Origin of the sequence: Actinocatenispora rupis (genome assembly GCF_016861975.1) — a bacterium.
GTDB classification, from domain to species: Bacteria; Actinomycetota; Actinomycetes; order Mycobacteriales; family Micromonosporaceae; genus Actinocatenispora; species Actinocatenispora rupis.
The window spans coordinates 57672-115342 of sequence record NZ_BOMB01000026.1; the positions used below are offsets into that span (position 1 = coordinate 57672).

Genomic DNA, 57671 nt, shown 5'->3' on the forward strand with positions numbered 1-57671 from the left:
GAGGACAAGCGCGCCCTGGTACGCCAGGCGAAGGAGCTGCTGTCCCGGATGGGGCTGTCCGGCGAGCGGGTGCTCGACTCGTACCAGCACGAGCTGTCCGGCGGGATGCGGCAGCGCGTCGGCATCATGCTCGCCCTGGTACTCAACGCGCACGTGCTCGTCCTCGACGAGCCGACGACCGCGCTGGACATGATCTCGCAGGCGAACATCCTGTCCATCATCAAGGATGTACACGCCGAGCACGGGCTGACCACGCTCGTCGTCACGCACGACATCGGCGTCGTCGCCGAGGTCGCCGACCGCGTCGCCGTCATGTACGGCGGGCGGTTGGTGGAACAGGGCCCCACGGTCGACGTGCTGCGCGCGCCGAGCCACCCGTACACGCGGGGGCTGATCACCGCGATCCCGCGGCTGACCGGCGACCCGGACGTGGCGCAGCCGCTGCCGGGACGCCCGCCGACGCTGGGCACGATCCCCCGGCAGGGCTGCGTGTTCCGGGAGCGCTGCGCCGTGTACGCGGCGGGTGCGCGCGAGGACTGCGAGACCGTCGACCCGCCCGCGTACGACATCGGCGCCGAGCGGCTCGTGGCATGTCATGTGGTGGAGGAGGAACGGTGAGCGGCGACATCGAGGGCGTCGGGATCGTCAAGACGTACAAGGCGCGCGGTGACGTACTCGCCGGCCAGACCGTGCACGCGCTGCGCGGCGTCGACTTCCGCATCCCGGCCGGCGGCGCCGCGTCGTTCATCGGCGAGTCCGGGTGCGGCAAGACGACACTCGGCCGCATCCTCGCCGGCCTGGAGACGTACGACTCGGGTCGGCTGAGCGTCGACGGCGTGGACCTGTCCGGGCTGCGGCCGAAGAAGCGCGAGCCGTACTTCCGGCGGATCCAGATGATCCACCAGGACCCGTACTCGGCGCTCAACCCGACGCGCACCGTCGACGCGATCCTGACCGACCCGCTCACCCTGCGCGCCAAGCAGACCGGGCGGCCCAAGTCGTGGATCGCCGAACGCCAGCGCGAAGTACTGTCGCTCGTCGGCCTCGAACCCGACTACGTACTCCCGCGCTACCCGCACCAGCTGTCCGGCGGCATGCGGCAGCGCGTCGTCATCGCCCGCGCGCTGACCGTCGACCCGGACGCGCTCGTCGCCGACGAGGCCGTGTCGATGATCGACGTATCGCTCCGGCTCGGCATCCTCAAGCTGCTCCGCGAACTGCGCGAGACCGTCGGCGTGAGCGTCCTGTTCATCACGCACGACGTGGCGACCGCCCGGTACATCGGCGCCGACGGCGAGCTGTACGTCATCTACCGCGGCGAGATCGTCGAGCACGGGCCCACCGAGACCGTCATCGCCGACCCGGTCCACCCGTACACGCAGTGCCTGCTCTCGGCGATCCCCGTACTGCACGGCCTGGAGCGGCCCGGCCCCGACCGGCTCACCCCGACCGAACCGCTCGCGGACAGCCAGTCCGACGACGGGTGCCTGTTCGCGGCGCGCTGCCCGTTCGCCACCGACCGGTGCCGTACCGAGCGGCCGCAACTCGGACACGAGGGTGGTACCGAACAGGAACACTCCTGTTTCCACCCGGCCCGGCGTCACGTCGTCGCGGTCTCGGCGTGACCGCCCACCGACTCCCAGACAACTCCCAGCCGGTCGGCGGGGGACACGGTCGGTCGCTGCCGTATTCTCCCAGCGTGTCCAAGCCTCAGTCGAAGCGCCGCGGTGGCTGGCTGCGCGAGATGGTCATCCTGGTCGTCGTCGCGGTGCTGGTGGCGGTGGTGGTCCGCACCTTCGTGGCGGCGTCGTTCTACATCCCGTCCGGTTCGATGGAGCACACGCTCGACATCAACGACCGGGTCCTGGTGTACAAGCTCGGATACGACTTCCACGCGCCCGAGCGCGGCGACGTCGTCGTGTTCAAGGCGCCCAAGCAGTGGGCGGCCGAAACCGGCGACGGCGGTGACTGGATCAAGCGGGTCATCGCCGTCGGCGGCGACAAGGTCGCCTACGACGACGCCATCGGCCGCATCACCGTCAACGGCAAGGCACTCACCGAGCCGTACATCTACCGCAGCGCCAGCGGGGTGCAGGACCCGCCCAGCGAGGCGCCGTTCCAGGTGACCGTGCCCAAGGGGCGGCTCTGGCTGATGGGCGACCACCGCTCCAACTCCAGCGACTCCCGCGAGCACTACCTGCAGAGCCACAACATCAGCCTGTCCACCGTGCCGGTGTCGTCCGTCGTCGGACGCGCCTTCGCCACGTACTGGCCGCTCGGGCGCATGACCTGGCTGTCCAAGCCCACCACGTACGACAGCATCCCGGACGCGCGCGCCGCCAACTGACGCGCGCTTCCGTTCAGCACGGCGTGTTCAGCTGAGCGTGTCCGTGGTGGTGCTGCGGACGAACGCGACGAAGGCTGCCGGGGACACCACGAGGCCAGGCCCGTCCGGATCCTTCGAGTCGCGTACGGCCCTCGTTGAGTTCCGCGGAGCTCGCGTGCGGTGCGGGTCAGCGATGGTAGGCATCGCGTCGATGGTCGATGTCGAGAACGGTCACGCTACGAGTCTCGTCATCCACCCGGCAGATGATCCGGTAGGTACCACGCCGCGCGCTGAAACGACCCGTCAGTGGCGCCATGAGTCGCTTGCCGACGCGGTAGGGCTCGCTGACCAGAGGGCCCGTGATGAACTTGTACGCCGCGCTGGCCACCGGCTCCGGTAGCCGCTCCGCCAGGGCGCGACGAGCGGTCGGCGAGGTGCGCAGCGTGTACGGCTCGGGCGATGTCACCGCTTCTTCGTCCGGGTCCCAGCGTCACGCTGGCCGCTCACCGGCGCCGGCGGGTCACGTGGGCTGGTGCTTGTCGGCGTACGCGGCGAGCCAGGCGACCTGGTCGGGGTCGAGCGAGGGACGTACCCGGGCGAGGGCGGTGCGGACGTTGGTGGCGGTGACCTCGGTGGCGGTGAGGGACTCGCGCATGGCGGAGAGCGCGGCCTCGCGGACGAGGGCGGCGCAGTCGGCGGACGAGAACCCGTCGAGGTCGTCGGCGAAGGAGGCCAGGTCGACGTCGGCGGCGAGCGGTACGCGACGGGCCGCGGACGTGAGGATCGCCTTGCGTGCGGCGGAATCCGGCGGCGGCACGTAGACGAGGCGTTCGAGCCGGCCGGGGCGCAGCAGCGCGGGGTCGACCAGGTCGGGGCGGTTGGTGGCGCCGACCACGACGACGTTGCGGAGCGACTCGACGCCGTCGAGTTCGGTGAGCAGGGAAGCGACGACCCGGTCGGTGGTACCGCCGTCGGTGGCCTGGCCGCGTACCGGCGCGAGGGCGTCGATCTCGTCGAGGAAGACGAGGCTGGGCGCGGCGTCCCGGGCGCGGCGGAACAGTTCGCGGACGGCGCGCTCGGAGTCGCCGACCCACTTGCTGAGCAGTTCGGCGCCCTTGACGGAGAACACGTTGGCGCGGCCCTCGCCGGCGATCGCCTTGACCAGGAACGTCTTCCCGCATCCGGGCGGCCCGTACAGCAGGACGCCGCGCGGCGGGTCGATGCCGAGCCGGTCGAACGTGTCCGGGTACGTGAGCGGCCACAGCACGCTCTCCGTGAGTACCTGCTTGACGTCGGCCATGTCGCCGACGTCGTCGAGCGAGACCCGGGCGATGTCGACACCCGACTCGGTCATCGTGGTCGGCCGTACGACGTCGAGGGCGGTGGCGAAGTCGGCGGCGGCGATGGCCGGATCGGCGTCGGTGTCGGCGTTGCGGTGCCGGACCGCGGCACGTACGCCGGCCTCCCGGACGAGGGCGAGCAGGTCCGCGGCCACGAACCCGGGAGTACGGTCGACGACGTCGTCGAGCCGCACGTCCTCGGCGAGCCGTACGTCCCGGGTCAGGACGGCGAGCAGCTCGCGACGACCGGCGGCGTCCGGCAACGGTACGGCGATCTCGTGGGCCAGCAGGTCGGGTCCGCGCAGCGCCGGGTCGACGTCCTCCGGGCGGCTGCTGGTGCACACCACGGCGATCCCGGCGTCCAGCGCGGTCCGTACCACCCGGGTGAGCACAGTGGACAGTGGGCCCGGGGATCCCTTGGGCGCCAACGCTTCCACGTCGGACACCAGCAGCACCGCGGGACGCTGCGCGCGGGCCACCGCGTCGGTCAACCGGGCCGCGGCCGGATCGTTCGCCAGCGCGGCGACCTCCGGCGCCCACACCGTGACCACCCGCGCCGACACCTCGTGCGCCACCGCGTGCACCAGCGTCGACTTGCCCGACCCGGCCGGCCCCGTCACCAGTACGCCGAGAGAGGCGTCGGTGCCCAGCCGCGCCAGGATCTCGCCGTGGTGGAAGCCCAGGTCGAGCAGCTCGGTCAGCTCCTGTGCCTGCGCGCGCAGCCCGGCCAGGTCCGCGACACCGACCGCGGTCTCCTCCTCGGCGTCCACCGCCGCCTGGTGTACCGGGGCGGGCGTGGCGCTGGAGTGCGTCGCCGGGCCCCCGTCCCAGCGGACCACGGTGTCCATCGTGACCACCACCGGTACCACCGCGTCGCGGCCGGCGCCCGGGTCGGCCGGCGTCGCGTCGGTGACGGTGAGCAGCAGCGACACCCAGCCCATGCCGAGGCTGTTGGACAGGCTGCGCTTCGTCACCTCCGCCGGCGGCGCGCCACCGGCCGCGACCAGCCGGCCGCGGGTCGCCGTCGGCGGCGCCACGTCCTGCGGCAGCAGCGACACGTTGTCCCCGGCCGTGACGACCTTGCCGAGCAGCGCCAACCGCAACATCTCCGGCGACACGACCGCGACCGTCTGCGCCTCCCCGGCGACCGTCACCGTACGCGCGGCGGTGACCGGGGCGGACGCCACCGACACCTCCGCGCCGTCCCGGATACCGAGGTTGCCGAGCGTCAGATCGTCCGCGTACAGCAGGGCGCGGCTCGCGCCGGCCTCGGCCGCCAGCGCCACCCCGGCCGAGGTACGCCGACCGGTCAACAGCACCGGGGCGCCGGGCCGCAGCCCGAGCGCTTCGAGTACCTCCGGGTGGAGGCGGACGATGCCGCGCCGCCCGTCCAGCGCGGCGGATCGCAGACTCGCGGTCAGCGTCAGGGAACTGCTCACCCGACCGAGCCTATCCGCGCGCCACGCGGGACCGTCCACCGCCGAACGGTCCGGGGAGCGGTGGGCGATTTGCCGGGCGTACCAAGGTCAGGCCGGGGGGAGCGCCCTCGGGTCCGGATCGGCGGGCGGCAACTGCTCCGGCGCCCGGTACGCCTGGGCGATCGTCTGCGCCAGCGGCGCGAGGATCGGCAACTGGAGCCCGCGCTGCCCGTACACGATGCGGGCGATGCACACCGCGAACCACGGGGCCGCCGGGCCGTGCATCATGATCGGGTTGCCCACCTCGTACCGGAGGATGAACAGCCACTGGGACAGGTCGCCGTGGAACTCGACGACGCCCTCGTGCCAGAAGTTCAGCCAGCGGCCGCCGTAGTCGCACATCAGCCGCCGGTCGGTGAGCAGGGTGCGCACGTTCGCGTGGTCCCGCCACTGCGCCGCGGCCTGCGCGTGCGCGCGGTTGCGGGCGTGCGCGTTGGCCGCCGCGTTCACCGCCATGCCGGCCGCCACGAAAGCCGCCGAACCGAGCAGGAACGTGCTGTTCTGCTGGTACGTGACGGACGTGCCGTAGTAGCGCGCGTACCCGAGCACCCCGTCCGTGTACGGCACCTCGTTGGGGTTCAGGCGGACCGGGCCCGGCGGCAGCTCGGGCAGCTCGCCGCCGCGGGCAAGATGCTCGAACAGGTGGCAGGCGCTCGCCCAGCCCTCCCGCAGGGCCTCCTGCAGTCCGTCGTCGTTCCGGCGGGCCACGACCCCTCCTCGGTGTTCAGCGACCGGGCTCGTGCCGGCGCAGTGCGACGCGGGTGGCGACCAGCAGTACGAGCCCCTGCGCCGCGAGGACGCCGGCCGCCCACAGCCAGGCGCCGGAACGATGGTCCCACAGCGCGTCGTGCGGTGCGTCGAGCATGATCGCGCGCAGGTCCACCGTGGCCGCGGCCGCCGCGTACCCCCAGCGGGAGGGGGCGAGCCAGGACGCCTGCTCGATGCCGGTCCGGCCGACCACCGCGAACAGCCCGCCGCACAGCACGAGCTGCGCCATCACCAGGCCGACGAGTACCGGCATGGTCTGCTCGCCGGTCGCCACGTACGCCGAGACGAGCAGGCCCGTCACCGTCGCCACCAGCGCCGTCAGCCAGACCACGGCGATCAGCTCCAGCATCGGCCGGCCCAGCACCAGCGCCTCCGCCGGCCCCGGCCGGCCCAGCAGCCCGAGCAGCACGAACACCGTCGCCTGCACCGCGTTGATCAGGCCGAACACCAGCATCTTCGACCCCAGGTACGCCCCGGGCGACAGCCCGACCGCGCGCTCCCGCCGGTAGATCGCGCGCTCCCGGACCAGCTCCCGGATGCCGCCCGCGAGCCCGAAGAAGATCGCGCCCACGGTCAGCACCACCAGCAGCTGCGCCGCCTCCGCGCTACGGCCGAGCGGACCGTCCGGCTTCGACAGCCCGTCGTTGCCCGGGATCACGTGCAGCAGCAGGGCCAGCCCGAGCGGCAGCCCGAGCAGGAGCGCCGCGTACATCCGGTCGGCGAGGGTCACCGCGAGCATCCGCCGGGTCAGCACGGCGAGCTGCCGCAGCCGCGGCTGCTTCGGCGGTACGGCCGAGGGCCCGGCGGGTGCGGCGGCACCGGCGGGACGGGCCGGCGCGCGGTGCCCGACCCGGGCCCGGTGCCGCGCCGCCCAGGTCGCTGGATCCTCCGCCACCCGCTGGAACACGTCCGCGTACTCGTCGGCCCCGAAGTACGGGAGGAGGTCGGCCGGGGGGCCGAAGAACGTGACGACGCCGCCGCGGCCGAGCACGAGTACGCGGTCGCAGGCGGCCAGGTGCAGCGGGCTGTGCGTGACGACCACGACGGTGCGGCCCTTGTCGGCGAGGCCGCGCAGCGTCGTCATCACGTCCCGGTCCAGCGCCGGGTCCAGGCCCGACGTCGGCTCGTCCAGGAACAGCAGGGACGGCTCGGTCAGCAGCTCCAACGCCACCGACGTGCGCTTGCGCTGCCCGCCGGACAGCGTGTCGATCCGCTGGTCGGCCTGCGCGGTCAGGCCGAGCTGCGCGATCACCTCGTCGATCCGGCGGTCCCGCTCCTCGGCTGTCACGTCGGTCGCGAACCGCAGCCGCGCCGCGTACCGCAGGGCGCGCCGCACGGTGAGCTGCGCGTGCAGGATGTCGTCCTGCGGTACCAGACCGATCCGGTGCCGCAGCTCGTCGTAGTCCGCGTACAGGTCGCGCCCGTCGTACGTGACGGTGCCCTGCTGCGCGGGACGGTAGCCGGTGAGCGCGCCCAGCAGCGTCGACTTCCCGGCACCGCTCGGCCCGACCACCGCGAGCAGACCACACTCCGGTACGTCGAAGGCCACGTCGTCGAGCAGCCGCCGCCCGCCCTTCACCGTGACGGTGAGTCCGTTGGCGGACAACGAAACCCGCCCCGTGTCGACGTACTCGACCAGCCGGCTGCCGTCCACCACCAGCCGGTGCCGCCCGAACGACAGCACGTCGCCGTCGGCCAGCGCGACCGACGACACCCGGCGCCCGTCGACGAAACTGCCGTTCCGGGTACTCAGGTCGACCAGCCGCAACCCCTCCGGCGTACGCAACAGGTGCGCGTGCCGCCGCGACACCTGCAGGTCGTCCAGCACGATGTCGTTGTCCGGGGCGCGGCCGATCCGCAACCGCTCCGCCACCCGGTACGTCGCGGACGGCACCCCCGACCCCACGAACGGCACCGGCACGCTGCCCGGCGTCACCATCGTCTCCAGCTGCGGCGCACCCGCCGGTACCGGACCCGCGGTCGGTGCCGGCGCCGCCGCCGGAGCCGGAAAACCGCCCAGTACGGCCCCGTCCGCGTCCCCGGGTGCCGCCGCCGGCGCTGGTGGTGCCGGTGGCGCGGCGACCGGAGGTGGCGCAGCGGGCGCTGGCGGTGGCTCGGGGGTGACCGCCGGACCCGCCGGGGCCGCGGCGGGTGGAGCTGCCGTTGTCGCCCGGGGTGGGGTGGGCCGGGCTGCCGGCGGAGCGGCGTTCGGCGGCGCCGCTGCCTGCGCTTCCCGGGGCGCCCCGGCCGTCGGTACGGCAGGCGGCAGCTCCGGGAGCGCGACCGCGGTGTCCGGGCGGAGGTCGAGGGCGGGGCCGTCGGCGGCGCCGAGCCGTACGGTGACCGGACCGGTGACGTCCAGCCCCGTCACCCGGCCGTCCAGGTACGTGCCGTTGCGGGTGCCGAGGTCACGCAGCCGCCAGTGCCCCCCGTGGTACGCGATCTCGACGTGCTCGCGGGAGACCCGGGAGTCGGCGACGACGATGCGGCACAGCGGGTCGCGGCCGACCCGCAGCACACCCTCCGCCGGCGCGATCCGGTACTCCCCGGCCGGCGTGCGGACCAGCAGGTCCGGTCCGGCCGGCCCGGTGGGCCTCACTTCTTCGGGCCCGGGAGGCGCTTGGCGCAGCGGGCCGCGAGCTCCGGTGCCTGCGTCTGGTAGTCGGACGCGCTGCCCGCCTCGACCGCGATCTCCAGGACCGCCTGGCCGCGCCGGACGAACACCAGCGCCGTACGCCCGATGCCGTCCTCCTGCCAGATCCCGAACGACTCGTCGCCGATCTTCGCGATGGACAGGTCGTGCCAGGAGTCGCAGGAGTGGGCGACCTTCCTGGCCGCGGCCATGAACGTCTTCGCCTCGCCCGCGTAGAAGCCGGCGACCGCCGAGTCGACGTGCGGGTAGCCCCGGTCGGAGGTGACCATGTTGCCGGTGGTGCCGGAGGAGCCGATCGCCCCACCGTCCACCGAGTCGCAGAGCGACAGATCGGTCAGGCCGCCGTGCAGGGAACTGGTGCCGCCGTCGGAGATGGAGTCCTTGCCGGTGTGGAACACGGCCATCATGTCGGCGTCGGTGAGCAGCGCCCGCCTGAGGTCGGCGATCGGCGGCGGTGTCTGCTTCCGGTCGTACGACGGGCTGGCGGACGTCCCGCTGCCCGTACCCCCGCTGCCGCTGCCGTTGCCGACGATGCCCTTCGCCCAGTTGTTCGCGCCGAGGCAGCACGCGACCAGGCTCAGCGCCAGTACGACGCCGACCCCACCGAGGACGAACGGCCACTTCTTGCGCTTCTTCTTCTGCTGCTCGCCGGAGCCGGGCGGCTCCGACGAGGCGCCGGACGTGGCGAGGAAACCGCCGGCGACCGGCGACAGCTGCGGCCCGCCGGACGACGGCGCGGCCGGCCCACCCATCGGAGTACCGGTGAACGGCGGCACCGGCCCGCGCGCGCCCGGCGGTACCGGCCCGCGCGGCCCCGGCGCCCCCGGGAACGGTCCGCCCGGGAACGGCCCGCCCGGGAACGGCGCACCGGGGAACGGTCCGGCCGGCGGACCGCTCGTCGGCGGTACGGGAGCCGCCGGGCGCGCGCCGCCGACGGTCGTCTCGGGCGGCGCGGTCGACAGCGCGCGTACCCAGTCCGCACCGCTCGCCGGGCGGGCGTCCGGGGTCGCGGCGAGCATCGCGACGATCCCGCGTACTTCCCGGTCCCGGCCCGGTCCGAGCGCCTCGGCGAGCTTGCGCGCCATGCCCTCCGTGTCGCCCGGTACGGGCAGCTCGCCGGTGCAGGCGTAGTAGACCGTGGCACCCAGCGCGTACCGGTCGGTGGCGGGGGTGTACTCGCCGCGCGCCAGCGACTCCGGCGCCATGAACGGCGCGGTACCGAAGATCCGGGAGGTGGCCTCGGTGCTGCGCATCCGGACCAGCCCGAAGTCGACCAGGTAGACCCGGCCGTCCGCGGCGAGCAGCACGTTGGCCGGCTTGATGTCGCGGTGGATGACGGGCGCGCCACCGGTGTCCCGGCCGGTGTGCAGGTAGTCGACCGCCTCGGCGATCGGCAGCAGCGGGCCGAGCACGTCGAGCCCGCGCACCTCACCCGAGGTCAGCGCCTCCTGGAGGCTGCGCCCCTCGATCCACTTCATCACGATGTACAGCCGGCGGCCGGCGCCGGCGTCGGTCTGCCCGGCGGCGTGCGGCGGCGCGCCGACGAACACCTCCCGCACCTTCACCAGCGCCGGGTGCTCGACGTGCGTGGCGAGCGCCGCCTGCAACCGCAGCGCCTCCAGCGAGGCGTCGGTGTCGACGGGACCGTCGAGGTGGATGAGCTTCACCGCGTACGCGAAGGTCTCCTGGCCGTGCCGCTCGACCGCACGCCACACCTCGCCCTCGCCACCGGCGGCGCGGCGCTCCACCATCTCGTACCGGTCGGGGGCGTCGGACGGCCCGACGTACTGGATATCCGGGTCCTGCGGCACCTGCTCACCGTTTCGTCACGTGCGGGCGGGGGGATCAACGGGGAAAGATATCCGACGCGCGCACGTCGGCCGGGGATGCGATGAGCGATTTGTTAGCAGACGTGCGCCGCTCCTGTATGAAGGTACGCGTGGAATTCGGGCTGCTGGGGCCGGTGGAGGCGCGAGCCGGAGGGGCGCGACTGCCCAGCGGCAGCGCACGCGAGCGGTTCGTCCTGGCCACGCTGCTGCTCAACGCGGGCCGGTTGACCCCGGTCGAGTCGCTTCTCACGCCGCTGTGGCCGACGCCGCCGGCGTCCGCGAAGGCGCAGCTGCACAACCTGGTGAGCAGCCTGCGCCGGAGGTTCCGGTCCTACGACGCGGACCTGATCGAGACCCGCCCCACCGGGTACGCGCTGCGGCTCGCCGGGCACGGGCTGGACCTGGCGGAGTTCCGGCAGTTGACGGGGCGGGGGCGGCGGGCGGCGGCCCGCGGTGACCATCCGGCGGCGGCGAGCCTGCTGGACCAGGCGCTCGGGTTGTGGCGCGGCCCGGCGCTGGCCGACGTCGGCGACGACCTGGTCGGTGAGGCGCGCGCGACGCTGCACGCGGAGCGGCTCGCGGCGCTGACCGCCCGGCTCGACGCGGCGCTCGCGCTCGGCGAGCACGACCGGGTACTGCACGAGCTGGAGCCGCTGCTCGCCGAGCACCCGTACGACGAGGAGCTGTACGCGCGCCAGATGCGGGCGTACGCGGCGGCCGGGCGGCGCGCCGACGCGCTGGCGGTCTACCGCCGGGCGTACCGGAGGTTCGTGGACGAGCTGGGCGTGGAGCCCGGGGCGCGGCTGCGCGACATCGAGCGTCAGGTGCTGCTCGGCGCGCCGGAGCCGGCCGCGACCGGGCCGGGCGTGCCGCGGCAGTTGCCGCAGGCGGTGCGGTTGACCGGGCGGCGAGCGCTGCTCGACCGGATCGGCGCCGACCTGCGTGGCGGCACCGGCGCGAGCTGCCCGGTGGTACTCCTGGTCGGGCCCGGCGGCGTCGGCAAGAGCGCGCTGGCGCTCGCCGCCGGGCACCGCGCCGCCGACACGTTCACCGACGGCCAGCTGTACGTGGACCTGCGCGGCAGCCAGCGCAGTCCGCTGGATCCGCACGCCGTGCTGGGCCGGTTCCTGCGGGCCCTCGGCGTACCGGGGGCGGAGGTGCCGGCGGACCCGGAGGAGCGGGCCGCGGCGTACCGGAGCCGGGTGGCCGGGGGCCGCACGCTGGTGGTGCTGGACGACGCGGTCGACGAGCGGCAGGTGCGGCCCCTGCTGCCGGGGGCGGGCGCGGTGCTGGTGACGTCGCGGCGGCCGCTGGGCGGTCTGGTGGGCGCCGCGCGCTACGTGCCGTCCGCGCTGGACGACGACGCTGCGGTCCGGCTGCTCGCCGGGATCGCCGGGGCGGAGCGGGTGGCCGCCGAGCCGTCCGCCGCCGCCGACATCGTCGGGTACTGCGGGGGTCTGCCGCTCGCCGTCTGCGTGGCCGCCGCCCGGCTGGCGATCAGTCCACAGTGGACACTTGCGGACTTCCGTACCCGGTTGGCGACGGAGCGCGGGCGGCTCGACGAGCTGGCCGTCGGCGACCTCGACGTCCGCGCCAGCATCGGCCTGTCGTACGACGGGCTCGCGGCGCCGGCGCGGCTGCTGCTGCGGCGGCTGGGCGCGTTCGGGCTGGCGGAGTGGCCGCAGTGGCTCGCGGTGGCGCTGTCCGGCGGTGCGTCGGCGCCGCTCGACCTGCTGACCGAGGTGCACCTGGTCGAGCCGGTCGGCCGGGACGCGGCCGGCCAGCACCGGTACCGCCTGCACGATCTCGTCGCGGAGTACGCGGCGGAGCGGGCCGCCGACGACGAGCCGCTGTGGACCGACGACACCGTGCCCGACGCGTACGCCGCGGCGTTGAGGGACTGGCTCGGGCTCGCCAGCGTGGCCGACGAGCTGCTGAAACACGGTCGCCGGGCGGCGCACGGGCTGGCCGCGCCGGAGCCGCCCGCGGCCGCCGGCCCGGTCGCCCGGGAACGGCCGAACGAGTGGTTCGACGCCGAGTGGGGCAACCTGGTCGCCGCCGTCGACCACGCGTGCCGGCTGCGCCGCGCCGACCTCGCCGTCCCGCTCGCGCTGCGGCTCGCCGGCTACCTGACTCTCCGGGCGTACGACGTGGAGCGCGAGCGGGTGCTGACCGCCGCGGCCGACTGCGCCCGCGACACCGCCGACGACCGCATGCTGATGCGGGTACTCGCGGCGCTGTTCTCGGCGTCCGCGCAGCTCGGCCGGCACGCCAGCCTGGGGACGATCGTCGCGGAGGAGGTCGACGTGGCGCGCCGGCTCGGCGACCGGCACGCCGAGCTGGACGCGCTGTACCACGCGACGTACGTGGCGAAGGTGACCGGGCGGCTCGCCGAGGCCGCGGCGCGCGCCGACGAGGGGCTGGCACTGTTGCGCGACGGCGACCCGGCCGTCACCCACCTGCTCGACATGTACCAGAACATCCGCGGCGACCTGTACGTGGAGACCGGTGATCCGGCCGCCGGGGTGCCGCTGCTCGCCGAGGTGGTCGAGCGCAAGCGCGCCGAGGGGCGCACCCGGCAGGCGGTGCTCGGGTTGCACAGCTACGGCACCGCGCTGCGCGCCGCGGGCCGGATCGGCGAGGCGGAGCGGGTGCTCACCGAGGCGTGGGACATCTCCCGGGAGATCTCCGACGCCCTCGGCATGGCGTACCTGGGGTTCAGCCTGGGGCTGGTGGACGTGGCGCGGCGGGACTGGGCGGCCGCGCGGGAACGCCTCACCACCAACCTGGCGGACCTGGAGCGGATCGGTCATCCGGCCGGCATCGCCGAGGCCCTGCGCGGGCTGGGTGACGCGGCGCTCGGCGCGGGTGACCCGGCGGGCGCGTTGGCTCCGCTGCGGCGTTCCCTGGAGGTCTGGCGTACGACGGACACGCCGGTCGACGTGGCGCGCACGCTCGCCCGGCTGGACATCGCGGCGACCCGGGTCGGCGACGCGCCGGGCGCCGCCGCGTACCGGGCGGAGTGGCGGGCCGTCCTCGCCGACCTGGGTCTGTCGGAGCGCTGCCTCCTGCTGCCCTACCTGCCGCCCGATCCGACCGGCTGACCTGCCGTTCCGTCGGGCCGCCGCGGCGCCGGACCCGGGCGTGCGCGGCTCTCAGCAAATCCGAGCCCTGCCCCACGTACGGTGGCGGAATGCTGCGTGTGCTGCCCCGCCGACGCCGGGACCAGGTGGTGGCGGCGGTCGTCGTCCTGTTGCTCGCCGCCGGGCTGGGCGTCTGGTTCGCGGTCCGGGCGCCGGCCGGCTACCGGGTCGAGAACCGCGTCATCACGGTACGAACCGGGCCGCACCGGGACCGGCCCGTCCCGCTCGACACCACGCTGTACGTCCCGGACACCACCCCGGCGCCCGCGGTCCTGCTCGCCCACGGCTTCGGCGGTACGAAGGCGAGCGTCGCGTCGGACGCGAAGGACCTCGCCGGCCGCGGGTACGTGGTGCTGACGTGGACGGCGGAGGGGTTCGGGCGGTCGGGTGGGCAGATCCACCTGAACAGTCCGGACTGGGAGGTCACCGACGCGAGCCGGCTGGTCGACTGGCTGGGCCACCGCCCGGAGGTACGCCGGGACGGGGCGGACGATCCGCGGGTCGCCGCCGTCGGCGGGTCGTACGGCGGGGCGCTGGCGTTGCTGCTCGCCGCGCAGGACCGGCGGGTGGACGCGATCGTCCCGCAGATCACCTGGAACGACCTGGGCCGCGCGCTGTTCCCGGAGTCCAGCGGCGCGCCCGCCACCGACGGCGTACTGAAGCGTGCGTGGTTGGGGGCGCTGTTCGCCGACGGCCTCGGCGGCAGCGGTACGGCGGCGCGTGCGGTGCCCGGCTGCGGGCGGTTCGCCGCGGACGTGTGCGCGATGTACCGGCAGGTGGCGGCGAGCGGGCGGGCGACGCCGGCGGCGCTCGCGCTGCTGCGCCGGTCGAGTCCGGCGCCGGTACTGTCCCGGATCCACGCGCCGACGCTGCTGGTGCAGGGCCTCGCGGACACGCTGTTCCCGTTGTCCGAGGCGGACGCGAACGCGCGGGGCATCACGCACGCGCCGGTACAGGTGGCGTGGTTCTCCGGCGGCCACGACGGCGGGACCGGGTCGGCCGCGGACCACGACCGGGTCCGGTTCCTGACCGCGCAGTGGCTCGACCACTACCTGCGGGGCGGTGCGGCGCCCGCCGACGCGTTCACGTACAGCCGGATCATCGGCTACGACCGGTACGACGCGACGGTGCGCACCACCGCGTTCAGCGTCCGCGGCGGGTACCCGGGGCTGACCGCGGCGGGTACGACGGTGCCGCTGTCCGGTCCGCCGCAACGGATCGCGAACCCGCCGGACGGTACGCCGGCCGCGGTGTCCACGCTGCCGGGCGCCGGTTTCGCGGGGGTGTCGCCGGCGACGGAGGTGCCGGGGCAGGCCGCGGGGTTCCAGTCCGGCACGCTGGACCGGCCGGTCGACCTGTCCGGCGCGCCCCGGGTACGGGTCACCGCACCGGTCGGCGCCGTCCTCTTCGCCAAGCTGTACGACGTGGGTCCGGACGGCCGGCAGACGCTCGTCGGTGGTCAGGCCGCGCCGTTCCGGGTCGCGCGGGCCGGGCCGACGACGGTGACGCTGCCCGGCATGGTGTACCGGTTCCAGTCGGGGCACCGGATCCGGCTCGTCGTCGACACCGCCGACCAGGCGTACGCGGGGCCGCGCGAGCCGGCGACGTACACGGTGGCGGTGGTGTCGGGGCTGACGGTGCCGGCCGTCGCGGGCACGCCGCTCACCGACCCCGCCGGCATCTGGTACTGGGTGCTTCTCGTGGCCACCGTCGTCGTCGTACTGGCGGTGGTGGCGGCGCTGCTCACCGCCCGGGTACGCCGGCGCCGGCGGCAGCGCGCCGTGGTGGCCGAGCACGCGGACACGCCGCTGGTCGTGGCGGGCCTGCGCAAGACGTACAAGGACGGGTTCGTGGCGGTGCGCGGCACCGACTTCACCGTCCACAGAGGACAGGTGGTGGGCCTGCTCGGGCCGAACGGCGCGGGCAAGACCACGTCGCTGCGGATGCTGCTCGGGCTGATCCGGCCGACCGCCGGGGAGATCCTCGTGTTCGGGCACCGCGTCACGGCGGGCGCGCCGGTGCTGTCCCGGATCGGTTCGCTGGTCGAGGGTCCGGGCTTCCTGCCGCACCTGACCGGCCTCGACAACCTCCGCCTGTACTGGCGCGCCACCGGCCGCCCCGCCGACACCGCCGGCCTCGACGAGGTACTCGACATCGCCGACCTGGGCGACGCCGTGCACCGCCCGGTGCGTACGTACAGCCACGGCATGAAGCAGCGGCTCGCCATCGCGCAGGCCATGCTCGGCCTGCCCGAGCTGCTCGTCCTCGACGAGCCGACGGACGGGCTCGATCCGCCCCAGATCGCCGAGATGCGCCGGGTACTCCAGCGGTACGCCACCGACGGCCGGTCCGTCCTCGTCTCCAGCCACCTGCTCGCCGAGGTCGAGCAGACCTGTACGCACGTGGTCGTGATGCGGCGCGGCGAGCTGGTCGCGTCCGGTCCGGTCGCCGACATCATCGGCGACTCCCCCTCCGTACTGGTCAGCGTGTCCGATGTGGACACCGCGGAACCGTTGCTGCGCAAGCTGTCCGGGATCTCCTCGGTCGCCCGCGCCGACGGCGGCTTCGTCGTCGAGCTGGCCGACCTGCCCCGCCGGGACCTGGTCTCGGCGCTCGTGTCGGCCGGTGTCGGCGTGGACCGCGTGGTCCCGCGGCGCCGGCTGGAGGACGCGTTCCTCGCCCTGCTCGAACGAGGTGAGTCATGACCGCCACCCCCGCCGTCGAGTCCACTGTGGACGGTTCGGCGACCGGCTACCGGGCCGCCGCCACGCTGCGCGTCGGTACCGAGATCCGCCGCCAGCTCACCCGCCGCCGCACCCAGCTCGTCCTCGGCTTCCTGGTACTGCTGCCGGTGATCCTGTTCCTGGCGTTCCGCTTCGGCTCCGACGGCAACGACACGTCCACCCAGGACCAGAGCGGCGGCTTCGTCACCATGGCGAAGTCCGGCGCGGCCAACTTCACCGTCTTCACCCTGTTCGTGTCCGCGTCGTTCCTGCTCGTCGTGGTCGTCGCGCTGTTCTGCGGCGACACCGTCGCGAGCGAGGCCAGCTGGGGTTCCCTGCGGTACCTGCTCGCGGTGCCCGTCCCGCGGTCCCGCCTGCTCGGCGTCAAACTCCTCGTCGGCCTCCTGTACTCCGCCGTCGCCCTCGTGCTGCTCACCGGCGTGGCGATGCTCGTCGGTACCGCCGCGTTCGGGTGGCATCCGCTGCGCACCATGACCGGCGACAGCATCCCCGCCGACGCCGCCGTACTCCGGATCGCCGGTGTGGTCGGCTATCTGGCCGTCACCCTGCTCGTCGCCGCGGGCCTCGCGTTCCTGCTCTCGGTGTGCACCGACGCCGCCCTCGGTGCCGTCGGCGGCGCCGTCCTGCTCTTCATCGTCTCCAGCATCCTCGACCAGGTCACCGCGCTCGGCAGCCTCCGCGCCCTGCTCCCCACCCACTACCAGACCGCGTACACCGACCTGCTCACCGAACCCGTGCAATGGGACCAGATGGCCCGCGGCGCCCTCTCCGCCCTGCTGTACGCCGCGGTCTTCCTCTCCCTTGCCTGGTACCGCTTCCTCCGCAAGGACGTGACCTCCTGAGCTACCCTCCGGGGCCGGACAGCGAGCGGCGGGAGGCGTCGTGCAGTTCCAGTTCGTCGTCGGGTACACCGAACCGCACCACGTGGACTTCTCGTTCGACCAGTTCGGCGGCCGGCTGGTGATCGCCGTCGACGGCGTACCGGTCGTGAACGAGCTGCGGTTCGCCTCACTCCGCCTCACCAAGCGGTACGACTTCGCCGTCGGTGTCGTCGAGCGCCACACCGTCGCCATCGAGAAGATCCGCCCGCTGATGTTCGCCGGCTTCCGCCCCAACACGTACAAGATCTACGTGGACGGCACCCACCGCCAGACCTACCGAGGCTGATCCCCTCGGCGCCGAAGGGCGCAGCAACCCGCTCAGCCAGCGGGCGTCGGCCACCCATTTCCCTTGGTACACAAGGGATCTGGGTGGCCACGTCCGGTCGCCGCGTACGGACCTGGGTCGGCGAAGCGGTGATGGACGGCTACGGCACGAGCACGACCTTGCCGGTGGTCTCCCGGCGTTCGAGCGCGGCGTGCGCCCCCGCCGCGTCCGCCAGCGGGAACTCTGTGACGGCCGGCACCATCCGCCCGGCGGCCCCGTCGGCGAACGCCTCGTCTTCCAGTTGCCGCAGTCCGCCGGGGAGTCCGAGGACGCGCGGCCCGACGGCGACGGTGACGCTGAGCCCCCGGGACAGCAGATCGGTGTGGGTGAAGGCGGTCGGCGCACCGGACGACCAGCCGAACAGCAGCAGCCGGCCACCGGGTCCGAGCAGGTCGAGGGCGGCGCGTCCGACCGTTCCGCCGACCCCGTCGAGTACGACGGAGACGGCGCGGTCACCGAGCGCCTCGCGTACGGCGTCGGGCCAGGCCGGGTCGAGGTAGTCGACGGCGTGCGCGCCGGCGTCGCGTACCTGCCGGGTCTTGGTGGGCCCGCCGGCGGCGCCGACGACGGTGGCGCCGGCGCGGCGGGCGGCCTGGACGAGCAGGGTGCCGATGCCGCCGGCGGCGGAGGTGACGAGGACGACGTCGTCGGCGGTGAGGTCGGCGAGGTGCAGGATGCCGCGGGTCATCCGACCGGTACCGAGCAGCGCGACGGCGGCCGCGTCGGTCACCCCGTCCGGTACGTCGTGGAGCGCGGTGACGTCGGCGACGGCGCGTTCGGCGTACCCGCCGTTGGCGGCGCCGAGGTGGACGGCGACGCGGCGGCCGAGCCAGCTGTCGTCGACACCGGTGCCGAGCGCGTCGACGGTTCCGGCGACCTCGCGGCCGGGTGTCATGGGCAGGTCGGGCAGCGGCATGGGTGCGGCCTCGCCGGCCCGGATCCGCGTGTCGATGAGGTGTACTCCGGCGGCGGTGACGGCGATGCGGACCTGTCCGGCGGCCGGTTCCGGGTCGGGCACGTCCTCGTACCGCAGGGTCGAGGCGGGGCCGAACTCGTACTGGCGGATCGCGTGCATGGTGTCCTCCTGTCGGTGTACGGCAGGAGCGTGTGGCATGAAGCGGACTTCAGGTCAATGCGCTGTGCCCTGCTTCACGCCGAGGACGGCGTCGAGCAGGCCGGGGTAGCGGCGCTCGATCTCGTCGCGGCGCAGCGACACGAACCGGCTGGTGCCTTCGATGCGGGTGTGCGTGATGCCGGCTTCGCGCAGCACCTTGAGGTGGTGGGAGCGGGTGGCCTTGGCGAGGCCGAGGTCGAACGTGCCGCAGCAGCGTTCGCCGTCGCGGTGCAGTTCGCGGACGATCGCGAGCCGGGCGTCGTCGCCCAGCGCGGACAGGACCGTGGTCACCGGTACGGCGGCCATGTCCGGCTCGTAGAGCTCCATGTGGCAAGGGTAACTCATGTTCGACAAACTTCGAACATCCTCCTAGGGTGAGTCACGTCAATGGTTCGAGTTCTATCGAACAAGGGGTCGCCCGCTCATGTCCAGGTTCGGTTCGTACGGCCTGCCGCTGTTCCCCGTCGTCGTCTGGGGCGGCATGTTCATCGTGATGGCCGGCGCCCTGCACCACGTCGACGCCGTCCACCTCACCGCCGTCCGGTACGTCGTCGCCGCCGCGGTCCTCGCCGCCGTCCTCGCCGCCACCGCCGGCCGCCGCGCGTTCCGTACCGAGGGGCGGCTCGCCGAGGTCGTGGTCCTCGGTGTCGTCGGCATCGCCGGCTTCAACCTGCTCGTCAACATCGCCCTCGGGTACACGGCGCCCCAGAACGGCGCGCTCATGGTCGCGCTCACCCCGCTGCTCACCGTGCTCGTCCGCTGGGTACGCGACCGGGTACGCCCCAGCCTGGCCACCGTCGCGCTGATGGTCGTCGCGCTCGCCGGCGTGGGCCTGGTCATCACCCACGGGCACCCCACCGACCTCGGCGAGATCGGCAGCGGCGACCTGATGGCGTTCCTCGGCGTGGTCGGCTGGGCCGTCTACACGCACGGCGCCGGCCGCTTCGCCGACTGGGGATCGCTGCGGTTCAGCACCCTCACCCAGATCGTCGGCGCCGCCGTGACCGTACTCGTCGCCCTCGTCGCCGACCTCACCGGCGTGACGCACCTGCCCACGCTCGCCGCGTTCGGCGCCGACGCCTGGCAGATCGGGTACATCGCGCTGCTCTCCTCGGTCCTCGCCGTACTCGCCTGGAACGTCGCCATCCGCAAGCTCGGCGCCCCGAACGCCGCGCTGTTCATGAAGCTCGTCCCCGTCGTCACCTTCGCCATCCAGATCGCCCGCGGGTACCGGCCGGTGCCGGCCGAGATCGTCGGCGCCGCGCTCACCGTCGCCGCCCTCGTCGCCACGAACGTGCTCGCCCGCCGCGCCACGGCCCGCGCCACCGCCGGCGTACGCGGTGTCCCGGTCCCCGCGCGCCAGCCCGTCCCGACGCGCCAGTCAGTATCGACGCCCTAGAACCGACCGGGGGCGTGGGAAACCGGGCCGCGGGAACCCGTACGGGCGCCCGCGGCCCTCCTCGTACGCGTCATGTCGGATGTCACGTCCACCCAGTGGGACGTCTCCCGGAGCCGCGGCGCCGACCTCAGTAAACTGCGCGTACAACTTCAGATGCACCTCATCCAGAGGGGCTGAGGGACCGGCCCGACGACGCCCCGGCAACCACCGCACCCGCCTCAGGCGGGACGGCAGGTGCCAATTCCGGCCCGCGACCAGATCGGCGCGGGAAAGATGAGCGAAAGGCACTCGCATGAGCGTCACCGCACCCGCCGGAGCCCCCGCCCGCGCCCTCGTCTGCCGCAACTGCGGCGCCGAGTACCCGCTGATCGCGCAGAACGCGTGCTACGAGTGTTTCGGCCCGCTCGAAGTCGGCTACCACGACGACGTCCTCCGCGCCGTCACCCGCGAGCAGATCGAGTCCGGCCCCGACAACATCTGGCGGTACGCGCCGCTGCTGCCTGCCGGCCAGGACCCCGCCACCCGCGTCACCGTCAACCCCGGCATGACCCCGCTGATCCGCGCCGACGCGCTCGCCGCCGAGCTGGGCATGAAGACGCTGTGGGTCAAGGACGACTCCGCCAACCCGACCCACTCGTTCAAGGACCGCGTGGTGTCGGTGGCGCTGAGCGCCGCGAAGGGCCTCGGCTTCACCCGCTTCGCCTGCGCCTCCACCGGAAACCTCGCGAACTCCGTCGCCGCGCACGGCGCCCGCGCCGGCGTCCCCACCATCGTCTTCATCCCGTACGACCTGGAGCAGAACAAGGTCGTCACCTCCGCCGTGTACGCCGGCGACGTCGTCGCGATCGAAGGCTCGTACGACGACGTCAACCGGCTGTGCTCGGAGCTGACCGAGACCGACGAGTTCGAGGACACGGCGTTCGTCAACGTCAACGTCCGGCCGTACTACGCCGAAGGCTCCAAGACCCTCGGGTACGAGGTCGCTGAGCAGCTCGGCTGGCGCATCCCCGAACAGGTCGTCATCCCGATGGCCTCCGGCGAGCTCCTCACCAAGGTCGACAAGGCGTTCAGCGAACTGATCGACGTCGGCCTGGTGCCGGACTCGTCGTGGCGCGTCTTCGGCGCCCAGTCCGCCGGCTGCAACCCGATCGCCACCGCGCTGCACGCCGACACCGACCAGATCACCCCCGTCAAGCCCACCGGCATCGCCAAGTCGCTCAACATCGGCGACCCCGCCGCCGGGCCGTACGCGCTGGAAGCCGTCCGCCGCACCAACGGCTGGATGGACTACGTGAACGACGACGAGATCCGCGCCGGCATCCAGCTCCTCGCCCGTACCACCGGGGTCTTCGCCGAGACCGCCGGCGGCGTCACCGTCGCCGTACTCAAGAAGCTCGTCGAGTCCGGCAAGCTCGACCCCGACGCCGAGACCGTCGTCTACAACACCGGCGAAGGACTCAAGACCATCGACGCCGTATCGGCCCAGGTCGGACCCACCCACACCGTCGCGCCGAACCTCAAGGCGGTCCGCGCCGCCGGCCTTCTCGGCTGACCGCCAAGTCCGATCCTTCGGTCAAGATCGCACAGAGTAACCGCACTTGACGCCAGCGTCGCGAAGGTGGAGCATATCCGACGCGGGAGGGCATCACGCTCCTGTCCCACACGCCTCGTCGTGTGACGACCCAAGTCCTGCGCTGCGGCGCGGTGAAGTGATGCTCCTCCCGCGCCAATCTCGTTGGTATGTGACGCTGCGGCGAACCCGTTTGCCCGCTCGCGGCGCCGATCCCGGCCTTATGTGCTGACGCACACGGCGGCCGGTCTCGGCTTGCGAGCGAACAAACGGGACTCGCCTCGCTCCCGTCTCCCCACGTCACCCTCAACCCCAAAACCAAGCCATACAAGAGCTTGCCCGGGTACGGGCGGGCGCGTCGCCGCCGACGCGACGCGGGTGGGGTGGCGGTTGGTCGGGCGGATGGAGCCACCGTGCGTTCCGCATCGGTGAGCCCGGCACGAGGGCGGGACTTAGAGGTCCTGACAGGAAGGCGTCGGATGGCTGGCGAGGCTCAGGGCGGGGCTGCCCAGGCGGAGGTGCGGTCGCATACCGGTGTTGTATGCGACTGTGCCGACAACGTCGGCAGCGTCGTCCTGAGTCCGCCGGGCGCCGACAGTCCTTACTGTCAGGACCTCTTAAACCGGTCGCGGGGCGGGCGTGCAGCGGCGACGCTGGTGGCGTGCTGGTACGAGGGTTCTCCGAGCGGGATGACGTGGACAGCTGGCTGGCCGTACGTGAGGCGGCGGCAGCGGCGGACACCCCGGACATGCCACCCGAGTGTCGCGAGGACGTGGTCGGCGGACTGCGGGTGCCGTGGCCGGCGGAACGGGCGCGCCGCTGGGTGGCGGAGTCGGACGGCCGGGTCGTGGCGACGATGATCCTGTCGTTCCAGGAGGTGGACAACCTCGACAACGTCGAACTGGATCTGGTGGTACATCCGGGTTTCCGGCGCCGCGGCATCGGTACCGCGCTGCACGACCTGGCGGTACGGGAGGCGCGCGCGGCGGGGTGCCGGCGGCTGATGTCGGAGTCGGTGCGGGCGCTGCCGGGCGGCCCGGCGTCGGACGGCGCGGGGTCGCTGTTCGCGCGGACGACGGGCGCCACGCTGGCGCAGACCGAGGTACGCCGCAGGCTCGATGTGTCCACTGTGGACCGTACTGGGCTGGCGGCGCGGATCGCCGCGCTGACAACGGATGCGGCCGGGTACACGCTGCTCGGTTGGTGCGGCGCGGCACCGGACGACACGGTCGAGGGCCTGGCCGCGTTGCAGAGCAGGTTCCTGTCCGAGGCGCCGCTGGGCGACCTGGCGTGGGAGCCGCAGCAGGTGGACGTGGCCCGCCGCCGTGCCGGTGAGCGGAGCTTCGCCGCCCGCGGCCGCGTCCGGTACGAGACGGTCGCCCGGCACGACGCCACCGGCGAGATCGTCGCCTGGACCGACGTCAACCGCTACCACCGCCCCGCGGACGTGTGGTTCCAGGACATCACCCTCGTACTCCCGGAACACCGCGGTCACCGCCTCGGCCTGCTCGTGAAGCTCGCGAACCTCGCCCAGGTACTCGACGGCGAGCCGGCCGTGGCCGTACACACGTGGAACGCCGAGGAGAACGCGCACATGATCGCGATCAACGAGGAGATGGGCTTCCGCGCGGTCGACGCCTGGGACGCCTGGCAACTCGATCTCGGCGAGCCGGCCGGGCGCGCCGGAACGGGTTGAGGTCGCCGCCGGACGCGGCATGATGGCGGCATGACGGTTACCACCGAGAGCACGAGCAGCCACCCGCTGTTCAGCAAGCACGAGAAGACGCTGCGCCAGGCGCTGGACACGATCTGGCGGCGCGGCTACTGGTCGGCGTACCCGGAGTCGCCGAGTCCCCGGGTGTACGGGGAGACGGCGGCGGCCGACGGCAAGGCCGCGTTCGAGGCGTACCTCGGCGCGGACTTCCCGCTCGACCAACCCGGCGACCGGGTCGCGACGGAACGCAGCCCGTTCGGGATCCCGCTCGACGTGCGCTACCCGCACACCGACCCGGACACGTTGGTCGCGCGGGCGTCCGGCGCGCTCCCGGCGTGGCGGGACGCGGGCGTCGACGCGCGGGTCGGCGCCTGCCTGGAGATCCTGGCCCGCCTGCACGAGCACATCTTCGAACTGGCGAACGCCGTGCAGTTCACGACCGGGCAGGCGTTCGTCATGGCGTTCCAGGCCGGCGGCGCGAACGCGCTGGACCGCGGACTGGAGGCCGTGGCGTACGCGTACGCGGCGATGACCCGGCACCCCGCCACCGCGTACTGGGAGAAGCCGGCGGGGAAGCGGCCCCCGCTGACGATGACGAAGACGTTCCACGTGGTGCCGCGCGGGGTGGCGCTTCTGGTCGGCTGCAACACGTTCCCCACCTGGAACGGCTATCCGGGGCTGTTCGCCAGCCTCGCCACGGGCAACCCGGTGATCGTGAAACCGCACCCCGGCGCGGTACTCCCGCTCGCCGTCACCGTCCGGTACGCGCGGCAGGTGCTCGCCGAGCAGGGCTTCGACCCGGACCTGGTGCAGCTCGCCGTGGAGGCGCCCGGCGAGGGTGTCGCGTCCGCGCTCGCCACCCGCCCCGAGGTCCGGATCGTCGACTTCACCGGCTCCACCGCGTACGGCGACTGGCTGGAGGCGAACGCCCGGCAGGCGTTGGTGTACACGGAAAAGGCCGGTGTCAACACGATCCTCGTCGACTCGACCGACGACTTCGCCGGCATGTGCGCCAACATCGCGTTCTCCCTGACGCTCTACTCCGGCCAGATGTGCACCACCCCGCAGAACATCCTGGTACCGGAGGGTGGTGTCGACACCGACCAGGGGCACCGGAGCCTCGCCGAGGTCGCGGCCGGGATCGCCGCAGCGGTCGGGAAACTGACCGGCGACGCGGCCCGCGGCGTCGAGCTCACCGGCGCGATCGTCAACGACGGCGTACTCGACCGGCTGGCCGAGGCCGCCGACCTCGGCGAGCCGGTACTCGACTCGCGCACGGTCGAACACCCCGCGTTCCCCGACGCGGTCGTGCGTACGCCGCTGATCCGGCAGCTCACCGCGGCCGACGGCGACACGTACGGGCGGGAGTGGTTCGGGCCGATCGCGTTCGTGGTCGCGACCGCGTCGACGACGGAGAGTCTCGCGGTGTTCGAGCATGTCGTCGGCGAGCGCGGCGCCCTCACCGCCTCGGTCTACTCCACCGCCGAGCCGGTACTCGACGCCGCGGAGCGGGCCGCGCTGACCGTCGGCGTGCACCTGTCCGCGAACCTGACCGACGGCGTGTACGTCAACCAGTCGGCCGCGTTCAGCGACTTCCACGCCACGGGCGCGAACCCGGCGGCCAACGCGTGCCTCACCGACGATGCGTACGTGGCGGGCAGGTTCCGCGTCGTCCAGTCCCGTCGCCCGGTGTGACCTGCGGCTTCACCGTGCGCTCAGATACCACGGCGGCGAAGAGGCTGTGCAGGGTGGTCCCGCTCGTGTAGCGTTTCGCATCGGCCGCAGTACTTCCGGTCGGGCTGGTGTCATGTGCACGCTTCCCGCAGGATGTGTGGCCCCGGCCCGCGACCGCGGTCCGGAGCAGGTTGAGGTAAGGGAAGTGCACCGTGGCACAGGGCACCGTCAAGTGGTTCAACTCGGAGAAGGGCTACGGCTTCATCGCCGTGGACGGTGGGCAGGACGTCTTCGTCCACTTCTCGGCCATCCAGATGGACGGCTACAAGTCTCTGGATGACGGTCAGCGTGTCGAGTTCGACATCGCCCAGGGCCAGAAGGGCCCGCAGGCGGAGAACGTCCGTCTCGCCGGCTGACTTCAGCCCCACCAACGCGTAGCCGGAAGGCGCCAGCACCCGCGGGCTGGCGCCTTCCGGTGTCCCCGGACCCGTTACACGGTCCCGGTGAGCGCCTGGATGCCGAGGCTCGTCAGCGCGACGAGTACCCAGAGGATGCCGCCGGCCACGAGCGGTCGCGCACCCGCCCGGCGCAGCTCGCCGAACGAGATCCCGGTGCCGACCCCGGCCAGCGCCACCGCCACCAGGAACGTCGCGACCGTACCCAGCGCGGCGTGGGCCGCGTGCGGTACCAGGCCGACCGTGTTCGCCAGCGCCGCCAGCAGGAACAGCCACAGGAACACCGGAACCAGGCGCCACACCGGTTTCCGCGTACCGGTCGCGCCGCCGCGGCGCCGCGCGAGTACGGACACGCCGATGACGACGGGCACGATCATCAGTGACCGCACCAGTTTCACCACCACCGCGTAGTTCCCGGCCGCCTGGCTGTACGCGAAGCCGGCGGCGACCACGCTCGACGTGTCGTTGACCGCGGTGCCCGCCCACAGCCCGAATCCGTGGTCCCCCAACCCGAGCAGGTGCCCGAGCGGCGGGAACAGCAGCGCCGCGGCCACGTTGTACAGGAAGATCGTCGACACCGCGTACGCCACGGTCGCCTCGCTGGCGGCGATCACCGGGCTGACCGCGCCGATCGCCGACGCACCGCAGATGCCCGTACCCGCGCCGATCAGGACCCGCAGGTCGCGTTCGACGCGGAGGGCCCGGCCGACCACCCAGGCGCCGAGCAGGCAGACCGCCAGCGTCCCCAGCATCACCGGCAGCGACGACAGGCCGACCCGGGCGACCGCGCCGAGCGACAGCCCCAACCCGAAGACCACCACCGCCGCCTGCAACACGTACCGGCCGGCGAACGCGGCGCCCGGCCGGACCCGCCCCCAGTACGGTCGGCGGCCGAGGGCGGCACGGGCCCCGGCGCCGAGCACGATCGCCACGACCGGCGCACCGACCACCGGCGCGACCGTACCGGCGGCGGTGGCGGCGACCGCGACGGCGAGGGTGAGCAGCAGCCCCGGTACCAGCCGCGCGGTGCCGGCCCCGCCGCCGTCCGCGCCGGTCGACCCCGTGCCGGACGAGTGCGCGCCCGACGAGCCCGTGCCGGTCGAGTCTGTGCTGATGGAGCGCGCGCCCGACGAGCCCGTGCCCGACGTGTCCGTGCCGGTCGACTCCGCGCTGGTCGAGGCTGTGCCGATGGAGCGCGCGTCAGTCGAGTCCGCGCCGGTGTGCGTGCCGGTCGAGTCCGCGCCGATGGAGTGCGCGCCCGACGCGTGCCCGCCCGACGCGTGCTCGCCGGTGGAGTCCGTGCCGGTGCAGTTCTTGCCGAATGAGTGTGTGCCGGTCGAGTGCGCGCTGGGGGAGCCCGTGCCGGACGGGTTCGTCGGCGTGCTGCCGGTATCGGGGGCGTCCGTGGCTGTGGTGTGTGCTCGGCTGGGCGCCGCGGGGGGGTCCGTGCTGGTGGCGGGGTCGGTGGTCACCCTGTCAGCGTCGATCTTGGCGGGGCGGTCGGGTAGTGGGCGATCCACGATGACCACATAGGCTGTGGCTATGGCTCCTGCCGACCCGCCGATCAGCGACCTGACCACCGCCGACCTGGCCAGCCTCCGGCTGTTCGTAGACACCGTGACGCTCGGCAGCCTGTCCGCCGCGGCCCGCCGCCAGCGGATCACGCAGCCGTCCGCGAGCCAGGCGCTGCGCCGGCTGGAACGCCGCCTCGGCATCGAACTGCTGATCCGCACGCCTCGCGGCTCCCGGCCGACGCCCGAGGGCGCCCGCCTCGCCGACCTCGCCGGCCGGGTACTCACCGAGCTGGACGCGTTCGCCGCCGAGGCGCGGGCGTTGCGGTCCGCCGGGCACCGGCACGTCCGCATCGCCGCCAGCTACACCAACGCCGAGTACGTGCTGCCGGCGGTGATCGCCCGCTACCGCGCCGTACGGCCGGACGTGGTGGTGAGTCTGGCGGTGGCGAACTCGGCCGCGGTCGTGGCGCGCGTGCTGGACCGTACGGCGGATCTCGGGTTCGTCGAGGACCCCGGCGCGCACCCGGACCTGGCCGAGACCGTCATCGCCACCGACGATCTGGCCGTCGTCGTGGCGCCCGGCCACCCCTGGGCCCGTCGTACGGTGCCGCTGCCCGCCGCGGAACTCGCCGCCACCCCGCTGCTCCTGCGGGAACCCGACTCCGGCACCCGCGCCACGTACGAGCTGGCGGTGTCGCGGGTCGGCGCCGCCGTGGCCACCCCGCTCGGCGTGATGACGTCGACCGCCGCGCTGAAGACCGCGGTACGCGCCGGGCTCGGCGCCACGCTCGTCAGCCGGCTCGCCGTGGCCACCGAACTCGCCGGCGGTGACCTCGTCGCCGTCCCCGTCGACGGTCTGGACCTGCGCCGCGAGCTGCGCGCGCTGTGGCGGCCGGCGCACCGGCACGCTCTCACCGCCGACTTCCTCGCCGCCCTCGACCGGGCCTGACCGCGGCCGCAACCCACGTCAGGGCAGCGTGTCCGGGCCGTTGGGGCCACTGTGCCGGCACGTCCGCGCTGCTACCGTGCGACGGCTCGATCCCCCGATCCCCCCGAAGGACCGTCGTGACCGACTCCGCCCCGCGTACCGGATTCACCGTGCCACCGCCGCCCACCGGCCCAGACCCGCTCACCGGTGCACCCGGCGACGGCTTCGGCGGCTGGGCCTCGCGTACGGTCGCGGTCTGTCGCCGCAGCATGCTGCCCGGCGTACTCCTCCTCGGCGGCGCCACCGTGGTTCCGGCGGCGGCCGGGGCGGTCCTGGCCGTCGCCATGTTCGACGTCGTGGGAAGCGCCGGGCCGAACGAGCCGCCGCAGCTCCCGCCCTGGCTGTTCCCCGGCTTCCTCGCGCTCTACGTCGTCGCCGGCTACCTGTACGCGGCGGGCTTCGCGGCGACGCTGCGCATGATGGCGCGCGACGCGTACGGCCTGCCCCGCGACTTCGGCGCCACGGTCCGGTTCGGCCTGCGCCGCGCCGTACCCCTCTGCCTCTGGTACGTGGTGGCCGGCGTGCTGATCATGCTCGGCTTCTTCCTCTGCGTCCTCCCCGCGTACTACGTGGAGATCGTGACGGCGATGATCGCGCCGATCGTGGTGTTCGAGCGGTCGCACGCGCTGCGCCGGACGTTCCGGCTGATGCACCGCGACTTCTGGCCGTCGGTGGCGAAGGTGCTGCTCACGACGCTGGTCGCCGGCGCGTTCTCGATGGTCGGGGCGATGGTCATCGAGATCCCGGTGTTCGTGTCCGGCGTCCTCGGCATCCGCGACGGGGCGACCGGCCTGCACCTCGACCCGGTCGTGACGCTGGTGACGTCCGTGGTCGGGATGCTGCTGCTGGCACCCGGCACCGTCGTCGTCGCCGCCGGCCTCCTCACCGGGTACGCGGAGCTGCGCGCCGGCGAGGCCGGGGTGACCGGCGCCGACCTGGTCGACGCGGCGACCTGACCGACGGGCCGGAACCGCCCTGGCCACCCGCTGCTACTGTCCGGCACGGCGTTTCCCGACGAGCACGAGGACCGCAGATGACCGAGCCGCCGTACCCGGGTGACCAGCCGCCGGTGCCGGAGTACGGCTGGACGGTGCCGACCTCGGCGCCGCTCGGCCCGGACCCGCTCACCGGCATGCCCGGCGACGGCTTCGAGGGCTGGGTACGGCGCACCATCGCGCTGTGCCGCCGCAGCTTCGGCCCCGCGGTACTCGTCGGCCTCGTCGCGTACCTGGTGCCCGCGGTGGTGACCGCCGTGCTCACCGCCGTCGTCATGCACCGGCTGAACGCGGTGGTCGTGCCCGCGCAGCCGGACCCGCACAACCCGTTCGGCCCGCTCAAGGACATGGCCCGCAGCGTCGCCGGGTGGTACGCGCTGCTGCTGCTCGTCGCCGTCGCCGTGGGGTACGTGCAGTCGGTGGCGTGGGTGGCGGTCACCCGGCTGATGGCGCGGGACGCGCTCGGCGAGCCGCGCGAGCTGGCCGACACCGTACGGTTCGCGCTGCGCCGCGGCCTCCCCCTCTGGGGCTGGTACGTGCTGGTCTACCTGTGCGTGGTGGTCGGCCTGTGCTTCTGCGTGCTGCCCGGCATCTACCTGGCGGTGGCGATGAGCCTGATCACGCCGGTCGTGGTGTTCGAGCGCGGGCAGCCGGCGATCACCCGGTCGTTCCGGCTGATGCACGCCAACTTCTGGCCGTCGACCGGCCGCCTGCTCCTGCTCGGCCTCTGCTACGGCGTCTACTCGATGATCATCGGCGCCGTGCTCAACGCCGCCACCGGCGTGTCCACCACGTCGTTCAACGCCGGCCTCCAGGGCCAGACCCGGATCCCCGAGTCGTCGATGCTCGCGCAGGTCCTCGTCGGCGTACTCGACACGGCCCTGGCCGTACCCGCCACGGTCGTCGTCATCGCCGGCATCCTCGCGCTGTACGCCGAGCTCAGGGGCCGCGACGGCGACCTGGTGACCGGCGCGGACCTGGCGGCCGCCGCGGCGTGACCGTGGCCTCGGCGCGCGCGGTTCGCTTGCACTCGTCTGGGGAGAGTGCTAAACCTTGATCTGGCACTCGCAGTACGTGAGTGCCAGGGTGCACCCGTTCGATCCGTCGGCCGGGCGCATCCGAAGGTCGGGCGGTGAGGCCAGTCGACCGAGGCACACCAGCTGGGTGCCGCGGGCGTTCGGGTCGTCCGTCGCGGGCATCGACCGACCGTGCGTGTACTTACCGCGCGCCCCCGCGACCCCACCGGGTCGCAGGACGCCTAGGTGTCTGACACACCGGAGGACAACGCCCAAATGGCAAAGATGATCGCGTTCGACGAGGAGGCGCGCCGCGGCCTCGAGCGGGGTATGAACACCCTCGCCGACGCCGTGAAGGTGACGCTCGGCCCGAAGGGCCGCAACGTCGTTCTGGAGAAGAAGTGGGGCGCCCCCACCATCACCAACGACGGCGTCTCCATCGCCAAGGAGATCGAGCTCGAGGACCCGTGGGAGAAGATCGGGGCCGAGCTCGTCAAGGAAGTTGCCAAGAAGACCGACGACGTGGCCGGTGACGGCACCACGACCGCGACGGTCCTGGCCCAGGCCCTGGTCCGTGAGGGTCTGCGCAACGTGGCCGCCGGCGCCAACCCGATCGCCCTCAAGCGGGGCATCGAGGCCGCCGTCGCCAGCGTGACCGAGCAGCTGGCCCAGCTGTCCAAGGACATCGAGACCAAGGAGCAGATCGCCGCGACCGCGTCGATCTCCGCCGGGGACTCGTCCGTGGGCGAGATCATCGCCGAGGCGATGGACAAGGTCGGCAAGGAAGGCGTCATCACCGTCGAGGAGAGCAACACCTTCGGGCTCGAGCTTGAGCTCACCGAGGGCATGCGCTTCGACAAGGGCTACATCTCGGCGTACTTCGCGACCGACACCGAGCGTATGGAGACGTCGTTCGACGACCCGTACCTGCTCATCGTCAACTCCAAGATCTCGGCGGTGAAGGACCTGCTGCCGATCCTGGAGAAGGTCATGCAGTCGGGCAAGCCGCTCGTCATCATCGCCGAGGACGTCGAGGGCGAGGCCCTGGCCACCCTGATCGTCAACAAGGTGCGCGGCACCTTCAAGTCGGCCGCCGTCAAGGCCCCCGGCTTCGGCGACCGCCGCAAGGCGATGCTGGACGACATGGCCATCCTGACCGGCGGCCAGGTCGTCAGCGAGGACCTCGGTCTGAAGCTGGAGAACGTCGGCCTGGAGCTGCTGGGCAAGGCCCGCAAGGTCGTCATCACCAAGGACGAGACCACCATCGTCGACGGTGCCGGCGAGGCGGACCGGATCCAGGGCCGGGTCAACCAGATCCGTAACGAGATCGAGGCGTCCGACTCCGACTACGACCGCGAGAAGCTGCAGGAGCGGCTGGCCAAGCTGGCCGGCGGCGTTGCGGTCATCAAGGTCGGCGCGGCCACCGAGGTCGAGCTGAAGGAGCGCAAGCACCGCGTCGAGGACGCCGTGCGTAACGCGAAGGCGGCCGTCGAGGAGGGCATCCTCCCCGGTGGTGGCGTCGCGCTGGTCCAGGCCGGTACCAAGGCCTTCGACAAGCTCGACCTGAACGCCGACGAGTCGACCGGTGCCGGCATCGTGAAGTCGGCCCTGGACGCCCCGCTGAAGCAGATCGCCGTGAACGCCGGCCTTGAGGGCGGCGTCGTGGCGGAGAAGGTCCGCAACCTCGACGCGGGCCACGGCCTCAACGCGGGCAACGGCGAGTACGTGAACATGCTCGACGCCGGCATCCTGGACCCGACCAAGGTCACGCGTTCCGCGCTGCAGAACGCCGCCTCGATCGCGGCCCTGTTCCTCACCACCGAGGCCGTGGTGGCGGACAAGCCGGAGAAGAACGCGGCCCCGGCCGCGCCGGACGCCGGCGGCATGGACTTCTGAGTCCGACCACCGCACGTCCGAACACCGCGTAAAGCAGGGGCGGATCCCGATCGGGATCCGCCCCTGTCGCGTACCTGGGCGCCAACGGTTCGGCGCGGCGCCGGTGGTTCAGGTGGTGGGGAGGGCGAGCGCGGCGGACAGCCGACCGTTCGCGGTGTCGAGCAGGGCGCGGGCGGTGCCGGCGTCGACGTCGCGTTCGATCATGACGACGGCGGTCTTGACGTGCCGGCCGGCGCCGGCGAGCGCGCTCTCGGCGACCTCGGGGGTGGCGCCGGTGATCTCCTGGACCATGCGGATGGCGCGGGCCTGGAGCTTCTGGTTGGTGGCGACGAGGTCGACCATCAGGTTCCCGTGCGTCTTGCCGATGCGCACCATGCTGATCGTCGAGATCATGTTGAGGACGAGCTTCTGCGCGGTGCCGGCCTTGAGCCGGGTCGAGCCGGCGACGAACTCGGGCCCCACGGCGATCTCCACCGGGTACTCCACGACCGCGCTCAGTTCCGCCTCCGCGTTGCAGGACAGCCCGATGGTGGCGGCGCCGCGGCGGCGCGCTTCGGCGAGCGCGGCCAGCACGTACGGGGTGCGGCCGCTGGCGGTGAGTCCGACGACCGCGTCGCCGGGGCCGACCTCGGCGGTGGCGACGTCGGCGGCTCCGGCGTCGGCGTCGTCCTCGACTCCCTCGACGGCTCCGGTGACGGCGGTGGGCCCGCCGGCGATGATGCCGCGTACCTGGTCGGGGGCGGTACCGAAGGTGGGCGGGCACTCGGCGGCGTCGAGCAGGCCGATGCGGCCGGGGGTGCCGGCCCCGACGTACAGCAGGCGGCCGCCGGCGGACAGCTTGTCGACGACGGCGTCGATCGCCGGTACGAGGGCCGGAATGGCGTCGCGCACCGCGCCGGGCACCGTACTGTCGGCCTCGTTCATGAGGGCGGCCAGTTCGGCGGTGGGCAGCCGGTCGATCTGCGCGTACCGCGGGTCGGTCTGCTCGGTGCGCAGTTGCGCCAGATCCGACCTGGTGGCGCGGGTTGGGGCCTGGGACACCTGCGGCTCCTCGTTTTCCGGTGGTCGCCCTGCTGCCGGCTGGCCGTACGGGTCGGCGACTGACGTCCCGCCCCGGCCATGTTACTCGTTGACGATAACAAGCCAGTGTCGGTAACTTAGCAACGCGACGCTAGGAACTGAATATTCTTGTCAGAATAGACGGGGGAGCCGCGCCCGTGGTTGCGTACCATCGCCAGGCCGACGAGGTGCTCGGTCGGATTTCGGTCACCGAGAAGATCGGCCAGCTGTTCGTCGTACCGGTGGGTCGGCACTCGCCGAACGCCCTGCGGCTGCCACCGGACCAGCGCACCGGTTCCGTCGCGAACGACGGGCTCGGGCAGGTCCTGGACCAGATCCGGACGTACCGGGTGGGCGGGGTGTGCTACTTCCCGACGCGTGCCGAGGGGGACGAGCCGGGCGAGGTGGCGGCGCTGCTCGCCGAGGTCGCCGCGGTCGCCGACGGCGGCGTACGCCCGGTGGTGTCGGTGGACCAGGAGGGCGGCACGGTCGCCCGGCTGCGGCGCGGGGTGACGAGCGTGCCGAGCGCGATGGGGCTCGCCGCGACGGGTGACCCGGCCAGCGCCGAGCGCGCCGCCGGCATCCTCGGCGCCGAACTGCGCGCGGTCGGCTTCCACCAGGACTACGCGCCCGACGCCGACGTCAACAGCAACCCGGCGAACCCGGTGATCGGCGTCCGGTCGTACTCGGCGGATCCGGCCGAGGTGGCGCGGTACGTGGCCGCCGCGGTGCGGGGGCTGCGCGGGGCGGGGCTGGCCGCCACCGCCAAGCACTTCCCCGGCCACGGCGACACGTCGACCGACAGCCACCTGACGCTGCCGTCGGTCACGCGTACGGCGGCGGACTGGGACGCGATCGACCTCGTACCGTTCGGTGCGGCGATCGAGGCGGGTGTCGACGCGGTGATGTCGGCGCACGTCGCGGTGCCGGTGGTGGACCCCTCCGGTGACCCGGCGACGGCGTCCGCGCCGATCCTCACCGGCGTACTCCGGGACCGGCTCGGGTTCGCCGGGGTCGCCGTGACCGACGCGCTGGACATGGCCGGCGCGCGGGACCGCCTCGGCGACGGCGAGATCGCGGTACGCGCGCTGCTGGCCGGCGCGGACCAGTTGCTGATGTCGGCCGACCTGCCGGTGGCGGTCACCGCGGTCGGCGCGGCGGTCGCGTCCGGGCGGGTACCGGTGTCGCGGCTGGACGAGGCGGTACGCCGGATCCTCGTGATGAAGGCGCGGCTGGGCCTGCTCGGCGCCGACGCCGGTACGCCGGCCGGTGCCGACCCGCTGGCCGCCGCCGGTGTCGACGTGGCCGCGAATGCCGTGGTGGCAAGGGATCTGGCCCGCCGGGCGCTCACCGTACTCGGGGATCCGGGGTGGCGGGTGCCGGCCGGGCGGGTCGCGCTGGTCGGCAACCTGGCCGGCGTCGAGGACGTACTGCTGCCGGTGCTGCGCGGGGCGGGCGCCGAGGTGACGGTGGTCGACAGCGGCAGCGATCCGTCCACTGTGGACACCGTACTGGCCGCGGCGGCGGGCGCGGACGTGACGGTCGCGGTGACCCGCGGTGCGGTGCGGTGGCCGGGGCAGCGCGCGCTGCTCGCCGGTCTCGCCGCCGCCGGGCACCGGCACGTGCTCGTCGCCCTGCGCGAGCCGTACGACGCGGGTCTGGCGCCGGCGGCGGTGGCCCGGTTCCTGACGTACGGGGACAACGAGGTGATGCGGGAGGCGCTGGTGGACGTGCTGCGCGGGGACGCGGTCGCGGGCGGGCGGCTGCCGGTGGACGTACCGGATGCCGACGGTGGCGTCGCGTACCGGAAGGGGGCGGGCGCGTGAGCGCGGTCCGGACGGGTGCGCAGCGGCTCTGCGCCGATCCGACGCTGGCGGGCCCGGGGCGGCTCGGCCTGATCACCAACTTCACCGGCGTACTGCCGGACCTGACGTCCACTGTGGACGGTGCGCGGGCCGCCGGGGTCGAGCTGGCCGCGCTGTTCAGCCCCGAGCACGGGATCCGCGGCACCGTGCAGGCCGGGTACTCCGAGGCCGAGGCGGTCGACCCGGCGAGCGGGCTGCCGGTGTTCGACACGTACCTGAAGTCGGGCGCGGCGCTGGACGAGCTGCTCGTCGACTCGACGGTCGACACCCTGCTCTACGACCTCCAGGACATCGGCACCCGGTTCTACACGTACATCTGGACGATGTTCGACGTGATGGTGTCCGCGGCCCGGACCGGCAAGCGCTTCGTCGTACTCGACCGGCCGAACCCGGTCGGCGGCGCGGTGTGCGAGGGGCCGGGGCTGTCGGCGGAGTTCGCGAGCTTCGTCGGCCGCGTGTCCGTCCCCGTACGCCACGGGCTGACCGTCGGCGAGCTGGCCCGCCACCTCAACGCCTCGGCCGTACCGGCGGCGGCGGGCCGCCCGGTGGACCTGGACGTGATCGCGTTGGACGGCTGGCGGCGGGACATGACCGCGGCCGACACCGGCCAGCCCTGGGTGATGCCGTCGCCGAACGTACCGACCGCCGACTCGGCGCTGGTGTACCCGGGGACGGGGTTGTTCGAGGGTACGAACCTGTCGGAGGGCCGCGGCACGACCCGCCCGTTCGAGCTGATCGGCGCCCCGTACCTGGACGCGCGGTTCGTGCCGGCGTTGCGCGCGCTGGAGCTGCCCGGCGCGGCGTTCCGCGAGGTCTGGTTCACCCCCACCTTCCACAAGTACGCCGGGCAGGCGTTGCGCGGCGTGCAGGTGCACGTGACGGACGCGCGGGAGTTCGAGCCGGTGCGTACCGCGGTGACCATGCTGGCCACGTTGCGCGACCTGTACCCGGACGGCTTCGGCTGGCGTACCAACGGATCCGGGGTGGAGCAGACCGCGCACCGGCACTTCGTCGACCTGCTGTGGGGGAGCGACGACCTGCGCCGCACCCTGGACGCGGGCGGTGACCCGCGCGCGTTGGTACCGCCGCGGTCGGCGCCGGTGGGTGACCATCTGCTCTATCCGTGACGGGCCGGTGACGGTTAATCTGGTCGGCTGTCCGGCGCGCTGTCGGCAATTTACCAACGGAGGTAGCCGCAGATGGGTGTGCAGTCGTGAGCCGGCGGGCACCGTCGTCCGGACGACCCGATCCGGTGCGGAACATCCTGACCCACATCCGGTCGCTGCTGTCCGGCATGGCGCCCGCCGAGCGCCGGGTCGCCGAGGCCGTACTCGGTCAGCCGGAGGTCGTGGTGGGCCGGACCATCACCGAGCTGGCCGAGTCGTGCCACACCTCGGAGACCACGGTGATCCGGTTCTGCCGCACCGTCGGCTTCCGCGGGTACCCGGAGCTGCGGTTGCGGCTGGCGACCGAGATGGGGCGGGACGCGGCGCGCGGCAACGGGCACCGCGAGCTGGGCGCCGACATCGGCCGTACGGACACGTTGCGCGAGGTCGTCGAGAAGATCGGGTACGCGGACGCCCGCGGCGTCGAGGAGACGATCCAGCAGCTCGACCTGGACGCGCTGGCGAAGGTGGTCGACGCGGTCGCCGCCGCCACCCGCATCAACCTGTACGGCCTCGGCGCGAGCGGCTTCGCGGCGCAGGACCTCCAGCGCAAGCTGTACCGGATCGGGTTGTCGGCGTTCTGGTTCGGCGACCCGCACGACGCGCTGGTGGCGGCGGCCCTGCTGCGGCCGGGTGACGTCGCCTTCGGCATGACCCACACGGGTACGACGACGGAGACGGTGAACGTGCTGCGCGAGGCGCGCCGGCACGACGCGGTCACGGTGGCGATCACGAACGCGGGTTCGTCGCCGGCCGCCGCGGAGGCCGACCTGGTCCTGACCACCGCGGTACGCGAGACCACGTTCCGGTCGGGTGCGATGGCGAGCCGGATCGCCCAGCTCGCGATCGTGGACTGCATCTTCGTGGCGGTCGCGCAGCGCACGTACGACGACACGTTGGACGCGCTGCGCCTGACGTTCACCGCGGTGGACGACGTCCGTACGCACGGGTGATCCGGATGGTGGCAATTATTGACGCGCCCCGATTGTGGTAGGTAGTTTTCCAACAACACATCGGACGACACGGGTACGGCAGGGGAGTGGGTGGCGCATGGCCACGGTGCGGGAGTTCCGGGTCGGTGACGGCGGGAGCCTGGTCGAGGCGTGGCGGCGGAGCGCGCCGTACGACCCGGTCACCCCGGCCCGCTTCCGCAACCTGGTCCTGCTCGACCCCAACTTCGACCCGCAGGGGCTCCGCGTGGCGGTCGAGGACGACCGGGTCGTCGGCGCGGCGTACGCGGTGCGGCGGACCGTCGCGATGGTCGGCGACGACCTCGAACCCGGCATGGGCTGGCTGCCGTTCTTCTTCGTCGCGCCCGAGGCGCGCCGGCAGGGCGTCGGCGGCGCGCTGCTCGACTCCGCCCTCGGCTGGCTGCGCGGGCACGGCGTCGGCACCGTCGAGTTCGCCGGCTACACGCCGAACTACGTCCTCCCCGGGCTCGACGCCGAGGCGTACCCGGAGGCGCGGAAACTGCTGGAGCACAAGGGTTTCCGCACCCGGTACGAGGCGGTCGCGATGGACCGCAGCCTGGTCGACTACACCATGCCCGACGCCGTACGCGAGCGCGTCGCCGCGCTCACCGCCGAGGGCTACCGCTTCGGTACGCCGACCGACGACGACCTCGTCGAGCTGGTGGCGCTCGCCCGCGACGAGTTCAACCCCGACTGGGGCCGGGCGATCCGGGAATGCGTCACCGCCGGCACCCCGACCGACCGGATCGTCTGCGTACGCGAGCCCGGCGGCGTGCTGGTCGGCTGGGCCCAGCACGAGGCGTACGAGGGGGCCACGGAGCGGTTCGGGCCGTTCGGCGTCCTGGAGACCCGGCGCGGCACCGGCCTCGGCAAGGTACTGCTGCACCTGACCCTCGAACGGATGCGGGCGCTCGGCGCGCACTCCGCCTGGTTCCTGTGGACCGGCGAGAAGTCCGCCGCCGGCCAGCTGTACCTGCGGACCGGGTTCACCGTCACCCGACGGTTCCAGGTGATGCGGGCCGCCCTGACCGACTGACGCACCGTCGGTCCCCCGCGGACGACGGCCCGAACCCTGAACGCTGAAGGAGAAGCATGTCTCGCACCGTGCTGGCCCTCGGGGCGCACATCGGTGACATGGACCTGACCGCCGGCCCGCTGCTCGCCACGTACGCGCTGAACGGCGACAGTACGGCGATCGTGGCGCTCACCCCGGGCGAGCGCGGGCACCCGCGCGTCGCGCCGGCCGAGTACAAGAAGCAGAAGATCGCGGAGGGTGCGGCGTTCGCCGAGGGCATCGGCGCCGACTTCCACGTCTTCGACGACCAGAGCGACGGGTTCCTCACCGCGTCCGACGAGCTGTCGCTGCGCGTCGCGGACCTGATCCGCCGGATCAAGCCCGACGTGCTCATCGCGCACTGGCCCAGGAGCATCCACGACGACCACCACCACGCCTCGGTACTCGCCGAGCGCGGCCGGTTCTACGCCGGGTTGCCGATGGACCACGAACTCCCCCGGCACGGCGTCTCCCGCTTCCTGTACGCGGAGAACTGGGAGGACGCCGACGGCTTCACGCCCTCGGTGTACGTGCCGGTGCCGGAGGAGGCGTTCCAGCGCTGGCGTACCGCGATCCAGGGGCAGGCGTTCGCGCGGGGCGAGACGTACGGCTTCCGCTACATCGACTACTACACCGCGCTGATGACCACGCGCGGCTGCCTCGCCGGCCACGAACGCGCCGTCGCGCTCGCCACGCACGCCGGTGGCCACCAGGTACTCGACCTGCCCTGACCGGTCGCGTGGCACGGACGGTGCGCGGAGCGGGCTCCGCGCACCGTCCGCGTCAGGGTCGGATCTCCTTGCGGTAGAGCCAGAAGATGCGTTCGACGCGGGCGCCGACGGTACGCGAGTAGAACGGGATCGGGCCCACCCAGCCGATCTGCGCGCGGGTGAGGCCGGCGTCGCGCTGGTCGGCGAGGCAGCGGCGGAGCAGTACGCGGCCGAGGCCGAGGTTGCGGGCGGCCGGGTCGGTGCCCATGGGGCCGAACCAGCCGGGCCGGTTGGCGCCGTGCCCGGCGAAGGCGAGTACGGTGCCGTCGCGCCACGCGACGTGGCAGCCGGCGCCCGGGCGTCGTACGGACTGCTCGATCTCCCAGGCCCAGGTGGCGTTGAACGCGCCGACCGCCCACCCGCGCAGCGCGGGCAGCTCGTCGACCGTCGCGCGGCGGACCTGAACTCCTTGCGCCGCAAGGCGTTCCTCGTCGTCCACAGTGGACAGATCGGCGGTGTCGAGGTCGGCGGTCATGTTCTGCGCCGTGCGGTACCGCTCGTAGCCGAGGGACTCGGCGAGGCAGATCGCCGGCGTGTAGCGCACGTCGACGCCGGGCCACACGTAGCAGGGCGGGTTGCCGGCCCAGCGGACCTCGCGGACGCCGAATCCGGCGAGCGCCTCCTCGGCGGCGCGCACCAGCGCGGTGCCCGTACCGCGGCGGCGGGCGGCCGGGTCGACGGCGATCAGGTCGAGGTGGCCGACGGCGGGATCGTTGTCGTTGACCGAGACCAGCGCCACCCCGTCGTCCCCGGCGCGCAACCACGCGGTACGCCGGCCGTCCGGTGCGGCGGCCAGCCGGTCCAGCATCACCGCCGCCTCGTCCCCGTCGTACGCGAGGGACCGGGTGACCAGGGCGGACATCGCCGCCGGATCGGGTGCGGTCCGTTCGACCACCGTTGCCATCGCCGTCCTCCCCGATCCGCCGGTACTGCCGGCAAAATCCTACTGACCGCGGCCGGTCGGCTCGCGGTACCCGCCGCCGTGGCCCGATACGTACGCTGTGCCCGGGACAGGGAGGGACCGTGGCGGAAGAGACACGACCGGGCCGGATCGTCGGGGATCGCTACCGGCTGGTCGCGGAGCTGGGTTCCGGTGCCTTCGGCCGGGTCTGGACCGCGTACGACGAGCGGCTGGACACCGTCGTGGCGGTCAAGGAGGTGCGGCTCCCCGGCTGGGGCACCACCGAGGAGAACGCGGAACGGCTGGCCCGCGCCGAACGCGAGGGCCGCAACGCCGTACGGCTGCGCGACCACCCGAACATCGTCACCGTGCACGACGTGGTCACCGACGACGGCGCGCCGTGGCTGGTGATGCGGCTCGTCGCCGGCATCTCCCTCAAAGAGCACCTGGACGCGACCGGCCGGCTGCCCGTCGCGCAGGTCGCGCACGTCGCCGCCGGCCTGCTCGCCGCACTGGCCGCGGCGCACGCCGCCGGTGTCGTGCACCGCGACGTCAAGCCCGCCAACGTCCTGCTGTCCACCACCGGCGAGGTGCTGCTCACCGACTTCGGCATCGCCGTACACCGGGCGGACATCGCGGTGACGGTACCGGGGATGTTGGTGGGAACGCTGGCGTACACGGCGCCGGAACGGTTCGACGGCACGGACGGCGCCGCCGGCGACCTGTTCTCCCTCGGCGTCGTCCTGTACGAGGCGGTCACCGGCGCCAGCCCCTTCCACCGCGACAGTACGACCGCGGCGCTGCGTGCGGTGCTGCACGAGGACCCGCCCCCGCCCGACTGCCTCCCGGCGGTACGCGACCTGGTGACGGGCCTGCTCGCCAAGGATCCGCACGTACGCCTCGGCGTACCGGCGGCGACGGCGCTGCTCGCCGGCGTCGACACCGAACCGGTACCGGTCGGGCGCTCGGCGGTCGACCCGGCCGGTCGCCTCCTCCCGAAGACCAAGGTCCTGCCCGTCGACCCCGGCCCCACCCCGAATCCCGGCCGGACCCCGGACCCCCGCACCACCGCGGATCCCGGCATGGCTCCGGAGTCCGGCACGCCCCTGGATCCCGGCACGAGCGCGGAGTCCGGCAGCGACCGCAACGCCGGCGATGGCGGCCGCGCTCCGGACGACGGCGGCGACGGTGCGGGTGGCTCCCAGGGCGGCGGTGGGTCCGCGGGCAAGCCGAAGGGTTCGGGCAAGGCGAAGCCGAAGACCGGCGGGTCCGGCACATCCAAGCCCGGCGGTTCATCGTCCGCCAAGCCGAAGCAGCAGGACGGGGCCAAGCCGAAGCAGCAGGGCGGCAACAAGCCGAAAGAGGCCGCCACCAAGCCGAAGCAGCAGGGCGGCAACAAGCCGAAAAAGGCCGCCGCCAAGCCGAAGCAGCCGAACGCCGGCACGCCGAAGCGGCAGAGCGGGCCGAAGGAGTACGCCGCGGAGCCGGTGCGGCAGGACACCGGGACGACGGAGGCCGCCGACACGTCCGCGCCCGCGACGGATGCCGGCGGTACGGGAAGCGGCTCGTCCGGCGGTGACGGGTGGAAGTGGCTGGTGGGGCTGGCCGTACTGGTGATCCTCGGCGGGTACCTGTTCGGCCGCAACGCGCACGAGGCGGAGGTCGGCGGCTGCGTGTACACGACGGACCACAAGAAGCTGCGCCGCGAGCCGTGCGCGCTGCACTGGCCGGGTGGCACCAGTTACTCGGTGCTGCAACGGTTCGCGAGCCCGACCGGCAGCGCCGGGGCGTACTGCGCGAACGTCGCCGGCTGGGACCGCGACGTCGACACCTCCTGGTACTACCCGCAGTCCGGTGACGACAGTGCGGTGACGCTGTGCCTGAAGAAGCTGCCCTGACCCCCGTCGGTACTGTGTGGCCCATGGTCGGGGTGAGCGGGCCGCTGGTGATGGGTGCGGACGTCGGCGGCACGAGCGCGAAGGTGGTGCTGGCCGACGCGTCCGGCCGGGTCCTCGGCCGCGGGACGGGACCGGGCGGCAACCTGCGCTCCAGCGTCGGCGACCCGGCCGGCAACATCGGTGGCGCGCTGCGCGCCGCGCTCGGTGACCACGATCCGGCCGGGGTGGTGGCCGGCGTGATCGGGATGGCCGGCAGCGCCGCCGTACCGGAGCGGGCGCAGGAGATCGCCGACGGCGCCTGGCGTACGGCCGGGTTGGGCGGGTCGCCGCTGGTCCGTACCGACCTCGACATCGCGTACGCGGCGGGCGCCACCGGCCCGGACGGCGCGCTGCTGCTGGCCGGGACCGGTGCGGTGGCCGCGGCGTACCAGGGGTTCCGGATGGTGGAGCGGTGCGACGGGCTCGGCTGGCTGCTGGGCGACGAGGGTTCGGCGGTGTGGTTCGGGCTGGCCGCGGTGCGGGCCGCCGCCGCCGACCTGGACGGCCGCGGCCCGGGTACCGAGCTGACCGGGCGGGTGGGCGAGCTGCTGCGCCCGGAGTCGCCGACCGGCGACCCGCGGCAGGATCTCGTGGCCGTGGCGTACCAGTGGCCGCCGGCGCGGTTCGGTGAGCTGGCGCCGACGGTGACCGCGGCGGCGGAGGACGGTGACGAGGTCGCCGGCCGGATCCTCGCCGACGGCTGTGCCGCGCTGGTGCGTACCGCGCTGGTGGTGGCGGCGGACGCGCCGTGCCTGGTGCTCGCCGGGTCGCTGCTGACGTCGGCCGGCCCGATCGCCGACCGGGTCCGCGCCGCCCTCGCGCCGTACGTGCCGGTCGAGCCGGTCGCCGCCCCAGATCCCGTCGCCGGCGCCGTACTCGACGCGTTGCGCGCCGCGGACCTGCCCGTACCGGACGGGCTGCCGGCACGCCTGCGGGCGGAGCTGCGCCCGTGAACACCGTCGCGCCGGTACTGGACGGGCACAACGACCTGGTGTGGGAACTGCGGATGCGCTGCGGGTACGACCTGGCGGCGTTCGACGTCGGGGTGGTGCAGCCGGCGATCCACACGGACCTGCCGCGGCTGCGGGCCGGCGGGGTGGGCGCGCAGTTCTGGTCGGTGTGGGTGCCGTGCGACGAGCCGGCGCCGGATCCGGTACCGACGACGCTGGAGCAGATCGAGGGCGCGCACGCGCTGATCGAGCGGTACCCGGCCGATCTGGTCCTGGCGACCACGGCGGACGACGTGACGCGGGCGTTCGCGGCGGGGCGGATCGCGTCGCTGCTGGGCGCCGAGGGCGGGCACCAGATCGGCGGTTCGCTCGGCGTACTGCGCACCCTGTACCGGCTCGGCGTGCGGTACCTGACGCTCACGCACACCCGTAACACCGAATGGGCCGACTCGGCGACGGACGAGCCGGTGCACGGCGGCCTGACCGACTTCGGCCGACGCGTGGTCGCGGAGCTGAACCGGCTCGGCATGCTCGTCGACCTGTCGCACACCGCGGCGAGCACCATGCACGACGCGCTGGACGTGAGCCGCGCCCCGGCGTTCTTCTCCCACTCGAACGCCCGCGCGCTGTGCTCGCACCCGCGCAACGTCCCCGACGACGTCCTCACCCGGGTACGTGACACGGACGGCGTGGTGATGCTGACGTTCGTGCCGGGCTTCCTGACCGAGGAGTGCCACGCCTGGATGGACGAGCTCCAGGCGGAGGAGGCCCGGCTCGGCCACGACGACCGGGCCGGCCGCCGCCGCTGGCTGGACGCGCATCCGCGCCCGCCGTGCGGCGTCACCGACGTCGCCGACCACGTGGAGTACGTGCGGGAGGTGGCCGGGGTGCGCGCGGTCGGGCTCGGCGGTGACTTCGACGGGATGAGCGACCCGCCGGACGGCCTCACCGACGTCGCCGGGTACCCGAACCTCTTCGCGGAACTCGCCCGGCGCGGCTGGTCGGAGCCCGAGTTGTCCGGTCTGGCGAGTGGAAACGCGCTTCGCGTACTCCGGGAGACGCAGTCCCTCGCCACCGCTGGACCGGATGAGTGATGCTGACGGCATGGCCGAACGCCGTGACCCCGGTGTCCTGACCCGGATGCGAGCCGCCCTCCAGGGCGAGCGGAACGCCGCGACCCTGGAGGCGATGCGCGACGCCGGCACCGGCGTGTACGAGGAGCTGTCGATCCTGGAGACGCGCCGGGACGAGCGCCGCGCCGCGGGTACGAGCCCGTGGGAGGTGGCGTCGGACGTCGCCTCGCACGAGCTGACCACGTGGAACGGGTTCGTGCTGCAGACGCTCGGGGAGACGTTGCTGGCGGCGGACGACGCCGGGTCGGGGTTCGTCCCGCCGGGCACGTTCGACCTGGCGTGGCGGTGGCTGGGGCAGGTGCAGCCGTGGCTGAGCCGGGCCCGGCAGGCCCGCAGCAACCCGTCGTACGACATCCGCGCGGAGCTGACGCTGCCGGTGGACGTGTCGCCGTGGCCGACCGCGCCGGTGTCGGACACGCACCTGGCCGCGCTGCTGGAGGCCGACTCCCGGCTCCGCGAGCGCGCCGAGTACGGGGTGTTCGCGCTGGACGGGGCGAAGCGCCCGCCGTACCGGGACGACCAGGTGCACCGGCTCCGGCAGTACGCGGCGATGGCGGGTTCGGCCGCGGACTACGCGCGGAGCCTGCACGGCTCGGGGCACGAGCCGACCACCAACCGGATCGCCGCCGCGAACCTGTGCTTCGCGCTGTCCGCCTGGTACCGGATCGGTCAGCTCACGGCGTTCCCGGACCTGTTGGCGGGGTTGCGGCTGCCGCGGGACCGGGCCCGGTTCGACCCGGAGCAGCTGCCCGGCGGTGCCGACTTCGACCCGTGGTGCCTGACGGACGAGGCGACCGTGGACGCGTGGCGCGGCGATCCGGGCGCGGTACGGGCGATCGACGCGCTGTGGGCCGCCGACCCGGACCCGGCTGCGACCCTCCAGGTGAAGGCCGAGCTGGACCAGGCGATCGACGAGGGCCGGATCGTCCGGGTGTTCCTGCCGGGGAAGGTCACCTGCTTCCACCGCGCCCCGTGGTCCTCGCTGTACGAGGTGCGCCGCGCGGTCACCATCGCCGGCCGCACCTTCGGCGTACTCCAGCAGTTCACGCTCGACGTCTCCGCCGAGGAGATGTACTGGGGCCGCCCGTTCGTACGGCGGTTGGTGCTGGGGCCGTTCCGGATCAACTCGGCGCAGCGCCGCCCGTACTGACCGGGCCCGGGTCAGGCCATGTCCTCCAGTTCGCGGCCCTTCGTCTCCTTGACCGCGCGCGCCACGAACACGAACGCCAGCGCCGCGAACAGCGCGTACAGGCCGTACGCGAGGGTCAGGCTGAAGCCGGACAGGACCGGGAACGTGGTGGAGATGATCCAGTTCGCGATCCACTGCGCGGCGGCGGCGACGGCCAGCGCGGACGCCCGGATCCGGTTGTTGAAGATCTCGCCGAGCATGACCCACACCGTCGGGCCCCAGCTCATGCCGAACGCGAAGACGTACACGTTGGCGGCGACGAGCGCGACGGTACCGATGCCGCCGGGCAGGTGCGGCTTGCCGTCGATCACGGTCGCCGTGGAGAAGCAGTACGCCATGGTGCCGAGGGTGACGACCATGCCGGCGGCGCCGATGAGCAGCAGCGGCTTGCGGCCGATCCGGTCGATGAGGGCGATGGCGACCAGCGTGGTGACGATGTTGGTGACCGAGGTGATCACCGAGGTCAGCATCGAGCTGGACTCGGAGAAGCCGACGGACTGCCACAGCGAGGACGAGTAGTAGAAGATCACGTTGATGCCGACGAACTGCTGGAACACCGACAGCAGGATGCCGACCCAGACGATCCCGAGCAGCCCGAGTACGGGTCCGCGCAGGTCACGGAGCTGTACCGGGCGGTCGGACAGCAATGAGCGGCGGATCTCGGCGATCTTGTTGTCGACGTTGCCGCCGACGTACCGCATGAGGATGTCGCGGGCGGCGCGCAGCTCCCTCTTCGCCACCAGGTACCGCGGGGACTCGGGGATCTGGAGCGCGAGCACCCCGTACACGAGGGCGGGGACGAACGCGGACGCGAACATCCACCGCCACGCCGCGCCGCCCCACGGTACGGACTTGCTGGCGCCGCCGGCCGCGGTGGCGAGCACGTAGTCGACGAGCAGCGCGGCGAAGATGCCGACGACGATGGCGAGCTGTTGGAGCGAGCCGAGTCGGCCGCGCAGGTTCGCCGGCGCGATCTCCGCGATGTACGCCGGGGCGATGACCGACGCCGCCCCGATCGCGAGACCGCCGATGATGCGCCAGCACAGCAGGCTGACCGGATCCCAGGCGAACGCCGAGCCGATCGCGCTGATCGCGAAGATGATGGCCGCGAACAACATCACCCGGGTACGCCCGGTCTTGTTCGCGAGCGGTCCGGCGAACCACGCGCCGATCGCGCAGCCGAGCAGCGCCGCCGACACGACGAAGCCGAGTACCGCGGACGACACGTTGAACTCGCTCTTCACCGCGTCGACCGTGCCGTTGATGACCGACGTGTCGTACCCGAAGAGGAAACCGCCGACGGCCGCGGCGATCGCCAGGAACAGCACGTGCCCGGTGTGCGACGGCACCACCGGTGTCGGTTCGGCCTGCCGTTGCGTCGGTTCGTCCACGTCCGTCACCCCGTTGTCCAGTCTCACCGACGGGCGGATGCCGGCAGGCACTTTTCGCTACATTGCCGGTCTGCGGCGCGGGCGCGTCAGTGGAACCGTTGCGCCGCCCGGACCGCCCGGTACGCGTCGACCAGTCCGGCGCCGGCCGCCGTCCCCGGCCCGCAGTCCGGTACGCCGGACGGCTGCCACGGAGGCGACGGGTCGGGCGCCGCCGGTACCGGGGTGGCGGTGTCGGTGAGGATGCGGGTGGTGGCCGCGACGTGCCCGACGAGCCGCGGGTTGGCCGACCACATCAGCGCGACGACCCCGGCGACCTGCGGCGCGGCCATCGACGTACCGGAGAGGTAGCGCCAGCCGCCGCCCGGCGCCGCCGACAGCACCCGTACGCCGGGGGCGACGACGTCGGGCTTGCCGCCGGCACCCGGCACCGGGCCGCGGCCGGAGAAGTCCGCGACGCGGCCGTCCGCGTCGACGGCGCCGACCTCCAGCACGTCCGCGTACCGGCCGGGCGGGTCGCCGGCGGACCCGCAGCGGGGGCCGGCGTTGCCCGCTGCGGTCACCACGTACACGCCGGCGCCGGCGAGGGCGCGCATCACCGGGGCGAACACGTCCGCGTCGCAGCCCTCGGCCGGCGGGCAGTCCCACGAGTTCGTGAGGACCTGCGGTCCGCGCGCCGGATCGCCGTCCCGGAACGGATCCCCGCCGGCCGGGAACGGCGCGAGCATGAACTGCAGGCAGTCCAGGTACGTCGCCGCGTTGCCCATGTCCCGGCCCAGGTTGACGCAGCCGACCCAGCGCGCTCCCGGCGCCACCCCGACCTGCGCGTACCCCTGGCCGCGGCCGACCGCGCTGGCCAGCGTGTGCGTGCCGTGCCCGTTGTGGTCGACGGGCGTGCGCGAGCCGTACCACGGGTCGTACCAGGAGTCGGTGCCGCCGCGGAATCCCTTGCGCAGCGCGGGATGCGTGCCGTCCACGCCGGTGTCCGAGCCGCCGACGGTGATGCCGCGGCCGTCCACGCCCAGCTCTCGTACGACTCGGTCGGCGTCCAGCAGCGACACGTTCCACAGTGGAGCGTCGGGGGTCGGCTGGTCGCCGCGGGGCGGCTCCGGCCGGGCCGGCAGCGGGCGCAGCCGCGGGCAGAGCAGCACCCGGTCCACGTCCGGCCGCGACTCCAGCCACTGCCGCAGCACCGGCGCCGCCGAGTCCACCTCGATCGCGTCGAGCAGGTAGTACGGCCGGGCGCCGACGCCGCGCGCCGCGAGCGCCCGCCGCAGCGGCTGCTGGCTCCGCCGCGCCGTCGCCACCAGCTCCCGGTACACCGCGGTCGCGCGGGCGGTACGGTCCGCGATCCGCGCCGCGGGCGCCAGGTCGGCCTGCGTACGCAGCACCACGAGCAGCCGGTTGCCGTACAGCCCGGGGTGGCCGGCCGCCGGGTACACCGCCGCGGCCGCGACGACCGCCACCCCCACCGCCACGACTCCGAACCGGAACCCGTTGCGCCGCACCACATCCCCGGTACGCCGACGCGCCCGCACCGCGTACCCGGCGGCGACGGCGACGGCGAGCACCAGCGCCGCGGCAGTACCGAGCAGCGCGTACCAGCCGACGTCGCGGGTGCCGAGCAGCAGCGACGCCTGCGCCGGTGCGACCAGCGCGAGCGGCCCGGCCGCGGCGGTCCCGACAGCCAGCCCCACCACCCGTCCGGCACCGCCGAGCGCGGCCACCGCGAACCCGAGCACCGGCACCGCACCGAGTACGGCGAGCTGGACGCCGCCCTGGCCGACCGCCGGGCACAGCACCACCAGCGTCACGCCGGCCGCCGCGCCACCGGCCAGGATCCGCCCCCGCAACGGGAACCAGAACCGTCCACCGAGGACGGTCCCGGCCAGCGCGCCGAAGCCGGCCGCGGCCGCCAGCGCGGTCACCGTCTCCAGCCGGTCCCCCAGCGCACCGACCACCAGCCACGGCAGTACCCCGACCAGCCCGGCCGCGAACGCCGCCAGCGCCCGCCCCGTCCGTACCCTTCCGCCAGGTCCGATCCCCGGGCCCGTACCGCCAGGGCGCGGCTCGTCGCTCACCGGCACCGGATCCGTCTCGCCGGGCCGCGCCACGTCGGTTCCCGCGTCCGGATCCCTACCGCCGGGGCGCGGCCCGTGGTTCGCCGGCGCCGGGTCCGTAGCGCCGGGCCGCGGCTCGTCGGTCGCCGGCGCCGGTCCGTCGTGGCGGGGGTCGGCGGTCGGGGGTACGACGTCGCGGGGCGGGCGGCGGAACCGGTACAGGAGGGCGGCGAGCAGGCCGCAGGCGGCGGCGTCCGCGGCGTACCCGAGGGCGGGTTGGGCGTCGGGCAGCGCGCGCAGCGGCGACAGCAGGGCGAGGGCGGCCGCGGCGAGCAGCCACGCGGTACCGACGGCGCGCAGGCCGGGGCGCCGGGCCAGCAGCCGCACCGCCACCGCCGGCACGGCGACGAGCACGGCGTTGACCGCGCCGACGCCGGTCCACCACCACGCGGGCGGCGTACCGCGCTCGACCAGCGCGTACTGCTCGATCAGCCATCCGCCGGACTGCACCGCGCCGGTGACCGCCACGATCCACACCCCGGCGGCGACCGCCCCGGCGCCCCCCAGCCACCGCGTCCCCATCCGCTGCACCGTACCGACCGGGTCGGCGTCGCGCCCGCCACGCGCCGTCCGCGGCACCGTCCGATGTGGACGGCCACGCCGGGGTGACGGTGCTCCGTACCGTTATCCTCGGGTGCCGTTCCGGGAGGTGGGTGGGGCGTCGGTGGAGACGGTCGGGCGGTACCGGGTGCACGGCGAGCTGGGCGCCGGCGGCATGGGTCGGGTGTACGTGGGAAGCGCGCCGGACGGCCGGATCGTCGCGGTCAAGCTGATGAGCCGCGAGCTGGCCGGCGACGACGGCTTCCGCCAGCGGTTCCGGCAGGAGGTGGCGGCCTGCCGGCGCGTGCAGAGCACGTACACGGCGCGGATCGTCGACGCGGACGCCGACGCGGAGCTGCCCTGGCTGGTCTCCGAGTTCGTGTACGGGCCGTCGCTGCGGGAGGCGGTGCGCGCGAGCGGCGCGTTCGCGGCGACGACGGTGCTGCGGCTGGCCGCGGGGCTGGCCGCCGCGCTCGTCGACATCCACGCCGCCGGCCTGGTGCACCGCGACCTCAAGCCTGGCAACGTACTGCTGTCCGGCGACGGGCCGCGCGTCATCGACTTCGGCATCGCGCGGTCCGTCGACGCCGAGCACCTCACCCGTACCGGGCTGGTCATCGGCACCGGTGGGTACATGTCGCCCGAGCAGGCGCAGGCACAGCCGGTCGGTCCGGCCAGCGACGTGTTCTCGCTCGGCGCGCTGCTGCTGATGGCGAGCACCGGCGCCGACCCGTCGTACAACGTGGTGCACGCGGAGCCGGACCTGACCGGCGTGCCCGACCCGGTGCGGCACATCGTCGAGCGGTGCCTGGTCCGCGACCCGGCCCGGCGCCCCACCGCCGCCGAGGTACTGGAGCTGGTCGGTCCGGTGGGGCCGTCGACGCGGCACTGGCCGGCGCCGGTCGAGGAGCTGCTGGCGCACCAGCGCGCCGCCCTCGAACAGCTCCTCACCGGCACCGGCGACGCGCCCACCATCCCCCGCCCGCGGTACGCGCCGGGTGCCGCCCCGGTGGCCGGCCCGCCCGTCGACCCGCCGGCCCCGGCGCCCGGCGACCCGGGCCGTGGCCCGCGCGGTACCCGGGTGGACGGCGGGGACCGCGCGCGGCGGGAACGGTTGGTACTGCGGGCGGAGCGGATCGCCCGGGAGATTCCCGATCCGGACCACCGGGCGCTGGCGCTCGCGCACGTGGCCGCGGCGCTGCTGACCGTCGACCGGTACCGGGCGGTGCCGATGGCGGAGGAGGCCGAGCAGACCGCGCGGGAGGGTGCGAGCGGGCCGCGCTGGACGGCGTACGCGCTGGCCGAGGTCGGTGCCGCGCTGGCCGTCGTCGATCCGGTACGGTCCCGCGTCCTGCTCGCCGACGCCGTACGGCTGGCGCGGGGACTGGACGGTGACTCCCGGCGTGCCGCGGCCCTGCGGGACGTGGCGGTCGCGCTGGCCGCCGTCGACCCGGACCGCGCCGAACGCGTCGCGCGCGCCGTCGCGCCGGACCGGCCGGAACGGGCCGAGGCGCTGGGCGACGTCGCCGTCGCGCTCGCCACCGTCGACCCCGACCACGCGGAACGCGTCGCCCGCGACGTCACCGACCGGGCCCGCCGGGCGTACGCGTTGGCGCGCGTGGCGGTCGCGGTCGCCGCCGCGGATCAGGAACGCGCCCGCCGCCTCGCCGGGTACGCGGAGCACGGCGCGCGCGGGCTGTCCGACCCGCTCCGCCCGGTCGTACTGGCCTGGGTGGCGGCGGCGCTCGCCGGTCCCGTACCGGCGCGTGCCGGGGAACTCGCCGCGGAGGCGATGTCCGCCGCGGGCAGCGTCACCGACCCCGAACTGCGGGCGCAGGCCCTGGCCCGCGTCGCCGCCGCGCTCCGCCGGGTCGGTACGACATGGGTCTCCCGCGCCGTCGACCTCGTCCTGCGTATCGCGCACGGCGGCACCGACGACACCTCCGGGCTGGTCGCGTACGCGCTCGCGCAGCTCGCCGCGACCGTCGCGGACTACGACCCGGCGCGCAGCGAGGCGCTGTCCGCCGCGGCCGAGCGTTGCGCCCGTACCCCGGGCCACCGGGGCGCCGCGTCGCGCCGGGCCCGCGCCGCCGCCGCGATCGCCGACCTGGCCGCCCCGCCGGTACGCCCGGTGTTGTCGCGCTGGCGTACCGGGCGGCGGGTCGCGTCCGCCGCCACCCGCACCACCGCGGCGTACGCCACGCGGGTCGTCCGCGCCACCGGTCGGGCGTACCGCGGTCTCGAACGGCAGGGCCGGCTCCTCGCCGCGGTACGCGACACGGCGCTCGTCGTGCTGGGCGTGGTGGTCGGCGCGTTCGTGCTCCGTCTCGTCGTGGCCGACGGCGTACCGACCCCGTTCGCCCTGCGCGAGGTCGCGTACGGCGGGCTGGCCGGATTCCCGTTCCTGGCGCGGCTGCTGTCCGAACCGTTGGTGTTCCTGACACTCGCGTGCGTCACCCTCGGCGGCGCCACCGCCCTGGTACTCCGCGTCGTCGGCGGCGTCCGCTCCCGCAACGCGATCCGCACCGTACTCGTCGGGTACCCGGTGGTGGGTGCGGTCGTCGGGTTGGCGGTGGGGCGGGGCGCGGTCCCGGTGCGCGCGCTGGTACTGGAGGACCTGCCGCGGCTGACGCCCACGCACCTCGCGCAGGTCTCGGCCGTCGTACTCGGCGTGGTGCTCGCGGTCGGCGTGTTCGGCGTCTTCCTGGGGAAGGTGACCGGCGGCCGCTTCCTGTACCTCGTTGGCTGGGCGCTGGTCACCATGCCGGTCCTGATGGTCGCCGGGCACGCCGGGTGGGCCGGCCTGTCCGTCGACGGCGTACGGGTGGACGTGGCGCTGGTGTCGGGTGCCGCGATCGGCGCCGCCGCCGGCGTACGGGTCGTCACGGCCCTGCGCCACCGCCGCTGACCGCCGCGCTTGTCCCCGTTGGGTACCGGAGGGTGTCCGGTGTCCGATGCACGGTGCCGGCGCCGTCTGCGGTGTGAGATGCGGCCGGTACCGGGGTGCCCGGCCGGACCGGGCGACTACGGTGGGACGGGTGCGACGGGATCCCAGTGTTTCGCGGTACCAGGCGAGTCGGTTGTCGGCGGAGCGGCGGAGCGCCGACCTGGCCCGGATGCGCGACGAGACGTTCGACGTCCTGATCATCGGGGCGGGTGTCACCGGGGCCGGCGCGGCGCTCGACGCGGCGAGCCGCGGCCTGTCCGTCGCGGTCGTCGAGGCGCGTGACCTGGCCTCCGGCACGTCGAGCCGGTCCAGCAAGCTCATCCACGGCGGCCTGCGGTACCTGGAGCAGCTTGAGTTCCCGCTGGTACACGAGGCGTTGCGGGAGCGCGGCCTGCTGCTGACCCGGCTGGCGCCGCACCTGGTGCGCCCGGTGCCGTTCCTCGTCCCGCTGACCAGGTGGTACGAGCGGCCCTACTACGGCGCCGGCGTCGCGCTCTACGACGCGATGTCCGCGGTCAGTGGGCACGGCCGGGGCGTGCCCTGGCACAAGCACCTGTCGCGGCGCGGCGCGCACCGGCTGTTCCCCAGCCTGCGCGAGGACACCCTCCGCGGCGCCATCCGGTACTTCGACGGTCAGGTCGACGACGCGCGGTACGTGGTGACGCTGATGCGGTCCGCGGCCAGTTACGGCGCGGCGGTCGCCACCTCCACCCGGGTCGTCGGCATCATCCGCGACGCCCGCGAGGTCACCGGGGTACGCGTCCGGGACATGGAGTCGCGCGCCGAGTTCGACGTGCGCGCCCGTACCGTGATCGCCGCGACGGGCGTGTGGTCCGACGACATCTCCGAGATGATCCACGAGTACGCGGGGCTGCGGGTCCGCGCGTCGAAGGGCATCCACCTGCTCGTCCCCCGCAGCGCGATCACCGGCGACGTCGGCCTGATCCTGCGTACCGAGAAGTCGGTGCTGTTCGTGATCCCGTGGGGCGGGCACTGGCTCATCGGCACCACCGACACCGACTGGGACCTGGACCGCGCGCACCCGGCCGCGTCCTCGGTCGACATCGACTACCTGCTCGAACACGTCAACGCGGTGCTCGACCGGCCCATCACCCACGACGACATCGAGGGCGTGTACGCGGGGCTCCGGCCGCTGCTGGCCGGCGAGTCGGAGATGAGTTCGAAGCTGTCCCGGGAGCACGCGGTGGTCGAGCCGATGCTCGGGCTGATGCTCGTCGCGGGCGGCAAGTACACGACGTACCGGGTCATGGCGCGGGACGTGATCGACCACGCCGCCCGCCGCCTCCCCGGTACTCCCGAGTCGCGCACCGACCAGGTGCCGCTGGCCGGCGCGGACGGGTTCCACGCGGCGTGGGCGCACCGGACGTCGATGGCCCGCCGGCACGGCGTCACCGTCGGCGTCGTCGAGCACCTGCTGGAGCGGTACGGCGCGCTCGCCACCGAGGTCCTCGCCCTCGTCGACGAGCACCCCGAGCTGGGACGCGCGCTGCCCGGGGCACCCGAGTACCTGGCGGCGGAGATCCATTACGCGGCGGCGGCCGAGGGCGCGGTGCACCTGGACGACGTGCTGACCCGGCGTACCCGGATCTCGATCGAGACGCCGCACCGGGGCACGGAGACGGCACCGGCGGCGGCCGAGCTGATGGGCGACGTACTCGGCTGGGACCGGGCGGCCCGGGACCGCGAGGTCGAGCACTACCGGGCGCGGGTCGAGGCGGAGCGCGAGTCCCAGCGCAAGGAGGACGACCGGACGGCGGACGCGGCCCGGCTCGGCGCGCCCGACGTACGCGGTTACGGGGCGGATCCGGCGGTCACGGCGCCGCTGTTCTGACCGGGCGGAAGGCCCCCGCGACCCGTCCGGACATACCACGATTTGTACGCCCGGGTTGCTCCCAGTATCTGGGCGCTTGTCCGCCTTGATCTATTTGTGATACTGCCGTGACATCGGGGCGGTGCAAGAGTACGTAGCGTATCGACCATGGCGGCAGCTCTGCCCGACGCCGCGAACCCGGCCGGCGACCCGATCGCGACGGGCCACCCCGCTCCGGCGGCGGCACCCGCGTCGGCCCCCGTGCACCCCGGCGCGTCGGCAGGTCGCGCGACATCTCGCACTCCCGCCTCGACCGCACCGTCCGCCGCGGATGCACCGTCCGGCGCCGGGGCGTCCGCCGGGAACTCGTCGTCCGCGGGCGCATCGGCCCGTGCGGCGGGGCCACCGCGGGTCGGCGGCCCGATGGGGGACGAGGACGAGCAGGACACCGGCGCGGCGTCGGCCGGCCGGCGGCGGCCGGGTGCGGCGCTGGTCGCGCTGGCCGCGGGCGGGGTGCTCGGCGTGGTGCAGACCCTGGTGGCGCAACGGTTCGGGCTGCTGAGCTTCGAGGGCGGCCGAACCGGCTGGTGGGTCGCGCAGCTCGTGGCGCTGTCCTGGCTGTCGGCGGTGAGCGTCGCGCTCGGCGCGCTGGTACCGCGCCGCGCCGGGCGTACCGATCCGCGGTGGGCCGATCCGTTCACGTTGGGCGCCGCCGCGTTCGGCGGTCTGCTCGCCGTACCGCTGGCGAGCTCGTCGGCGGCGTGGGCGGCGATCTACGGCGGGGCCGTGCCGACCTCGCAGGTCGTCGGGCACGTGCTCGTCGGCATCGTGCTCGGGGTGGCGGCCGGCGCCGCCGCCCAGCGGTACCGGCCGGTCGCGGTGGGGTTGGTCGCCGGTGCCGTGGTGGCCTGGGTGACGGCGGTGGTGTCGGTGGTGGTCGACGCGGCGCCGCCGGTGCTCGGGCACCCGGATCTGGGGCTGGGCGCGACGGGCCGGCAGGTCGGTGCGCTGCTGGTGGCGGCCGTGTTCGGGATCGTGCTGGGCGGGGCGTGGTCGAGCGTGCGGCTCGACGCGCGCGCGGTGGCCGCGTCGGTCGGTCCGGGCCTGGTCGCCGCGGCGTACCTGGTGGGGTTGCCGCTGACGGACGCCGACTGGCCCTGGTCCCCCGTACCGACGGCGTTGCTCGCGGTGCCGTGCGCGGCGCTGTTCGCCGTGGTCGCCGGCTGGTTCGGGGACCGGCTCCGGCGCCGGCACGACTGATCGGCAGGGGCCCGGTGGGTGTGTCGTACCACCCGGCCCGGCGGGACGGCGCGTCGACCGCCGGCGAGCGGGGACGGGTCGTGACGGTACCGCGTCGGATCCTGGTGGTGGGGTCGTCGGGTGCGGGCAGGTCGACGATCGCCCGCGCCCTCGCCGACCGGTACGGGCTGCCCGTCATCCACACGTCCGGCTGCCCCGCGCCGACCTGATCGTCTTCCCCGACCTGCGCCCGGCGCTGTGCGTCTGGCGCGCGCTCCGCCGGTACCGGCGGTTCCGCGGCCGGTCCCGCCCGGACGTGAGCGCCGACTGCCCGGGGCGGCTGGAGTGGCAGTGGGTGCGCTACATCTGGCAGTACCGGCGGCGGCACCGCGGCCGGTTGCTCGCCGCCGTCGCCGACCACGCCCCCGACACCCCGCTGGTACGGCTGCGCACCCGGCGCGAGGTCCGCGCGTTCCTCACCGGGCCGCCGGGGTTCCGAGCGGCTTGACGAGTTCGGCGAACTCCAGGTCCGGCCGCTTCGGCGTACCGAACCGCTCGTCCCCGTACGGGAAGGGCTCGGTGGCGCCGGTGCGCCGGTAGCCGCGGCGCTCGTAGTACGCGATGAGGTCGGAGCGGGCGGACAGCACGGTCATCCGCATCCGGTGGCAGCCGTGTTCCGCTGCGATCCGCTCCGCCTCGGCGAGGATCGTGGAGCCGATGCCGCCGCCCTGCCGGCCGGGACGTACCGCGAAGAAGCCGAAGTAGCCGGTGTCGCCGCCGGACACGTCGACGTGGCAGCAGGCGAGCGGTTCGTCGCCGTCGAGCAGCAGCCGGATCTGGCTGCCCGGCGCGCTGATCATGTCGAGGACCATCTGCCGGTCGGCGCGCAGCCCGTCCAGCAGGTGCGCCTCGGTCGTCCAGCCCGCCACGTCCGGCCCGCCCCGGTACGCCGCGTGCACCAGCTCCAGCAGCCCCGGCACGTCCTCCGGCGTCGCCGCGCGCGACACCCACGTCCCCTCCGCACCCATGGGCCGAACCGTACTACCGTCCCTCGGTGAGATGACGATCTACCTGGACCGACCCGTCTGGCCGGGGCGCGGCCGACTGTGGTCGCACCTGATCAGCGACGCCTCGTACGCCGAGCTGCACGCGTTCGCCGAGGCGCTCGGCGTGCCGCGGCGCGCGTTCGAGCGCGACCACTACGACCTCACCACCGCCGGGTACGAGGGGGCCGTCGCGCTCGGCGCCCGCGTCGTACCGTCCCGGGAACTGGTCCGGCTGCTCACCGCCGCCGGGCTGCGCCGTCCCAAACGTCGCGGACCGCGTGAGAAATCCTGATCCGGACGGAACCGGCGCGCCACCCGCCGCGTCCAAGTGGGCATGAACGTACGCGTGGCAGGTGTCGTGTTGGCCGGCGTGGCCGCGTTGGCGCTGGTCAGCGGCTGCGGACCGGACAAGTCCGCGGCCGGGAAGGCGTCGCACACCAGCGGTTCCCCGTCGCCCGGCGTCAGCAGCACCCCCTCCGGCGGTACGACCGGGTCGCCGTCGCCGTCCCGCACGCTGCCCGTGCCGCACCGCAGCGGCACGCGGTCGACGTCCGTCCCGGCGATCACCCTCCAGATCACCGGCGGCTTCGCCGGCAAGAACGACACGGTCTCCGTCGCGCCCGACGGCGCCTGGCGGGCCACCGACGGCAAGCGCGGCGTGACCCGCCGCGGCACCCTCACCCCCGCACAACACGACCAGCTGGTACGGCTCGTCAGCGGGCCCGAGCTGGCCAAGGAGGCCAAGCTCAAGCAGCCCAAGCTGATGTGCAACGACGGCCTGTCGTACCGGCTGACCGTCGGGACCGTCGTGCTCAGCCGTACGGACTGCGGCGGCAGTACGCACACGCCGACGTTCGACGCGGTGGTGAAACTGGTGACCGGGGCAGCAACGAAATGACGTGACACCCACGGGTTCCCGGCTCTGAGGGGCGCCGGGAATCCGCCGCGTCGCCCCGGCCCCAGGCGCTGGGGCAGGGGCCGGGGCGACGCGGCACTTCGTCGAGGGGGCAGTGTGCCCGCGGAACGCTCGGGCCTTGTCTCCTCGTCCTGCTTTCCGGGGGCGCAGCCCCCGGACCCCGCGCCGGGGGCGTAGCCCCCAGCACCCCCACGTCGGCTCGCGACCCGGCCGGGTGCCTTGTGCCCGGCCGCTTCGCGGCGGGCCAGCCCCTTTTGTTCGCCCGGCCGCTTCGCGGCGGGCTGCCTGGCTGTGCTGCCTGTGCTGGGGGTCACCTGGCCGGCTTGGCGGTGGCGTACCTGGGGGTCAGTCTTCGTCGTGTACTTCGGGGAGGGCGGGGCCGAGGACGTCGTCGGCGTCCATGATCGTGTACGCGTAGCCCTGCTCGGCGAGGAAGCGCTGGCGGTGCGCGGCGTACTCGGAGTCGATGGTGTCGCGGGAGACGACGGTGTAGAAGTGCGCCTGGCGGCCGTCGGCCTTCGGGCGCAGGACGCGGCCGAGGCGCTGCGCCTCCTCCTGGCGGGAGCCGAACGTGCCGGACACCTGGATGGCGACCGCGGCCTCCGGCAGGTCGATGGAGAAGTTGGCGACCTTGGACACGGCGAGCGTGCGGATCTCGCCGGAACGGAACGCGTCGAACAGTCGCTCGCGCTCGCGGTTGGTCGTCTTCCCCTCGATCACCGGTACGTCGAGGTCGGCGGCGAGCATGTCGAGCTGGTCCAGGTACGCGCCGATGACGAGCACCTGCTCGCCCGGGTGCCGCGCGACGAGCGCCTCCACCACGGGCA

The 57671-nt window shown here is 73.8% G+C and carries 47 protein-coding genes and 1 riboswitch (2 of these 48 cut by a window edge); of the genes, 32 read left to right on the plus strand and 15 right to left on the minus strand.

Annotated elements, in window-relative coordinates; translation table 11 throughout:
* The 3 genes from Aru02nite_RS22850 to lepB all read left to right on the plus strand — a co-directional run.
* Positions 1-618, plus strand: partial view of an ABC transporter ATP-binding protein gene (locus Aru02nite_RS22850; protein ID WP_203661003.1) — the 3' portion only. Its footprint begins 411 nt before the window's first position; 618 of the gene's 1029 nt are visible here — the last part of the coding sequence; its start codon lies beyond the left edge, outside the window; its stop codon occupies positions 616-618.
* A complete protein-coding gene (locus tag Aru02nite_RS22855; protein ID WP_239076881.1) occupies positions 615-1625 on the plus strand; it encodes an ABC transporter ATP-binding protein in 1011 nt (336 codons plus the stop codon). Before Aru02nite_RS22850 ends, Aru02nite_RS22855 begins: the two co-directional genes overlap by 4 nt.
* Before the next feature lie 119 nt (positions 1626-1744).
* Positions 1745-2347: a signal peptidase I gene (lepB, locus tag Aru02nite_RS22860; protein ID WP_203661180.1), complete on the plus strand. Its 603-nt coding sequence runs from the start codon at positions 1745-1747 to the stop codon at positions 2345-2347.
* 27 nt (positions 2348-2374) lie between these two features.
* On the opposite strand, the gene Aru02nite_RS37615 is transcribed toward lepB, so the two are convergent.
* From Aru02nite_RS37615 to Aru02nite_RS22890, 6 genes are all read right to left on the minus strand, one after another.
* Positions 2375-2530, minus strand: a complete 156-nt coding sequence (locus Aru02nite_RS37615) for a DUF397 domain-containing protein (protein ID WP_203661007.1) — start codon at positions 2528-2530, stop codon at positions 2375-2377.
* Positions 2514-2792: a type II toxin-antitoxin system RelE family toxin gene (locus Aru02nite_RS22870; RefSeq protein WP_203661009.1), complete on the minus strand. Its 279-nt coding sequence runs from the start codon at positions 2790-2792 to the stop codon at positions 2514-2516. The genes Aru02nite_RS37615 and Aru02nite_RS22870 overlap by 17 nt, the downstream gene beginning before the upstream one ends.
* A 54-nt stretch (positions 2793-2846) precedes the next feature.
* Positions 2847-5105 (minus strand): AAA family ATPase, encoded by a 2259-nt coding sequence (locus tag Aru02nite_RS22875; RefSeq protein WP_203661011.1) that lies wholly within the window; start codon positions 5103-5105, stop codon positions 2847-2849.
* An 87-nt stretch (positions 5106-5192) separates the two neighbouring features.
* Positions 5193-5852, minus strand: a complete 660-nt coding sequence (locus tag Aru02nite_RS22880) for a hypothetical protein (RefSeq protein WP_239076882.1) — start codon at positions 5850-5852, stop codon at positions 5193-5195.
* A 16-nt stretch (positions 5853-5868) separates the two neighbouring features.
* Positions 5869-8511: an FHA domain-containing protein gene (locus Aru02nite_RS22885; protein ID WP_203661013.1), complete on the minus strand. Its 2643-nt coding sequence runs from the start codon at positions 8509-8511 to the stop codon at positions 5869-5871.
* On the minus strand, positions 8508-10376 hold the full coding sequence (locus Aru02nite_RS22890; RefSeq protein WP_203661015.1) for a serine/threonine protein kinase: 1869 nt from the start codon (positions 10374-10376) through the stop codon (positions 8508-8510). Before Aru02nite_RS22890 ends, Aru02nite_RS22885 begins: the two co-directional genes overlap by 4 nt.
* 128 nt (positions 10377-10504) lie before the next feature.
* On the opposite strand from Aru02nite_RS22890, the gene Aru02nite_RS37285 reads away from it, so the two are divergent.
* The 4 genes from Aru02nite_RS37285 to Aru02nite_RS22910 all read left to right on the plus strand — a co-directional run bounded on the left by Aru02nite_RS37285 (position 10505) and on the right by Aru02nite_RS22910 (position 17448).
* Positions 10505-13498 (plus strand): AfsR/SARP family transcriptional regulator, encoded by a 2994-nt coding sequence (locus Aru02nite_RS37285; protein WP_203661017.1) that lies wholly within the window; start codon positions 10505-10507, stop codon positions 13496-13498.
* Positions 13499-13587: 89 nt separating this feature from the next.
* Entirely contained in the window at positions 13588-16242 is a 2655-nt protein-coding gene (locus Aru02nite_RS22900; RefSeq protein ID WP_203661019.1) for an alpha/beta fold hydrolase, read from the plus strand.
* Positions 16239-17123 (plus strand): ABC transporter permease, encoded by an 885-nt coding sequence (locus Aru02nite_RS22905; RefSeq protein WP_203661021.1) that lies wholly within the window; start codon positions 16239-16241, stop codon positions 17121-17123. The genes Aru02nite_RS22900 and Aru02nite_RS22905 overlap by 4 nt, the downstream gene beginning before the upstream one ends.
* A gap of 40 nt (positions 17124-17163) precedes the next feature.
* The gene (locus tag Aru02nite_RS22910; protein WP_203661023.1) at positions 17164-17448 is read left to right on the plus strand and encodes a hypothetical protein; all 285 of its coding nucleotides are present in this window, start codon (positions 17164-17166) and stop codon (positions 17446-17448) included.
* Between the two features lie 139 nt (positions 17449-17587).
* Here the strand turns inward: Aru02nite_RS22910 and Aru02nite_RS22915 are convergent, their stop codons facing one another.
* Positions 17588-18562, minus strand: a complete 975-nt coding sequence (locus Aru02nite_RS22915) for a zinc-binding dehydrogenase (protein WP_203661025.1) — start codon at positions 18560-18562, stop codon at positions 17588-17590.
* 54 nt (positions 18563-18616) lie between these two features.
* Positions 18617-18928: an ArsR/SmtB family transcription factor gene (locus tag Aru02nite_RS22920; RefSeq protein WP_203661027.1), complete on the minus strand. Its 312-nt coding sequence runs from the start codon at positions 18926-18928 to the stop codon at positions 18617-18619.
* Positions 18929-19025: 97 nt separating this feature from the next.
* Between Aru02nite_RS22920 and Aru02nite_RS22925 the strand changes: the two genes are divergently transcribed.
* The 5 genes from Aru02nite_RS22925 (at position 19026) to Aru02nite_RS22945 (ending at position 25374) form a co-directional block, all read left to right on the plus strand.
* Positions 19026-20000 (plus strand): DMT family transporter, encoded by a 975-nt coding sequence (locus tag Aru02nite_RS22925; RefSeq protein WP_203661030.1) that lies wholly within the window; start codon positions 19026-19028, stop codon positions 19998-20000.
* A 157-nt stretch (positions 20001-20157) separates the two neighbouring features.
* A riboswitch (SAM riboswitch) is annotated at positions 20158-20280 on the plus strand.
* Between the two features lie 12 nt (positions 20281-20292).
* A complete protein-coding gene (gene thrC, locus Aru02nite_RS22930; protein ID WP_203661032.1) occupies positions 20293-21552 on the plus strand; it encodes a threonine synthase in 1260 nt (419 codons plus the stop codon).
* Between the two features lie 679 nt (positions 21553-22231).
* Positions 22232-23266, plus strand: a complete 1035-nt coding sequence (locus tag Aru02nite_RS22935; RefSeq protein ID WP_203661034.1) for a GNAT family N-acetyltransferase — start codon at positions 22232-22234, stop codon at positions 23264-23266.
* 30 nt (positions 23267-23296) lie between these two features.
* Entirely contained in the window at positions 23297-24979 is a 1683-nt protein-coding gene (gene paaN / locus Aru02nite_RS22940; RefSeq protein ID WP_203661036.1) for a phenylacetic acid degradation protein PaaN, read from the plus strand.
* A gap of 191 nt (positions 24980-25170) precedes the next feature.
* Positions 25171-25374 carry a cold-shock protein gene (locus tag Aru02nite_RS22945; RefSeq protein WP_203661039.1) on the plus strand — a complete coding sequence of 68 codons (204 nt, stop codon included), beginning with the start codon at positions 25171-25173 and terminating at the stop codon, positions 25372-25374.
* 74 nt (positions 25375-25448) lie between these two features.
* On the opposite strand, the gene Aru02nite_RS22950 is transcribed toward Aru02nite_RS22945, so the two are convergent.
* Positions 25449-26885 carry a YeiH family protein gene (locus Aru02nite_RS22950; RefSeq protein ID WP_239076883.1) on the minus strand — a complete coding sequence of 479 codons (1437 nt, stop codon included), beginning with the start codon at positions 26883-26885 and terminating at the stop codon, positions 25449-25451.
* 70 nt (positions 26886-26955) lie between these two features.
* On the opposite strand from Aru02nite_RS22950, the gene Aru02nite_RS22955 reads away from it, so the two are divergent.
* The 4 genes from Aru02nite_RS22955 (at position 26956) to groL (ending at position 31822) form a co-directional block, all read left to right on the plus strand.
* Positions 26956-27876, plus strand: coding sequence for a LysR family transcriptional regulator (locus Aru02nite_RS22955; protein ID WP_203661041.1), 921 nt, complete (start codon positions 26956-26958; stop codon positions 27874-27876).
* 116 nt (positions 27877-27992) lie between these two features.
* Positions 27993-28871, plus strand: coding sequence for a hypothetical protein (locus Aru02nite_RS22960; RefSeq protein ID WP_203661043.1), 879 nt, complete (start codon positions 27993-27995; stop codon positions 28869-28871).
* A gap of 77 nt (positions 28872-28948) precedes the next feature.
* Positions 28949-29908, plus strand: a complete 960-nt coding sequence (locus Aru02nite_RS22965; protein WP_203661045.1) for a hypothetical protein — start codon at positions 28949-28951, stop codon at positions 29906-29908.
* 294 nt (positions 29909-30202) lie between these two features.
* Entirely contained in the window at positions 30203-31822 is a 1620-nt protein-coding gene (gene groL, locus Aru02nite_RS22970) for a chaperonin GroEL (protein ID WP_203661186.1), read from the plus strand.
* A 108-nt stretch (positions 31823-31930) separates the two neighbouring features.
* Here groL and murQ read toward each other — a convergent pair whose 3' ends face one another.
* A complete protein-coding gene (murQ, locus tag Aru02nite_RS22975; protein WP_203661047.1) occupies positions 31931-32863 on the minus strand; it encodes an N-acetylmuramic acid 6-phosphate etherase in 933 nt (310 codons plus the stop codon).
* A 176-nt stretch (positions 32864-33039) separates the two neighbouring features.
* Here murQ and Aru02nite_RS22980 point away from each other — a divergent pair, with 176 nt between their 5' ends.
* From Aru02nite_RS22980 to Aru02nite_RS23000, 5 genes are all read left to right on the plus strand, one after another.
* Complete coding sequence (locus Aru02nite_RS22980) at positions 33040-34707, plus strand: glycoside hydrolase family 3 protein (protein ID WP_203661049.1); 1668 nt, start codon at positions 33040-33042, stop codon at positions 34705-34707.
* On the plus strand, positions 34704-35873 hold the full coding sequence (locus Aru02nite_RS22985; RefSeq protein ID WP_203661051.1) for an exo-beta-N-acetylmuramidase NamZ family protein: 1170 nt from the start codon (positions 34704-34706) through the stop codon (positions 35871-35873). Before Aru02nite_RS22980 ends, Aru02nite_RS22985 begins: the two co-directional genes overlap by 4 nt.
* Before the next feature lie 86 nt (positions 35874-35959).
* Positions 35960-36865, plus strand: coding sequence for a MurR/RpiR family transcriptional regulator (locus Aru02nite_RS22990; RefSeq protein ID WP_239076884.1), 906 nt, complete (start codon positions 35960-35962; stop codon positions 36863-36865).
* A 97-nt stretch (positions 36866-36962) separates the two neighbouring features.
* Positions 36963-37919 carry a GNAT family N-acetyltransferase gene (locus Aru02nite_RS22995; RefSeq protein ID WP_203661053.1) on the plus strand — a complete coding sequence of 319 codons (957 nt, stop codon included), beginning with the start codon at positions 36963-36965 and terminating at the stop codon, positions 37917-37919.
* A 56-nt stretch (positions 37920-37975) separates the two neighbouring features.
* Positions 37976-38668, plus strand: a complete 693-nt coding sequence (locus tag Aru02nite_RS23000; protein ID WP_203661055.1) for a PIG-L deacetylase family protein — start codon at positions 37976-37978, stop codon at positions 38666-38668.
* A 52-nt stretch (positions 38669-38720) separates the two neighbouring features.
* On the opposite strand, the gene Aru02nite_RS23005 is transcribed toward Aru02nite_RS23000, so the two are convergent.
* Entirely contained in the window at positions 38721-39611 is an 891-nt protein-coding gene (locus Aru02nite_RS23005; RefSeq protein ID WP_203661057.1) for a GNAT family N-acetyltransferase, read from the minus strand.
* Positions 39612-39730: 119 nt separating this feature from the next.
* Between Aru02nite_RS23005 and Aru02nite_RS23010 the strand changes: the two genes are divergently transcribed.
* From Aru02nite_RS23010 to Aru02nite_RS23025, 4 genes are read left to right on the plus strand one after another with little or no spacing between them, the layout of a single operon-like run.
* Positions 39731-41506, plus strand: a complete 1776-nt coding sequence (locus Aru02nite_RS23010; RefSeq protein WP_203661058.1) for a serine/threonine-protein kinase — start codon at positions 39731-39733, stop codon at positions 41504-41506.
* Between the two features lie 23 nt (positions 41507-41529).
* Positions 41530-42498: an N-acetylglucosamine kinase gene (locus tag Aru02nite_RS23015; protein ID WP_203661060.1), complete on the plus strand. Its 969-nt coding sequence runs from the start codon at positions 41530-41532 to the stop codon at positions 42496-42498.
* The gene (locus tag Aru02nite_RS23020) at positions 42495-43589 is read left to right on the plus strand and encodes a dipeptidase (RefSeq protein WP_239076885.1); all 1095 of its coding nucleotides are present in this window, start codon (positions 42495-42497) and stop codon (positions 43587-43589) included. Before Aru02nite_RS23015 ends, Aru02nite_RS23020 begins: the two co-directional genes overlap by 4 nt.
* A gap of 10 nt (positions 43590-43599) precedes the next feature.
* Positions 43600-44778 (plus strand): hypothetical protein, encoded by a 1179-nt coding sequence (locus Aru02nite_RS23025; RefSeq protein ID WP_203661062.1) that lies wholly within the window; start codon positions 43600-43602, stop codon positions 44776-44778.
* Between the two features lie 11 nt (positions 44779-44789).
* Here the strand turns inward: Aru02nite_RS23025 and Aru02nite_RS23030 are convergent, their stop codons facing one another.
* Positions 44790-46208, minus strand: coding sequence for a sugar porter family MFS transporter (locus tag Aru02nite_RS23030; protein ID WP_203661064.1), 1419 nt, complete (start codon positions 46206-46208; stop codon positions 44790-44792).
* Positions 46209-46294: 86 nt separating this feature from the next.
* Positions 46295-48847 carry a S8 family serine peptidase gene (locus Aru02nite_RS23035; RefSeq protein ID WP_203661066.1) on the minus strand — a complete coding sequence of 851 codons (2553 nt, stop codon included), beginning with the start codon at positions 48845-48847 and terminating at the stop codon, positions 46295-46297.
* Between the two features lie 112 nt (positions 48848-48959).
* On the opposite strand from Aru02nite_RS23035, the gene Aru02nite_RS23040 reads away from it, so the two are divergent.
* The 5 genes from Aru02nite_RS23040 (at position 48960) to Aru02nite_RS23055 (ending at position 55390) form a co-directional block, all read left to right on the plus strand.
* Complete coding sequence (locus tag Aru02nite_RS23040) at positions 48960-51773, plus strand: serine/threonine-protein kinase (protein WP_203661068.1); 2814 nt, start codon at positions 48960-48962, stop codon at positions 51771-51773.
* A gap of 46 nt (positions 51774-51819) precedes the next feature.
* Positions 51820-53664, plus strand: coding sequence for a glycerol-3-phosphate dehydrogenase/oxidase (locus Aru02nite_RS23045; RefSeq protein WP_373324952.1), 1845 nt, complete (start codon positions 51820-51822; stop codon positions 53662-53664).
* 402 nt (positions 53665-54066) lie between these two features.
* Positions 54067-54903, plus strand: coding sequence for a hypothetical protein (locus Aru02nite_RS23050; RefSeq protein ID WP_203661070.1), 837 nt, complete (start codon positions 54067-54069; stop codon positions 54901-54903).
* Positions 54904-54983: 80 nt separating this feature from the next.
* A complete protein-coding gene (locus Aru02nite_RS37290; protein WP_275408698.1) occupies positions 54984-55112 on the plus strand; it encodes a hypothetical protein in 129 nt (42 codons plus the stop codon).
* A gap of 86 nt (positions 55113-55198) precedes the next feature.
* The gene (locus Aru02nite_RS23055; protein WP_203661072.1) at positions 55199-55390 is read left to right on the plus strand and encodes a P-loop NTPase family protein; all 192 of its coding nucleotides are present in this window, start codon (positions 55199-55201) and stop codon (positions 55388-55390) included.
* Here Aru02nite_RS23055 and Aru02nite_RS23060 read toward each other — a convergent pair.
* A complete protein-coding gene (locus Aru02nite_RS23060) occupies positions 55359-55910 on the minus strand; it encodes a GNAT family N-acetyltransferase (protein ID WP_203661074.1) in 552 nt (183 codons plus the stop codon). The genes Aru02nite_RS23055 and Aru02nite_RS23060 overlap by 32 nt on opposite strands.
* Before the next feature lie 31 nt (positions 55911-55941).
* On the opposite strand from Aru02nite_RS23060, the gene Aru02nite_RS23065 reads away from it, so the two are divergent.
* Together Aru02nite_RS23065 and Aru02nite_RS23070 are read left to right on the plus strand one after the other, a co-directional pair.
* Complete coding sequence (locus Aru02nite_RS23065) at positions 55942-56220, plus strand: DUF4031 domain-containing protein (protein WP_203661076.1); 279 nt, start codon at positions 55942-55944, stop codon at positions 56218-56220.
* 54 nt (positions 56221-56274) lie between these two features.
* The gene (locus tag Aru02nite_RS23070) at positions 56275-56826 is read left to right on the plus strand and encodes a hypothetical protein (protein ID WP_203661078.1); all 552 of its coding nucleotides are present in this window, start codon (positions 56275-56277) and stop codon (positions 56824-56826) included.
* Between the two features lie 363 nt (positions 56827-57189).
* Here the strand turns inward: Aru02nite_RS23070 and Aru02nite_RS23075 are convergent, their stop codons facing one another.
* Positions 57190-57671, minus strand: the 3' end of a protein-coding gene (locus Aru02nite_RS23075; RefSeq protein WP_203661080.1) for a DNA repair helicase XPB. Its footprint extends 1189 nt past the window's final position; 482 of the gene's 1671 nt are visible here — the last part of the coding sequence; the start codon falls outside the window, past its right edge; it ends in the stop codon at positions 57190-57192.

Excerpts from the sequence above, each read along its gene's own strand:
- lepB (WP_203661180.1), top strand. The coding sequence starts at position 1,745 with ATGGTCATCCTGGTCGTCGTCGCGGTGCTGGTGGCGGTGGTGGTCCGC.
- Aru02nite_RS37615 (WP_203661007.1), bottom strand. The coding sequence starts at position 2,530 with ATGCCTACCATCGCTGACCCGCACCGCACGCGAGCTCCGCGGAACTCA.
- Aru02nite_RS22900 (WP_203661019.1), top strand. The coding sequence starts at position 13,588 with ATGCTGCGTGTGCTGCCCCGCCGACGCCGGGACCAGGTGGTGGCGGCG.
- Aru02nite_RS22905 (WP_203661021.1), top strand. The coding sequence starts at position 16,239 with ATGACCGCCACCCCCGCCGTCGAGTCCACTGTGGACGGTTCGGCGACC.
- Aru02nite_RS22915 (WP_203661025.1), bottom strand. The coding sequence starts at position 18,562 with ATGCACGCGATCCGCCAGTACGAGTTCGGCCCCGCCTCGACCCTGCGG.
- Aru02nite_RS22920 (WP_203661027.1), bottom strand. The coding sequence starts at position 18,928 with ATGGAGCTCTACGAGCCGGACATGGCCGCCGTACCGGTGACCACGGTC.
- Aru02nite_RS22925 (WP_203661030.1), top strand. The coding sequence starts at position 19,026 with ATGTCCAGGTTCGGTTCGTACGGCCTGCCGCTGTTCCCCGTCGTCGTC.
- thrC (WP_203661032.1), top strand. The coding sequence starts at position 20,293 with ATGAGCGTCACCGCACCCGCCGGAGCCCCCGCCCGCGCCCTCGTCTGC.
- paaN (WP_203661036.1), top strand. The coding sequence starts at position 23,297 with ATGACGGTTACCACCGAGAGCACGAGCAGCCACCCGCTGTTCAGCAAG.
- Aru02nite_RS22955 (WP_203661041.1), top strand. The coding sequence starts at position 26,956 with ATGGCTCCTGCCGACCCGCCGATCAGCGACCTGACCACCGCCGACCTG.
- Aru02nite_RS22965 (WP_203661045.1), top strand. The coding sequence starts at position 28,949 with ATGACCGAGCCGCCGTACCCGGGTGACCAGCCGCCGGTGCCGGAGTAC.
- groL (WP_203661186.1), top strand. The coding sequence starts at position 30,203 with ATGGCAAAGATGATCGCGTTCGACGAGGAGGCGCGCCGCGGCCTCGAG.
- Aru02nite_RS22995 (WP_203661053.1), top strand. The coding sequence starts at position 36,963 with ATGGCCACGGTGCGGGAGTTCCGGGTCGGTGACGGCGGGAGCCTGGTC.
- Aru02nite_RS23000 (WP_203661055.1), top strand. The coding sequence starts at position 37,976 with ATGTCTCGCACCGTGCTGGCCCTCGGGGCGCACATCGGTGACATGGAC.
- Aru02nite_RS23005 (WP_203661057.1), bottom strand. The coding sequence starts at position 39,611 with ATGGCAACGGTGGTCGAACGGACCGCACCCGATCCGGCGGCGATGTCC.
- Aru02nite_RS23015 (WP_203661060.1), top strand. The coding sequence starts at position 41,530 with ATGGTCGGGGTGAGCGGGCCGCTGGTGATGGGTGCGGACGTCGGCGGC.
- Aru02nite_RS23025 (WP_203661062.1), top strand. The coding sequence starts at position 43,600 with ATGGCCGAACGCCGTGACCCCGGTGTCCTGACCCGGATGCGAGCCGCC.
- Aru02nite_RS23035 (WP_203661066.1), bottom strand. The coding sequence starts at position 48,847 with ATGGGGACGCGGTGGCTGGGGGGCGCCGGGGCGGTCGCCGCCGGGGTG.
- Aru02nite_RS23045 (WP_373324952.1), top strand. The coding sequence starts at position 51,820 with ATGCACGGTGCCGGCGCCGTCTGCGGTGTGAGATGCGGCCGGTACCGG.
- Aru02nite_RS23050 (WP_203661070.1), top strand. The coding sequence starts at position 54,067 with ATGGGGGACGAGGACGAGCAGGACACCGGCGCGGCGTCGGCCGGCCGG.
- Aru02nite_RS23060 (WP_203661074.1), bottom strand. The coding sequence starts at position 55,910 with ATGGGTGCGGAGGGGACGTGGGTGTCGCGCGCGGCGACGCCGGAGGAC.
- Aru02nite_RS23065 (WP_203661076.1), top strand. The coding sequence starts at position 55,942 with ATGACGATCTACCTGGACCGACCCGTCTGGCCGGGGCGCGGCCGACTG.